51 protein-coding genes and 2 pseudogenes (1 of these 53 running past the window's edge) are annotated in these 56381 nt (G+C 72.6%); 21 read left to right on the top strand and 32 right to left on the bottom strand.

Going from position 1 to position 56381, the window contains the following annotated elements; translation table 11 throughout:
* The first annotated feature begins 784 nt into the window (after positions 1 to 784).
* Complete coding sequence (locus LG395_RS20895) at positions 785 to 1846, top strand: PucR family transcriptional regulator (RefSeq protein ID WP_225810998.1); 1062 nt, start codon at positions 785 to 787, stop codon at positions 1844 to 1846.
* A gap of 75 nt (positions 1847 to 1921) precedes the next feature.
* Here the strand turns inward: LG395_RS20895 and LG395_RS20900 are convergent, their stop codons facing one another.
* The 5 genes from LG395_RS20900 to LG395_RS20920 form a co-directional block, all read right to left on the bottom strand.
* On the bottom strand, positions 1922 to 3454 hold the full coding sequence (locus LG395_RS20900) for a flotillin family protein (RefSeq protein WP_225810826.1): 1533 nt from the start codon (positions 3452 to 3454) through the stop codon (positions 1922 to 1924).
* A gap of 101 nt (positions 3455 to 3555) precedes the next feature.
* Positions 3556 to 4065: an NfeD C-terminal domain-containing protein gene (locus tag LG395_RS20905; protein ID WP_225810827.1), complete on the bottom strand. Its 510-nt coding sequence runs from the start codon at positions 4063 to 4065 to the stop codon at positions 3556 to 3558.
* 430 nt (positions 4066 to 4495) lie between these two features.
* Complete coding sequence (locus LG395_RS20910) at positions 4496 to 5794, bottom strand: ArsB/NhaD family transporter (RefSeq protein WP_225810828.1); 1299 nt, start codon at positions 5792 to 5794, stop codon at positions 4496 to 4498.
* Entirely contained in the window at positions 5791 to 7044 is a 1254-nt protein-coding gene (locus tag LG395_RS20915) for a cation:proton antiporter (RefSeq protein ID WP_225810999.1), read from the bottom strand. The genes LG395_RS20910 and LG395_RS20915 overlap by 4 nt, the downstream gene beginning before the upstream one ends.
* Before the next feature lie 180 nt (positions 7045 to 7224).
* Positions 7225 to 7686 (bottom strand): CBS domain-containing protein, encoded by a 462-nt coding sequence (locus LG395_RS20920; RefSeq protein WP_225810829.1) that lies wholly within the window; start codon positions 7684 to 7686, stop codon positions 7225 to 7227.
* Positions 7687 to 7973: 287 nt separating this feature from the next.
* Between LG395_RS20920 and LG395_RS20925 the strand changes: the two genes are divergently transcribed.
* Positions 7974 to 9362 carry an amino acid permease gene (locus LG395_RS20925; protein ID WP_372463451.1) on the top strand — a complete coding sequence of 463 codons (1389 nt, stop codon included), beginning with the start codon at positions 7974 to 7976 and terminating at the stop codon, positions 9360 to 9362.
* A 43-nt stretch (positions 9363 to 9405) separates the two neighbouring features.
* On the opposite strand, the gene LG395_RS20930 is transcribed toward LG395_RS20925, so the two are convergent.
* From LG395_RS20930 to LG395_RS20945, 5 genes are all read right to left on the bottom strand, one after another.
* Complete coding sequence (locus tag LG395_RS20930; RefSeq protein WP_225810831.1) at positions 9406 to 9633, bottom strand: hypothetical protein; 228 nt, start codon at positions 9631 to 9633, stop codon at positions 9406 to 9408.
* The gene (locus LG395_RS41960) at positions 9564 to 9875 is read right to left on the bottom strand and encodes a hypothetical protein (protein ID WP_505016508.1); all 312 of its coding nucleotides are present in this window, start codon (positions 9873 to 9875) and stop codon (positions 9564 to 9566) included. The genes LG395_RS20930 and LG395_RS41960 overlap by 70 nt, the downstream gene beginning before the upstream one ends.
* A gap of 213 nt (positions 9876 to 10088) precedes the next feature.
* The gene (locus LG395_RS20935; protein WP_263982851.1) at positions 10089 to 10643 is read right to left on the bottom strand and encodes a TerD family protein; all 555 of its coding nucleotides are present in this window, start codon (positions 10641 to 10643) and stop codon (positions 10089 to 10091) included.
* 398 nt (positions 10644 to 11041) lie between these two features.
* Positions 11042 to 11992, bottom strand: a complete 951-nt coding sequence (locus LG395_RS20940) for a hypothetical protein (RefSeq protein ID WP_225810832.1) — start codon at positions 11990 to 11992, stop codon at positions 11042 to 11044.
* A gap of 798 nt (positions 11993 to 12790) precedes the next feature.
* Complete coding sequence (locus tag LG395_RS20945) at positions 12791 to 13657, bottom strand: potassium channel family protein (RefSeq protein WP_225810833.1); 867 nt, start codon at positions 13655 to 13657, stop codon at positions 12791 to 12793.
* A gap of 120 nt (positions 13658 to 13777) precedes the next feature.
* On the opposite strand from LG395_RS20945, the pseudogene LG395_RS20950 reads away from it, so the two are divergent.
* Together LG395_RS20950 and LG395_RS20955 are read left to right on the top strand one after the other, a co-directional pair.
* A pseudogene (locus LG395_RS20950) lies at positions 13778 to 14167 on the top strand (alanine--tRNA ligase); the annotation flags it as partial.
* A gap of 482 nt (positions 14168 to 14649) precedes the next feature.
* On the top strand, positions 14650 to 16026 hold the full coding sequence (locus tag LG395_RS20955; protein WP_225810834.1) for an MFS transporter: 1377 nt from the start codon (positions 14650 to 14652) through the stop codon (positions 16024 to 16026).
* Between the two features lie 85 nt (positions 16027 to 16111).
* Here the strand turns inward: LG395_RS20955 and LG395_RS20960 are convergent, their stop codons facing one another.
* From LG395_RS20960 to lnt, 4 genes are all read right to left on the bottom strand, one after another.
* Positions 16112 to 18031, bottom strand: coding sequence for a helix-turn-helix domain-containing protein (locus LG395_RS20960; protein WP_225810835.1), 1920 nt, complete (start codon positions 18029 to 18031; stop codon positions 16112 to 16114).
* Between the two features lie 76 nt (positions 18032 to 18107).
* Complete coding sequence (locus tag LG395_RS20965) at positions 18108 to 18929, bottom strand: 3-hydroxybutyrate dehydrogenase (protein ID WP_171158802.1); 822 nt, start codon at positions 18927 to 18929, stop codon at positions 18108 to 18110.
* 54 nt (positions 18930 to 18983) lie between these two features.
* Positions 18984 to 19463 (bottom strand): NUDIX hydrolase, encoded by a 480-nt coding sequence (locus LG395_RS20970; RefSeq protein ID WP_171158801.1) that lies wholly within the window; start codon positions 19461 to 19463, stop codon positions 18984 to 18986.
* Positions 19464 to 19564: 101 nt separating this feature from the next.
* On the bottom strand, positions 19565 to 21172 hold the full coding sequence (gene lnt, locus LG395_RS20975; protein WP_225810836.1) for an apolipoprotein N-acyltransferase: 1608 nt from the start codon (positions 21170 to 21172) through the stop codon (positions 19565 to 19567).
* Positions 21173 to 21516: 344 nt separating this feature from the next.
* Here lnt and LG395_RS20980 point away from each other — a divergent pair, with 344 nt between their 5' ends.
* On the top strand, positions 21517 to 22488 hold the full coding sequence (locus tag LG395_RS20980) for an O-antigen ligase family protein (protein ID WP_225811001.1): 972 nt from the start codon (positions 21517 to 21519) through the stop codon (positions 22486 to 22488).
* Between the two features lie 59 nt (positions 22489 to 22547).
* Here the strand turns inward: LG395_RS20980 and LG395_RS20985 are convergent, their stop codons facing one another.
* Together LG395_RS20985 and LG395_RS20990 are read right to left on the bottom strand one after the other, a co-directional pair.
* Complete coding sequence (locus LG395_RS20985) at positions 22548 to 23093, bottom strand: hypothetical protein (protein WP_171158799.1); 546 nt, start codon at positions 23091 to 23093, stop codon at positions 22548 to 22550.
* Between the two features lie 105 nt (positions 23094 to 23198).
* The gene (locus LG395_RS20990; protein WP_171158798.1) at positions 23199 to 23984 is read right to left on the bottom strand and encodes a glutamate racemase; all 786 of its coding nucleotides are present in this window, start codon (positions 23982 to 23984) and stop codon (positions 23199 to 23201) included.
* A gap of 39 nt (positions 23985 to 24023) precedes the next feature.
* Between LG395_RS20990 and LG395_RS20995 the strand changes: the two genes are divergently transcribed.
* The gene (locus LG395_RS20995) at positions 24024 to 25217 is read left to right on the top strand and encodes a glycosyltransferase (RefSeq protein ID WP_225810837.1); all 1194 of its coding nucleotides are present in this window, start codon (positions 24024 to 24026) and stop codon (positions 25215 to 25217) included.
* A gap of 6 nt (positions 25218 to 25223) precedes the next feature.
* Here LG395_RS20995 and LG395_RS21000 read toward each other — a convergent pair whose 3' ends face one another.
* Positions 25224 to 26444, bottom strand: coding sequence for a TerD family protein (locus LG395_RS21000; protein WP_225811002.1), 1221 nt, complete (start codon positions 26442 to 26444; stop codon positions 25224 to 25226).
* A 291-nt stretch (positions 26445 to 26735) separates the two neighbouring features.
* Here LG395_RS21000 and LG395_RS21005 point away from each other — a divergent pair, with 291 nt between their 5' ends.
* The 4 genes from LG395_RS21005 (at position 26736) to LG395_RS21020 (ending at position 31529) form a co-directional block, all read left to right on the top strand.
* Positions 26736 to 27179 (top strand): DUF6643 family protein, encoded by a 444-nt coding sequence (locus LG395_RS21005; RefSeq protein WP_171158796.1) that lies wholly within the window; start codon positions 26736 to 26738, stop codon positions 27177 to 27179.
* Positions 27180 to 27224: 45 nt separating this feature from the next.
* Positions 27225 to 28049, top strand: coding sequence for an MOSC domain-containing protein (locus LG395_RS21010; RefSeq protein WP_225810838.1), 825 nt, complete (start codon positions 27225 to 27227; stop codon positions 28047 to 28049).
* A 203-nt stretch (positions 28050 to 28252) separates the two neighbouring features.
* The gene (locus LG395_RS21015; RefSeq protein ID WP_171158794.1) at positions 28253 to 28858 is read left to right on the top strand and encodes an Rv1733c family protein; all 606 of its coding nucleotides are present in this window, start codon (positions 28253 to 28255) and stop codon (positions 28856 to 28858) included.
* Between the two features lie 232 nt (positions 28859 to 29090).
* The gene (locus tag LG395_RS21020) at positions 29091 to 31529 is read left to right on the top strand and encodes a right-handed parallel beta-helix repeat-containing protein (protein WP_225810839.1); all 2439 of its coding nucleotides are present in this window, start codon (positions 29091 to 29093) and stop codon (positions 31527 to 31529) included.
* Positions 31530 to 31565: 36 nt separating this feature from the next.
* On the opposite strand, the gene LG395_RS21025 is transcribed toward LG395_RS21020, so the two are convergent.
* Positions 31566 to 34013, bottom strand: coding sequence for a hypothetical protein (locus LG395_RS21025; protein WP_372463452.1), 2448 nt, complete (start codon positions 34011 to 34013; stop codon positions 31566 to 31568).
* Between the two features lie 261 nt (positions 34014 to 34274).
* On the opposite strand from LG395_RS21025, the gene LG395_RS21030 reads away from it, so the two are divergent.
* Together LG395_RS21030 and LG395_RS21035 are read left to right on the top strand one after the other, a co-directional pair.
* Complete coding sequence (locus LG395_RS21030) at positions 34275 to 35108, top strand: DeoR/GlpR family DNA-binding transcription regulator (RefSeq protein ID WP_225810840.1); 834 nt, start codon at positions 34275 to 34277, stop codon at positions 35106 to 35108.
* Between the two features lie 83 nt (positions 35109 to 35191).
* Complete coding sequence (locus tag LG395_RS21035) at positions 35192 to 35665, top strand: SRPBCC family protein (RefSeq protein WP_171158790.1); 474 nt, start codon at positions 35192 to 35194, stop codon at positions 35663 to 35665.
* On the opposite strand, the gene LG395_RS21040 is transcribed toward LG395_RS21035, so the two are convergent.
* The 8 genes from LG395_RS21040 to cds1 form a co-directional block, all read right to left on the bottom strand.
* The gene (locus LG395_RS21040) at positions 35666 to 36454 is read right to left on the bottom strand and encodes an enoyl-CoA hydratase/isomerase family protein (protein ID WP_171158789.1); all 789 of its coding nucleotides are present in this window, start codon (positions 36452 to 36454) and stop codon (positions 35666 to 35668) included.
* A gap of 78 nt (positions 36455 to 36532) precedes the next feature.
* Positions 36533 to 37795, bottom strand: a complete 1263-nt coding sequence (locus tag LG395_RS21045) for a cytochrome P450 (protein WP_171158788.1) — start codon at positions 37793 to 37795, stop codon at positions 36533 to 36535.
* A gap of 104 nt (positions 37796 to 37899) precedes the next feature.
* Positions 37900 to 39258, bottom strand: a complete 1359-nt coding sequence (locus LG395_RS21050; RefSeq protein WP_372463453.1) for a cytochrome P450 family protein — start codon at positions 39256 to 39258, stop codon at positions 37900 to 37902.
* Positions 39259 to 39445: 187 nt separating this feature from the next.
* Positions 39446 to 40048 (bottom strand): GTP-binding protein, encoded by a 603-nt coding sequence (locus LG395_RS21055; protein ID WP_171158787.1) that lies wholly within the window; start codon positions 40046 to 40048, stop codon positions 39446 to 39448.
* A complete protein-coding gene (locus LG395_RS21060; protein WP_171158786.1) occupies positions 40023 to 40397 on the bottom strand; it encodes a DUF742 domain-containing protein in 375 nt (124 codons plus the stop codon). The genes LG395_RS21055 and LG395_RS21060 overlap by 26 nt, the downstream gene beginning before the upstream one ends.
* Positions 40394 to 40795, bottom strand: a complete 402-nt coding sequence (locus LG395_RS21065) for a roadblock/LC7 domain-containing protein (RefSeq protein WP_171158785.1) — start codon at positions 40793 to 40795, stop codon at positions 40394 to 40396. Before LG395_RS21065 ends, LG395_RS21060 begins: the two co-directional genes overlap by 4 nt.
* Positions 40792 to 41997, bottom strand: coding sequence for an ATP-binding protein (locus tag LG395_RS21070; RefSeq protein WP_171158784.1), 1206 nt, complete (start codon positions 41995 to 41997; stop codon positions 40792 to 40794). Before LG395_RS21070 ends, LG395_RS21065 begins: the two co-directional genes overlap by 4 nt.
* Before the next feature lie 231 nt (positions 41998 to 42228).
* Positions 42229 to 43353 (bottom strand): L-cysteine desulfhydrase Cds1, encoded by a 1125-nt coding sequence (gene cds1, locus LG395_RS21075; RefSeq protein WP_225810841.1) that lies wholly within the window; start codon positions 43351 to 43353, stop codon positions 42229 to 42231.
* A 305-nt stretch (positions 43354 to 43658) separates the two neighbouring features.
* Here cds1 and LG395_RS21080 point away from each other — a divergent pair, with 305 nt between their 5' ends.
* Positions 43659 to 43982: a hypothetical protein gene (locus LG395_RS21080; protein ID WP_171158782.1), complete on the top strand. Its 324-nt coding sequence runs from the start codon at positions 43659 to 43661 to the stop codon at positions 43980 to 43982.
* Positions 43983 to 44305: 323 nt separating this feature from the next.
* Positions 44306 to 44836 (top strand): annotated as a pseudogene (locus tag LG395_RS21085) (ATP-binding protein); the annotation flags it as partial.
* Positions 44837 to 45326: 490 nt separating this feature from the next.
* Here the strand turns inward: LG395_RS21085 and LG395_RS21090 are convergent.
* On the bottom strand, positions 45327 to 45620 hold the full coding sequence (locus LG395_RS21090) for an SHOCT domain-containing protein (RefSeq protein WP_225810842.1): 294 nt from the start codon (positions 45618 to 45620) through the stop codon (positions 45327 to 45329).
* Between the two features lie 166 nt (positions 45621 to 45786).
* On the opposite strand from LG395_RS21090, the gene LG395_RS21095 reads away from it, so the two are divergent.
* Genes LG395_RS21095 through LG395_RS21105 form a run of 3 tightly spaced genes read left to right on the top strand, consistent with a single transcriptional unit; the run spans position 45787 to position 47936 of the window.
* Complete coding sequence (locus tag LG395_RS21095) at positions 45787 to 46407, top strand: TetR/AcrR family transcriptional regulator (protein WP_225810843.1); 621 nt, start codon at positions 45787 to 45789, stop codon at positions 46405 to 46407.
* Positions 46408 to 46443: 36 nt separating this feature from the next.
* Positions 46444 to 47028 carry a DUF4865 family protein gene (locus LG395_RS21100; protein ID WP_171158779.1) on the top strand — a complete coding sequence of 195 codons (585 nt, stop codon included), beginning with the start codon at positions 46444 to 46446 and terminating at the stop codon, positions 47026 to 47028.
* A complete protein-coding gene (locus tag LG395_RS21105) occupies positions 47025 to 47936 on the top strand; it encodes a phosphotriesterase family protein (RefSeq protein ID WP_225810844.1) in 912 nt (303 codons plus the stop codon). Before LG395_RS21100 ends, LG395_RS21105 begins: the two co-directional genes overlap by 4 nt.
* A 71-nt stretch (positions 47937 to 48007) precedes the next feature.
* On the opposite strand, the gene LG395_RS21110 is transcribed toward LG395_RS21105, so the two are convergent.
* Entirely contained in the window at positions 48008 to 49246 is a 1239-nt protein-coding gene (locus LG395_RS21110; RefSeq protein ID WP_225810845.1) for an ROK family protein, read from the bottom strand.
* Between the two features lie 49 nt (positions 49247 to 49295).
* Positions 49296 to 49946: an alpha-ketoglutarate-dependent dioxygenase AlkB family protein gene (locus tag LG395_RS21115; protein WP_171158776.1), complete on the bottom strand. Its 651-nt coding sequence runs from the start codon at positions 49944 to 49946 to the stop codon at positions 49296 to 49298.
* 67 nt (positions 49947 to 50013) lie between these two features.
* Between LG395_RS21115 and LG395_RS21120 the strand changes: the two genes are divergently transcribed.
* Positions 50014 to 51147: a methyltransferase gene (locus LG395_RS21120; protein ID WP_225811005.1), complete on the top strand. Its 1134-nt coding sequence runs from the start codon at positions 50014 to 50016 to the stop codon at positions 51145 to 51147.
* 111 nt (positions 51148 to 51258) lie between these two features.
* On the opposite strand, the gene LG395_RS21125 is transcribed toward LG395_RS21120, so the two are convergent.
* Positions 51259 to 51654 carry a luciferase domain-containing protein gene (locus tag LG395_RS21125; RefSeq protein WP_225810846.1) on the bottom strand — a complete coding sequence of 132 codons (396 nt, stop codon included), beginning with the start codon at positions 51652 to 51654 and terminating at the stop codon, positions 51259 to 51261.
* Between the two features lie 263 nt (positions 51655 to 51917).
* On the opposite strand from LG395_RS21125, the gene LG395_RS21130 reads away from it, so the two are divergent.
* The gene (locus LG395_RS21130) at positions 51918 to 53246 is read left to right on the top strand and encodes a C1 family peptidase (protein WP_171158774.1); all 1329 of its coding nucleotides are present in this window, start codon (positions 51918 to 51920) and stop codon (positions 53244 to 53246) included.
* Positions 53247 to 53396: 150 nt separating this feature from the next.
* On the opposite strand, the gene LG395_RS21135 is transcribed toward LG395_RS21130, so the two are convergent.
* On the bottom strand, positions 53397 to 53798 hold the full coding sequence (locus LG395_RS21135) for a MarR family winged helix-turn-helix transcriptional regulator (RefSeq protein ID WP_171158773.1): 402 nt from the start codon (positions 53796 to 53798) through the stop codon (positions 53397 to 53399).
* Positions 53799 to 53884: 86 nt separating this feature from the next.
* On the opposite strand from LG395_RS21135, the gene LG395_RS21140 reads away from it, so the two are divergent.
* A complete protein-coding gene (locus LG395_RS21140) occupies positions 53885 to 55411 on the top strand; it encodes an MFS transporter (RefSeq protein WP_225810847.1) in 1527 nt (508 codons plus the stop codon).
* Between the two features lie 89 nt (positions 55412 to 55500).
* Entirely contained in the window at positions 55501 to 55785 is a 285-nt protein-coding gene (locus tag LG395_RS21145) for a DUF6332 family protein (RefSeq protein ID WP_171158771.1), read from the top strand.
* Here LG395_RS21145 and LG395_RS21150 read toward each other — a convergent pair.
* Positions 55746 to 56381 carry the 3' portion of a response regulator transcription factor gene (locus LG395_RS21150; RefSeq protein WP_171158770.1) on the bottom strand. Its footprint extends 30 nt past the window's final position, so 636 of the gene's 666 nt are visible here — the last part of the coding sequence; its start codon lies beyond the right edge, outside the window — the gene reads right to left on this strand; it ends in the stop codon at positions 55746 to 55748. The genes LG395_RS21145 and LG395_RS21150 overlap by 40 nt on opposite strands.

A 56381-nucleotide genomic window follows, 5' to 3' on the forward strand; every position in this document is an offset into this window, starting at 1 on the left:
ACCGGCTTCCAGCCACGACAGCCCGCTCGTTCGAGCGAATGGGCTCGAAGCACCGGTCACTCACCAACGAAACTGGCACCATGCCGCCTCGTACGTCACGTCAAAGCGAAGGCGAACCACTGGAACGTCGGGTCAATGGGCGGCAGCTCTCGGTGTTGCAGGTGGGTGGGAGCCGGGTTCCCCGCCGGCGTATGGGAGACCAGCTCCTACAAGACCACCTGCCAGGCACTGCACAACCGGGGCCTGGTCAAGGTCTCCCGGAAGAGCCGGGCAGTGGAACGTCGCCCTGATCAGCGCTGGTCGGCACTACCTGGCACACGGCACGTACCCTCCCCGCGGCTCGCACACGCGGAAGACCAGGCCGCCGCTCAGCGACCGTCGCTGACTCAAGCACAGGCACCGGCCGCCAACGCAAGAGGCGCCGGGGGTGCCTGTCCGTACCGTCCTCTCCGGTGTCACAAAGCCACTCATGACTGGCCGGCCACAACGAGTGCCTCCTGCCCGCCACCGCCTGGTAGCCCCTCGTTTTCTGATGGTGCCGTGGACCACGATGGCGGCCGCGTCGTCCTCACGCGGCGCTCAAGGACCGCCGAACCGTGGCTCCGCGGCAGCCTGTCAACGGCTGTCTGCCTGACAGGCCACCGCGAGGGGCAGGGTGGTGGCAGCCTCCTACTCGCGCCGGCCATTCATCACGTTGCCGGTTTCCGGCAGCACTGGCTACCCTGCCCGAGCCGACCACGGTCAAGAACACGCCAAGGTGCGGCTGGAAGACAGGGGGGCCACGATGGCGGAGACGGCGACTTCCGAGTATCTGCTCGGGTACGCCCAGATCTTGGCCGAGGTCTCGGCCACCGGGCGCCGACTCACCCGGAAGGAGCTCAACGAGCGACGCGCCCTTGGAGAACAGGCCGCCGACGCCGGGCACGGTCTGCGCGACCTCGTCCGGCAGCATCTCGCGGAAACCCGGACGTCGTGGCCGGACGGCGCCGTGTCGGGTGCGGTCGGCAGTGTACTGGCTGCGGTGGAGCAGGCCGTCGACGCCTTCGCCGAAGGGTACGAGCGTGCGCAGCGCCTGGCGGTGCGCCAGGAGGAGGCGGCGCGCCGGGAGTTCATCGACGACCTGTTGTACGGTCGCAGTGACCTTGGGCGGCTCGCCGAGCGGGCGGAACGCTTCGGACTCGTCCTCTCCCGCGCGTACGCGGTCGCGGTGGCCGCGGGCCCCGAAGCCTACGACGACACCGCCCCGGTCACCCGCCGGGTGGAGGCGGCCCTGATCGCACGGTTCGGCGACCGGCGCATCCTGCTGGCGACGAAGAACGGGCAGTTGATTTGCATCGCGCCGGGTGACCAGGAGGACGTCCTCGCGTACTTCGCCAAGCAGGCGCACGCGGCGACGGACGGCAGCCGGGTCGCGATCGGGCGTCCGCAGCTCGGGGCGGGTGGCGTGGTTCATTCCTACGAGGAGGCACTGAGCACTCTCGAGCTCGCCCAGCGGCTGAATCTCGACGATCCGGTGGTGCGTGCCGCCGATCTGCTCGTGTATCCCGTTCTCATGCGTGACCGGCAGGCGATGGCTGATCTCGTGGTCAGCGCGCTGGGGCCGCTGCGGGGTGCCCGGGGCGGTGCCGAGCCGTTGCTGCTGACGCTGGAGGCGTACTTCGAGTCGGGGTGCACGGCCGCTGAGGCGGCTCGACGCCTTTCGCTGAGCGTGCGCGCCCTGACCTACCGGCTGGAGCGCATCCACCAGCTGACCGGAAGCAACCCGGCTGATCCCGTGCACCGCTACACCCTGCAGACCGCGGTCATCGGGGCACGGCTGCTGGGCTGGCCCGCCCAGGAGATCTGAATCCCACCCGGCGGCTGAACCGCGGCGAGGGGTCCGCCGTCTCCCGTCGGCGGACCCCTGGGCTCACCCGGTCGCTCAGCCGCTGATCTCGACCTTCCCGTTGAGCTGGGCCGACCGATCACCCGGCGCGGCGGCCGTGGTGACGCGCTCGGTGACGCCCTTGAGGAGCTGGGTCAGGTCGACGCCGGTGGTGGAGCCGAGTAGTTCCAGACCCTGGGCGACGTTGTCGGCGACCGCGCGCGGGATCCGGCCGGCGCCGTCGGTGGAGATCACCGTCATCTTGTCCACCGCGCTGAGCGGCTCGGACGCCTTGGCGACGACTTCGGGCAGCACCTCGACGAGCATCTGGAGGATCGCGGCCTCGCCGTACTCCCCGTAGGCGTCGGCCTTCTTCCGCATCGCCTCGGCCTGCGCGCTGCCCTTGGCCGCGATCGCCGCGGCTTCCGCGTCGCCCTCCAGCCGGACGGCCTCCGCGATCGCCGCGCGCCGGGACCGCTCGGCCTCACCCTGCTTGAGGCCTTCGATGGCCTCCGCCTCGGCCAGCGCGGAGCGGCGCTGCTTCTCGCCCTCACCGGTCAGCCGGGACCGCTCGGCCTCGGCCTGGGCGGCAGCGATGCCCGCCAGGCGCTCCGCCTCGGCCTGCTTCACCCGGGCCACCCGCCGGGCTTCCGCCTCCTGCTCGGCGGCGTAGCGCTGGGCGTCGGCGGGCTTGCGGACCTGGGTGTCGAGCTGCCGGTCGGTCAGCGCCGCCTGCCGTTCGGCGACCTTCTCCTGCTCGGCGAGGATCTCCTGCTGCCGGGCCGCCTCGGCCAGGGGGCCGGCCGCCGCGGCACGCGCCCCGGCCTCATCGGTCTCGGCCCGGATCTCCGCCTGCTTCAGCGCGAACGTCCGCTGGGCGACGGCGATCTCCTCCTCGGCCTTCAGCCGGGCCTGCTCGGCGGCGCGCCGGGCCACGGCCTCGGCTATGTCGGCCTCCTGCTTGGCGCGCGCGGCCTCGGGGCGGCCGAGGTCTTCGAGGTAGGAGCCCTCGGTGGTGATGTCCTGGATCTGGAAGGCGTCCAGCACCAGGCCCTGCCCTGACAGGCTCGCCTCGGCCTCCTCGGCGACCTGGCCGGCGAAGGCGGCGCGGTCGCGGATGATGTCCTCCACCGACATCCGGCCGACGATGGCGCGCAGGGCGCCGGAGAGTACTTCCTGGGTGAAGCCGACGATGCCGTCCTGCTGCATCAGGAAGCGCTGGGCGGCGGCGCGGATGGAGTCCTCGGTGCCGCCGACCTTGACGATGGCGACACCGTCCAGGTTGGCCTTCACACCGCGCAGGGTGACCGCGCCGCGCACGGCGACCGGGATGTGCCGGGAGGACAGGTCGAGGGTGAACTTCTGCTGTACGAACGGCACGACGAACACACCGCCGCCGACCACGACCTTCTGGCCGCTGTTGTCGGTGAAGATCCGTCCGGTTTCCGGATCGGTGGACTTCTTGCCGCGCCGGCCGGTGACGATGAACGCCTCGCTCGGGCCGGCCACCTTGTAACGGCTGATGACGACGAGGGCCGACAGGACGAGAAGTACGACGACTCCCGCCACGGCGACGACGACAGGACTCATGACAGTGCCCCCAGACACGTAGCACCCCGGAAAAGGGATGGAAGAGGCCCCGCGAGGGGCCGCGACAAGCAGAGAAGGAAAGACGAGCGGCTCCGAGGCGTTCAGCTATCCGCCGGACGCACCAGGACAGAGGTCGCGGACGGTGCCGCCTCCACCCACACCTCGGTGCCCCGGGCCACCGGTGTGGCGCTGCGCGCGGCGAACTTCACCGGCTGGCCGGCGAGCCGCAGAAGCACCTCGCCGAAGCCGTCGGCGGGGATGGCGGTCACCACGTTGCCGGACGTCCCGATCAGGTCGTCTCCGGTGGGCGTCACCGCCGTCTGGTCGCGCATCAGGGCACGGCTGAAGCGATACGTCAGCCAAGCCGTGCCCACCCCCGTGAGCGCGCCGACGGCGGTGGCGCCTGCCGGGCCCACCCCCGCGGCCGCCTGCGCGATGACCCCGCCGAAGCCGGTCATCGACAGGAAGCCGGCGACGACCGGCAGCGACAGCCACCCGTCGAGGCCGCCGCCCAGCGCACCGTCGAGCACACCGTCCAACAGCCCGTCGAAGACCAGCGACATGGCGAGCAGTACGACCCCCGTGATGCCGAGTCCGAGAAACCAGGCCATGCGTACCGTCCCCCCTTACCCGTCGCTGATCTCCGGCTTGACGGAATCCTGGCATGTCCCTGAGGCCGTTTCATTGCCGTGTTCCGGCAATCTTTACGCGGCTTAGATGCCGCCTTCTGGCGACACGGGCGACCGCCTCAGCCGTGTCGACGGCGCCATGAGTGGGTCCCGGGGCGGACGGCCAGGACAGCGAGCGGGAGGGAGGTCACGAGAAGCAGAGCGGCCATACCGCTCCCAGCGGTTGGAGAGCCTCATGGGGACGTAGTAGCAGGGCACCGCACAGACTGAGGAACCAGGCAAGGACGATGACGAGTGATGCCTCGGCGATCACCGGACGGGTTCCGTACGCGAACCGTGGGCCGGCTCCCGCGCGGTGGGCAGCCCGGGCCTGTCTGGATGGTTCCAGGAGACCGGTTCGCCACGCTGCTCGTCAGGCCAGGGCGAAGTAGCGCAGCCACACGTATGCCAGGGAGATGGTCACGGTCGCGGCGGTCACGATGAGCCCGTACTTGGTGAACTGCCAGAAGGAGATGGGCTGGCGGTTGCGTTCGGCGATGCCGATGACGACGACGTTGGCGGAAGCGCCGATCGCCGTCGCGTTCCCGCCGAGGTCGGCGCCCAGGGCGAGGGCCCACCACAACACATGATGGCTCGTGCCGCCCATGTCGTTGACCAGGTCGGCGGTGATGGGCGCCATGGTCGCGACGTAGGGAATGTTGTCGACAATGCCGGAGAGGACGGCGGAGCCGCCCAGCAGGGTCATGGAGCCGCCCAGCTCGTTGCCTCCGATCGCGTCGGCCAGATGCCGGGAGATCTCGCTGACGACACCGGTGTCGATCAGTCCGCCAATCATGATGAACAGGCCGGCGAAGAAGGCGAGCGTGGGCCACTCCACCTCGGCCAGGACATCATGGGTCTCGACCGCAGTGGCGGCGACGAGCAGTCCCGCACCGAGCAGGGCGACGATGCTGGGGGCGTAGTGGAGTACCGGGTGGAGGACGAAGCCGACGACGACCAGAGCCAGGACGATCAGTCCTTGGACCAGCAGTCGGGGGTCCTTGATGGCTTCGCGTTCCTCCAACTCCATGATCTCGGCGGCGCGGTCGTCGTCGTAGACGAACGACTTGCGGAACATCACCCGGCACAGGACCAGCAGTACCGCCACCAGCACGGCTGCGAGCGGGGCGAGGTGGACGACGAAGTCGTTGAACGTCAGGCCGGCGCGGCTGGCGATGATGATGTTCGGAGGGTCGCCGACCAGGGTGGCGGTGCCTCCGATGTTCGAGGCCATCACCTCGGCGATCAGAAACGGTGCGGCCGGCAGCGCCATGCGCTCGCAGACCAGCAGGGTGACCGGGGCGATCAGCAAAACGGTCGTGACGTTGTCGAGCAGGGCTGAAGCCAGTGCAGTGATGACGACGAGCATGGTCATGACCCGGAACGGTTTCGCCCGGGCCCGCTTGACCGCCCAGATCGCCAGGTATTCGAACATGCCGGTCTTCTTCAGCACTCCGACGATCATCATCATGCCCATGAGCAGGAAGATGACGTTCCAGTCGATGCCGGAGTCCTCGGAGTAGAACGCCGAGCTGTCGTCGGTCGCCCCGATCGCCAGCATCAGGCCCGCGCCGCCGAGAGCTACGGCGACGCGGTGGATCTTCTCGCTGATGATCAGGGCGTACGCCCCGACGAAGATGGCGATCGCAGCCCAGCTGTGCCAGTCGTTCACGTTCCTCCTGCTTCTCCTGAGGCCTGTGCAGCATGCATTTCGGCGGCGCCGGCATCGTCGTCCGCGGCTGGAATGCCCGCCAGGTCCTCGACGTCGAAGGCGCGGGCGATCGGTACGTCCGTGGAACTGTGGGCGATGATCGAGAAGGCGATGCACACCGCGATGAGGGTGAATGCCTCCTTGGCCCGCGGGATCCCGGACTGCAGCACGAGCAACCCGTAAACCACCGAGGCGAAGCCCTTGGGACCGAACCAGGCCGCCACCAGCTTCTCCCGCCGCGAGATGCGCGTACCCAGCAACGACAGCAGCAAGGAGGCCGGGCGGATCAGGAAGATCGCCAGGATCACCGCCGCGTAGCCGCCGAGCGAGAGGTCACCGAACAGGTGCGGGGTCAACAGGGCGCCGAAGACGAGAAGCGCGGCGAACTTCGCCAGCTCCGCCAGGGCCTCGCCCAGCGGCTCGAACGACGCCTTCGCCTCCGGCGAGGCATGGGCGAGGACCGCGCCCGCGGAGAAGGCGGCCAGGTAGGGGTTGGCGTGCGTGAGGTGGCAGGCGGCGTAGAGGATGATCCCGGTCGCCAGCGGCAGCAGGGGCTGCAGTTTCGGCTCCGCGCCCAGCAGCCGGAACCGCACCAGCCTGTTTACGATCAGAGGCAGGGCGATGCCGAAGACCAGACCGAGCAGCAATTCGACAGCGATCGCCCCCGGCTCCGCGTCGCCGGTTCCGGTGGTCGGTCCGGCGGCGCCGATGAGCATCAGGACCACGGGCAGGGCCAGCCCGTCGTTGATGCCGCTCTCCACGTTCAGCAACTGCCGCAGCTTGGCCGGGACCTCACTGCGTCCCACGATCGCGGAGGCGAACACCGGGTCCGTGGGCGCGAGCACTGCTCCGACCAGGAACGACGTCGTCCAGTCCAGGTCCGCCAGAAAGTGCGCGGCCAGCCCCATGAACAGGAAGGCGAGCGGCATGCCCAAGCCCAGCGCACGGGCCGGGTTCTTCCAGTTCGCGCGGAGCTTGGGCAGCGAGACATGCATGCCGTCGGTGAACAGAACCGCGAAAAGCGCCAGGTCCGCGGTGACCGACACGATTCCGCTGTCCGGCGTGATGTGGATCAGGCCCAGAAAACCGTCGCTGACGAGAGCGCCGCCGACCAGGAAGAGCAGGGAGGTGGAGAGCACGGTCCGTGCCGCGAGCCCCGACAACAGCACCGCGACCAGCAGCGCGACACCGAACACCGCTACCAGAACCATGGCCGACGCCCCCGATCGGAAGAGAGATCTGTCCCCTTGCTCGCCGACCAGGCTTCCCGGCACACCACGGGGAACCCTACCTGCCCTTGATGCGTCTTTGACAGATCGCTTACGCGCACCCGGGAGACGCCCTTCCTGCCGGATTCCGGCAGCGTTCAGCTCCGCGGAGGCCCGTCCGCCTCAGGATGTAACGACCAGAAGCCGCTCCAGCAGATGGGATGCGGTGATCACTCCGAGCAGCCGCGTCCCGGTCCTGTCCTCTTTCACGACCGCCACCAGCGGACTGCGGACCTGCGCCATCAGCGCCGCGACCTCGAGCGCGGTCGCGTCCGGCTCGGCCAACGGAGGCGCGGGGACGGTCTTGGACAGGCAGTCGCGGACGGTGCGGCCTTGGAGCGCCTGGCACAGCCGGTCGGCGTGGCGTTCGTCGACCACCGCGGCGAGCGTCGGGTCGTCGATCACGTACGACGGCACCAAAATCTTGATCATCTGCGAGGCCGGGAGGATCGCCTTCGGCACCCCTTTTTCGTCGACGACCAGCAGCGCCGGCAACCGTTGCTCGGCCATCAGCCGCGCCGCCGTCTCGGCGTCGGTGTCGACGCTCACTGTCTCGTACTCCACTGCCAGGTCGCGTGCCCGCACGGTCGGCTCCGTTCCGCTGTGTCCCGTTGCCATTGTGGGGCAACCGTCCACGCTCACCGATGCCCCGCCTCACTCGGGTCTGCATACCGACGTCATGCCGCCGGACCACGAAGAGGAAAGGCTTGCGCGTACGTCTGTGAGGCGGGAGTTCCATTGTCCGCTTTGACGTTCCCTTTACGGCCCGCTGACGCCGGGCCAATGGCGCCCTGACGTAGGGTTGTCGACGGTGTGCCGGGAAGCCTGGTCGGCGAGGTCCCTCCTGTTTTCTCCTGATGAGAGGTCTTCGCGTGCCTGCCACTACCCGGGATGCCGTCGCATCGGCGACCGTTGTCTCTCCCCACGGGCGTTCACCGCGCCGGTCCGTTCTCTTCTTCGCGTTCGCTTTCGCGGTGATCGCCGATCCGGTGTCCTCCGTCGCGTACGCGATTGAGGCGGCGCTGCGTGCTCTGCACGGGGATCTGGCGTTGCTGCTGCCCACGATGAGCCTGGTGGTTGGGCTGGTCGTCGTCGTCACCGCCAACTACTGGCAGCTGGTGCGCCGTTTCCCGAAGGGCGGCGGTGCGGCCGCGGCGGCGGCGCGCGCGTTCGGTCCGCGGTGGACGTTCCTGCCCATCGGGGCTCTGGTGGTCGACTTCGTGTTGACGATCGGCATCTCGATCGCGGCGGCCGCGAGCGCGGTGATCGCTCTGTTCCCGGGTCTGGCGGCCTTCCGTATCCCGCTGGCCCTGGTGCTGCTGGTGATGGTGGCCGGGCTGACCTGGTTCGGGCACGGCGGACGGCTGCTGTTCGCCGTCATGACCGTGGCCTTCGTGGTGGTCTCGGTGACCGTGCTGGTCATCGGCTTCGCCGCGCCCCATACCGCTGGCCACGCTGCGCCCACGCACGACCCCGGTCGCCCGGCGATGCTCGCGGTGGTGCTGGCCTTCCCGGTCGCGATGGCGCTGGCCACCGGTGTCGAGGCACCGTCGACCGCCATCGCTCAGCTCGGCCAGCTCGACGACACCCACCGTCGTCGCTTCGGCCGTGGCACCCTGGCCCTGCTCGTAGTGATCGTCGGTGGTCTCACCCTCGCGCTGACCGCGCTCGCCGTCCAGCTGCACATCGGCATCCCGGGTGCCGACTCCACGCAGATCGCCGGCATCGCCCACGCCGCCGCCGGTCCGGGCTGGCTCTACGGCGCCTTCCAGCTGACCAGCTCGCTGCTGCTGCTCTCCGCCGCCAGCTCCTCCTTCCAGGCGGGCCCCGGACTGCTCAAGGCCCTGTCCGGCACGCCCGAACGGCCGGGAGTGCTGCCGCCGGTGCTCGGCCGGACCAACCGCCACCACACCCCGTACTGGTCCGTGGTGGTCTACCTGGCCGCGGCCACGCTGATCATCGTCGCGGCGGCCGGCCAGGAGCAGGAACTCGTCCTCTTCTACGCCGTCGCGGTCTTCGTCAGCTTCCTGGTGGGCCTGCTCGCCATGACCCGCTTCGCCCGCACCGAGAGCAAGCCGGTGCTGACCTGGGTCAACGGGATCGCCGCCGCCGCGGTGGCGTTCACCCTCGTGGTGAACCTGCTGCGCGGCTGGCCGGTGCTGTCGATGGTGGCCACGCTTTTGATCGCGGGCGGCCTGTACGTCCGCTGGAACCGGGCCGGACGGCCCAGCGGCATCGAGGACGTCGAGGCGGAGGCCTGAACCAGAATACCTGGCCCGGGCCGGACTCGGTGAGGGCGGCGGATCAAGCAGTCGCGCCGCCCCGCCGGATGCCGAAACGTTCCCACTCCAGCGCCCACTGTTTCATCCGGCGCCGGTCCAGCAGGGCACATGCGGCCCGCGCAGCGCACCAGACCGCGCCTCCCGTGGCCATCGCCGTGCCCACGCCCACCAGGGAGGACTTCAGCACCGCGTCGGGCCGGGCCGGAGGCTCGGAGACCAGGTCCCCCCGGGAATCGGTCCACTCCGGCACGTGTGTCCCCGCAGGAGTGCGCGCCGGCACCACGGCCCGGTGCGTGTGCGGCCGTCGGGCGTCGTCCACCGGACCGTCGCGTCGGCGTCGTTGCGCACGTCGGCGTGCGTGGGCTCCGCATCCCTGGCGTCCTCGAGCAGGACGGCCACGATCGGTGGGCGGCCGAATCGGTCCTCCTCGAAGCTCCGGTCCGCGACCATGGCAGCCGTCACGCGCGCAGCCGCCCCGCCCAGCACGCCCATGGTTCACGCTACGAGCAGCAGCCGCGCCTCGACCAGGTCGCTGGTCCGCCGCAGCGGGCTGCGTCGCCACCGCCACAGCCTCGCGCGCGGCGTCGTACACCGTCTGGACCTCATCGCCATGGGCCGGCACCCCTCTACGAACAGCAGTGCTCCTGCGTGGTGCTGTCCGGAACCGTAAGGAAAGCGGCCGGTGAGCGAAAGACCCGGGAGCGGTCAATGCTGCGGGCTGCCCATTTCTTCGGTGAAGAGCACCGGGTCGCTGTCGAAGCCCCGGATCATCTCCCGCATCCGCCACAGCCCGGCGGAATCCCGGATGAACTCCGCGACCGTCGCGGCCGTGGCGTCGGCGACGCCGGCGAAGTCGTCCGCGATCAGCTGCCGGTATCCCTCGACGACCGCCACTCCGGCGTTGGACATGTCACCGAACGTGAACGGGGCGCTGTCCTGGTGGATGGCCACGCCGACCACCACCCGCCCGTACGCGGGTGAGAGACGGTCGAACTCCAGGACCATCACCTCGACGAACCCAAAGCCCATGCCGGTCGGGCTGTGCCGGCTCATGTTGATGGTGCCGTCCGGCGACCGGCTGTCGTAGTGCACGACATACGCCGGCCGTCCGAAGAGGTCGTCCGCCGGATACGTCGCCGCGACGATGTCGAGGTGCCGGGGCGGCTCCCCGTACCGACTCGGATCCCACTTCAGCCGCACCTCAACCTTGCCGAGCCCCTGGCCCTCACCACTCACCTTGCCACTTCCCCCAAGGACCATCGCCGGACTTTCCTTCATGGTGAGTATGCGTTGCCGACGGATCTTTGATGCATTGTGCGTGAAGGTCATCATCCGACGCAGACCGAGGTCCGACCTGCCGGTCGCGTCAGCCGCAAACCAGTCCTCCGCTCCACCGGGCCGGGCGCGAGCCGCATACCGTGCACGGGAAGTGCAGGACCTCCCCCGCCGCGTGCCGTGTCGAGGCGGACCTAGCCACAGGCACGCTGACGCTCTCGTACGGCGCCCTGTCCGGTGTGGTCACACGGCCGGCGGCAAAGGTGGCGCCGCTGCCCGCCCGGGGAACGGAGAACGTGGAATTCACCGAGACGTGTGCTGCTTTGGACGGCGTCCGGATCAACCGAGAAGCCAGGACGCCACCGTGAGAACGGCGAAGGCGATCAGAACGGGGCCCGCACCGCTCGCAGCTTCTCCCAGGGGATGTGCCGCACTCGCCACGGGCCTGTCAGCCAGAGGCCGGACCGGTCTGCCGTGACTCTCCAGTTGAGCCGGCTGGCGGCCGGTCCGGCCATTGTCAGCGGACCTGGCAGCAGCAGAACCTTCCATCCGAAGCCTTCGGTGACCAGTAGGTGGACGAGGAAGGCGAAGGCCGCCACTATGCACAGCGCCCATGCTGCCCCGCCTGCGCGCGCGAGGGGGCCCGGGCCCCAACGCAGGGGCTGTTGCGCCGGAACCATGCCCGCCGGCACGCCATCGGTCGCGAACGGCGTCTGTGCCCGCGGGAGTTCGGGTGCGGTGTCCGTCTCCTTGGTGGACAGTGCCGGCCCCTTGCCGGGCCGCGGCAGCCTGATGGGGCCGACCGTGTGTATCATCACCGGCCGGTGGTCCCGGTCGGTGGTGGCCAGGGCGAGTTCACCGCCTTCGTAGGGGGCACCGAACATGACTGCTTCGTGCAGGCGCGTGTCGATGGTGAACGGCTCGTCTTCGTCCGCGTCGTCACCATCGTTGTGCACCGTCTCGGGCCCTTCCGTGTCGGGTCGCGCTGTGAACCGGCCGCTGAAGAGTGGTGTACGGGCGGTGTCGTCGTCGCCCGCGTAGAGCCAGATACGTCCGGTGTCGTCGCTGCGCTCCCTTACGCGCATGACCGGGAGCGGCACGTGACGCAGGGCAGCAGCTCGGCGGCGGGCCAGGAGGCCGGTGAGGAGCATGGAGCCGCCGGGCAGTCCGGTGGCCAGGAACAGCAACTGCCAGGCGAAGGCGTCGTGGGGCTCGGCCGCCAGGCGCCGCCACGTTCCGTCCTCCAGCACGGTGAGGGTCGCGTCGATACGGTAGTCCTCCGGGTAGGACGCGCTGAGGGTCAGGTGCCGGCCGTCGTCGGTGCGTATTCGCACCGAGTCCTCCTCCCGGCTGAGCACCTGCGCGCTGGTACCGGTGGCACCGTACGCGCGGTGCTGGTCCGCACTGATGCCGTGGAGCGCCTGGACAACGGCGAAGCCGGCCGCTGCGATGAGCAGCAGCCCGGTGGTGATCGGGATGGTGCCGCGCCGCAGTGATGAGGCGGGGCCAAGCGGCTGCGGGTGGCGGAGCTCTGCCGTGCGCTCCCAGACGGCCCGCTGGCGGCGACGTGCGGTAAGCCGCTCAGGGCCGCTACCCAGCCGAAGGCCAGAGCCACAAGGACAGAGAGATTGGCGGCCATCGCCGTCGGCCCGGCGCCCGGCAGCTCCAGCCATGCCACAAGAACCGCCAGTGCAGGCGCGCCTGCCAAGGTCAGTTCCGGCAGCCGGGGGAGCCAGTAGAGCAGACCGATCGCCAGCCCCATCTCCGCCATGCCCAACCAGTCCGTACCGCACGGGCTGTCATCGCCGCACGGCTGTTCCGGCGTCGCCATGTTCGCCCACACCAGGGTGATCAGCAGTGCCGGCACCGACCACAGCGGCCGAGCCCAGGCGGCGCGGCGAACACGCGACCAGGCGGCGGCGTCTTCCGTTGACCAGGTCGGCGTACCCGGTGGGACGCGGTCGGTGGGAATCGGGACGGGGGTCTCAGGCACACGGGGGGTGTGCGGGAACAGGCGCGGTCCCGGTATTGCCGGTGTACGGCGATACCGGGACATGAGGTGCCGCAGCTTGTTCGTCCAGCCGTTCGCAAGCTTTTCTGACCGGGCTCGCCAATCCGGACCTGGTCGCTGATCAGGGATTCCCGTGGTCGCGGGCGTAAGCGGCCAGGACCCGCTGCCGCGGGCCGCCGGTGTGCAGGAAGCGCTCGTCGAGCACGGTGGCGAGGTCGTCGAGGGCGGTGGCGAGCACGGCTGCGGCGTTCCGGTCGTCCGCGTGTTCCGCTCGTCCCGCCCGCTCGGCGAGGTCGGCGGCGTAGCCGAGGGTGAGGGCCAGCGAGATGTCGCCGGGTCCGTCGTGGAAGTAGTACGACTCGGGGTACTGGAGGAAGTCCACGCAGGTACGTGCGACGTCGGCGGCGAGTTGACCAAGGGCGACGGCCCCGACGTCGGGGGCCGGCCGCCCTTGCGCCGGCTCGGCGCGGCGCAGCTGGGAGATGCGCAGTGCCAGCGCCCGTCGGCGGGCCAGGGCCGGATAGATGCCGAGGATCCAGGAGACGGTGGCGGTCAGCAGCGTGAAGCCGACCAGCGCCTCCAGCGGTGCGACGATGCGCAGCCAGTCCGCGGAGGGCGCGATGTCACCGAGGCCCAGCGTGGCGACGGTCACCAGCGAGAGGTACAGGGCGTCCACCGGTCCCGAGTGCTCGGACGGATTCAACGTCCCGGAGAAGGAGAACGCTTCCGGCATATGCGGCCAGTACACCAGGGCCCAGCCGACGGCCACGGCGCAGGCCCAGCTGGCCACCACGGTCACCATGCCGACCGGCCCGGCCAGCCCGGCGGTCCTGCTGCTCCTGCGGCCCCGGGTCGACAGCCGCCACAACAGCGACATGACGGCCCTGCTCAGACCACCGTGCCGGGTGGGATGCCACAGGGTGTGGAACACGTCCCGCAGGATGATCAGCACCACCGCCGCACCGACCAATGTGACCAGCCAATCCATGGGACCTCCCGGGCTCGTCCGCCTCGGGTCCAGCATGGAGCCCGCGCCGCACGACGCGGTCACGCGCCGCGCTCGGTCTGCCCTGCCCCGCCCGATCGCGCCGTGTCGAAAGCGCCTGTAATCGAGGAGGCCGCCAACCGGGCGCTGCGCCGCGATCTGTCGGTCGGCGTCCGCTGGATGACCCTGCCGGACCCGAGGGAACTGGGCGATTTGGCCTGCTTCACGAGACCTACGGCGAGAAGGTCCGGGGCGTCGAGATCGGCGGCGCCTGATCAGAACTGTGCGGCGACAGGCACATCGAGCGACGCTTCGCAGATCGGCGTCGTGCGCTGATCTCAGAGTCCTCTTACGGTGCGGGCATGGGCCGCCTGGAGGCCGCCGTCGGCGTCGAAGGCTTCGGCTACCTGTTCCATGAGCGTGACGTCGTCGCCCGCATCGCCGAGCGGGGCGCCGCGCCCCGAACTCCCCGACCGTATCGCCGGCCTGCTGGAGCAGCTCAAGGCGGCCGACTGGAAGACCCACCAGCAGACGAAGGATCCGCCGGGGCGAACGCGCACCATGCGCACGCACAGCATCTCGCCCGGTGCCCGCAGAGCCGAGCGCAAAGCCGGGTCGACCTCTCGTTCAGGTCACCCACCACGCAACGGCCCTGAGCCGATCGACCCCAAGATTTCCAAGTTCAACGGAGCGTAGTCAGCACCAAGTCAGCACGGGAGGGGTGAGCACGGGTGATGACGTGGGCTTTTAGTCAGCACCAAACCAGCACGGGAGTCAGCACCGCACCGTCAAATCACCCCGAACTACGCGTCCCGGACAGCACTCGTTTCGACCCACTTCGAGCCCCTGAACCGCCCTTCCGTGAGCTGGCATGGTGGCCGCATGCATAGCCGAACCCTAAAGTATGTTGTCCCACCATATGTGCGGCTGACCTGCATGTTTCTACGGTGTGCCGACACGTACCCGTCCCCACCGCACACGAGGAAGTGGCGCATATGGCCTCCGGAACCACCGCTCCCCCACCCCCCGCCAGCCTCCCCCGCATCGTCGCCGCCAGCCTCATCGGGACCACCATCGAGTGGTACGACTTCTTCCTCTACGGCTCCGCCGCCGCGCTGGTGTTCAACAAGCTGTTCTTCCCGGACTCCGACCCGCTCGTCGGCACGCTGCTGTCGTTCCTGACGTACGCCGTGGGCTTCGCCGCCCGCCCGCTGGGGGCGCTCGTCTTCGGGCACTACGGTGACCGGCTGGGGCGCAAGAAGCTGCTGGTGCTCAGCCTGCTGCTGATGGGCGGGGCCACGTTCGCCATCGGCCTGCTGCCCACGCACGCCACCGTCGGCACCGCCGCACCCGTGCTGCTCACCGTGCTGCGCCTGGTGCAGGGCTTCGCGCTCGGCGGCGAGTGGGGCGGTGCCGTCCTGCTGGTGTCGGAGCACGGGGACGCGCGGCGGCGCGGTTTCTGGGCCTCGTGGCCGCAGACCGGCGCGCCGGCCGGACAGCTGCTGGCGACCGGTGTGCTCTCCCTGCTCACCGCCACGCTGTCCGACGACGCCTTCGGCACGTGGGGATGGCGGATCCCGTTCCTGCTCTCCGGGGTGCTCGTCCTCGTCGGTTTGTGGATTCGTCTGTCTGTCGATGAATCGCCCGTGTTCAAGGAGGCCCGGGAGCGGGCCGAGGCGCGGCGGGACGGCGCCCAGGAGAAGCTGCCCCTCGTCTCCGTGCTGCGGCACCACTGGCGGGACGTGCTCGTGGCGATGGGCGCCCGCATGGCGGAGAACATCAGCTATTACGTCATCACCGCCTTCATCCTCGTCTACGCCACCACCTCGGCCGGCGTCTCCAAGCAGACCGCCCTCAACGCCGTCCTCATCGGCTCGGCCGTGCACTTCGCCGTCATCCCGGCCTGGGGCGCGCTGTCCGACCGGGTCGGCCGGCGGCCCGTGTACCTGCTGGGCGCCGCCGGTGTCGGGCTGTGGATGTTCCCCTTCTTCGCGCTCGTGGACACCGGCTCGTTCGGGTACCTGATCCTCGCCGTCACCGTCGGACTCGTGCTGCACGGCGCCATGTACGCGCCCCAGGCCGCCTTCTTCGCCGAGATGTTCGCGACGCGGATGCGGTACTCCGGCGCGTCCATCGGCGCGCAGTTCGCGTCCGTGGCCGCCGGTGCGCCCGCCCCGCTCATCGCCACCGCGCTGCTCAAGGACTACGGCGACTCCACCCCGATCGCGCTGTACGTGATCGCCGCCGCCGTGCTGACCCTGATAGCGGTGGGCCTCGGACGGGAGACGCGGCACCGCGATCTGGCCCAGGCCGACGGTGAGGACGGGGAGACCCCCGCGACGAGCCCGGCCGCCGAGGCGCGCACCGTCTGAGCGGTGCCCCCCGGCCCGCATCCCGGCCGGCCGGCCCTCGCCGGCACCATCCCGACGTTCTGACCGGCTCCCGCGCGGGGGCCGGTCAGTGGCGTCCGGGCGTGGCCAGCCGGTGCAGTCGCAGGGCCAGTTGGATCTCCAGGGCCCGCGCGGGCGTCTGCCAGTCCTCGCCCAGCAGACGGCCCACACGCTCCAGCCGCTGCGCCACGGTGTTGACGTGGACGTGCAGCGCGTCCTTGGTGCGTGCCGGGCTCATCCCGCCCTCGAAGTAGGCGTCCAGGGTGCGCAGCAGTTCCGTGCCGCGCCGCTCGTCGTACGACACCACCGGGCCGATGGTCCGCTCGACGAAGCCGGCGATGTCCCGTTCACCGGCGAGGAGCAGGCCGAGGAAGCCGAAGTCCTCGGCCGCCGCGCCGTCCCCGGCCCGGCCCAGCAGGCGCAGCGCGTCCAGGCAGCGGCGCCCCTCGGCATAGGCGGCGGTCACGGTCTCGGGGTCCCCGGTGAGGTCGGTGACGGGCGCGGAGGCGCCGACCGTGACCGGCTGGTGGACGGCCGTGCCCAGATGGCGGGCGGTGCGGCGGGCCACGTCCGTGGCGGTGTCGCCGGCGCCGAGCGGAAGCAGCAGGACCGTACCGCCGTCGCGGGCCGCGGCCAGGCCGTGCCGGGTGGCCGCGAGGTGCGAGGCGGCGGACCAGAGCCGGCGGCGGGCCGCGGCCTCCTCGTCGGCGTCGGCCGCCGGGCCGTCGAGACGGGCGGCGAGGACGACGTGGGTGGCGTCCAGGTCCGCCTGGAGGCGGCTGGCGCGTTCGCGCAGCAGCCGCGGGTCCCGGTCGCGCGCGTCCAGCAGGTCGTCCAGCAGCTCACCGCGCACACGCTGCTCGGCCTCGGCGGCGGAGCGGCGGGCGAGCAGCAGCAGGGAGGTGACCATCGCCGCGCGCTCGAAGGTGCGCTGGTCGACGGGGTCGAGGCCGGGGTGGCCGCGCAGGACCAGCGCGCCGAGGAGTTCACCGCCGGCGGCCACCGCGGCGATCCAGTCGCTGCCGTGACGTACCGCGTGCCCCTCGACGCGGGAGGCCTCCAGCGCTTCGGCCGGTGCCGCCGTGGCCTCGGTGAACTCGACGGTTCCGGCGAGGACCTGGGAGACGGCGGCGGCCACGTCGTGGACCCCGCCGCCGCGCAGGACGAGTTCGGCGAGCCGGTCGTGGACGTCCGACGCGCGCTCGATGACGGCACTGCGGTCGCGGATGATCTCGTTGGCGTGCTCCAGGCCGGCCAGGGCGGCGCGGGTCTCGGTGAGCAGGTTGGCGGTGTCGATGGCCGCCGCGGCGAGTGCCGCGAAGGAGCCGAGCAGGGCGATCTGCCCGCGCTCGAAGACCCTCGCGCGCCGGTCCGCCGCGAACAGGACGCCGATCACGTGCGGGCCGAGCATCAGGGGGACGCCGAGGATGGCGACCAGCCCCTCGTCGCGGACGCCGGCGTCGATGGTGAGGGTGTGCTGGAAACGGCCGTCCTGGAAGTAGTCGTCGGTGACGTACGGCCGGGCGGTCTGGGCGACGAGTCCGCCGAGCCCCTCTCCCATGCCGAGGCGCAGCTGCTGGAAGCGGGCCGATACGGAGCCCTCCGTGACCCGCATGTAGGTGTCGCCGCGGGCCGGGTCGTTCAGGCTCAGGTAGGCGACATCCGTGCCGAGGAGGGAACGGGCACGCTGCACGATCGCCTGGAGGACGGCGTCCAGATCGCGCAGTCCTGCCAGGTCGTGGGCGGTCTCGAAGAGCGCCGACAGCTCCGCCTCGCGCCGTCGGCGGCCCTCCAGCTCCGCGCGGACGCGCAGGGCGAGCAGTCTGGCCTCTTCCAGTGCGGCGACGCGGTCCGCCGGCTCGCCCGCTGCGCGGGCGCGCAGCACGGGCTGCTCGTAGGCCTCGACGGAGGCGTCGCGGGCCAGCAGGCCGAGGTAGGGGGCCTCGGCGCTGGCGCTGGGTGCCGGCTGCAGGTGATCGCGGGACATGGTCACAGGATTCCGTATGGGCCACCCGGCCCGGCAGCCCTGTGGAAAACTCCCGGAGCCGGTGCCGCCGGGCCGGTCAGTGGGCCGTCCACCCGCCGTCCAGGACGAGCGAGGTGCCGGTGACGAAGGACGCCTGCGGGCCGCACAGGTAGGCCACGGCCTCGGCCACCTCCTCGGGTTCGATGAGCCGCCGCACGGCGCTGTCCTTCAGCAGGATCTCGGAGAGTACGCGGTCCTCGGGGATGCCGTGCGCCTGTGCCTGGTCGGCGATCTGCTTCTCGACCAGTGGGGTGCGCACATAGGCCGGGTTCACACAGTTCGAGGTCACTCCATGGGCGGCGCCTTCCAGGGCCGCCGTCTTGGACAGCCCTTCGAGGCCGTGTTTGGCGGCCACGTAGGCGGACTTGTAGGCCGAGGCACGCAGACCATGGACGGAGGAGACGTTGACGATCCGGCCCCAGCCCTGTGCGTACATGTGCGGGAGGGCGCCCCGGATGAGGCGGAAGGGTGCTTCCAGCATCACGGTGAGGACCGTGTGGAACACCTCCGGCGGGAACTCCTCGATGGGCCGCACGAGTTGCAGACCGGCGTTGTTGACCAGCACATCGGTGCCGGCGGCGGCGCGTTCGGCGGCGTCCAGGTCGGTGAGGTCCACGACCACGGGTACGACGGTGCCCGCGAGGTCGCCGGTCCGCTCCGCCTGCTGGGCCAGTTCGGCCAGGCCGGCCGCGTCCCGGTCGACGGCGCGCACCTCGGCCCCGGCGGCGGCGAGCCGCAGCGCGCAGGCGCGGCCGATGCCGCTGGCGGCACCGGTGACGAGGGCGGTGCGGCCGTCGAGGTCGAGGCCGAGGGACCGGGATCGGGGGCCGGGCCCCGGAAGGGGGGTGGGCGAGGTCATGTGCCGACCCTAAGCGGAGCCCCACGGTCACCACATGTGGCGACCACCCACACTTCAGCTGGCAGTCATAGGGTCAAACCATGTGGGTGCATCCGACATGGCTTGCTTGATCCGAAAGAGCCCGAACTCGTGCAGGTCGGGCAGCGCGTCGACCGTGAACCAGCCGACCTCCAGCGACTCGTCGTCGTTGACCCGGGCCTCACCGCCCACCGCCCGGCAGCGGATGGTGATGTCCATGTACTGGCACGTGTCGCCGTTGGGATAGGTCACCGGCTCCAGCGCCTGGACCAGGACGACCCGCTCGGCGACGCAGTGCACCGCCGTCTCCTCGAAGACCTCCCGCACCGCACAGGCCGCAGGCTGTTCGCCCGGCTCCGGGATGCCGCCGATCACCGACCACTTGCGCGTGTCGGACCGCCGCCCGAGCAGCACTCTGCCCTCGTCGTCGAAGACGATCGCGGTGACCCCGGGGAGCCACAGCAGCTGTTGACCGGCGGTGGCCCTGAGCGTGCGGATGAAATCGGGAGTAGCCATGATCCCGACCCTAGCGGGCCGGTGCGCCGCGTCCGGGCCGCTTCAGGGGTCGTATGACGGTCGTACGGCGGTCGCGCGCACCGCGAACGGCACGCGCACGGCTACGCGTCACCGGCGCGCCGGGCCCGCAGTCCAAAACCGATCGCCCAGCCGATCCCGCCCGCGGCGACCAGCACCAGGGCGATCTCCGGAAGGACGCCCAGTTCGGTGGCGGGGGTCGTGGACGTGCGCAGCGGCACCTTCTGGACGAGATAGGCGGGCACGAACATGCCGGTCCTCTGGGTGATCCGTCCGTCCGGCATGATGACCGCGCTGACCCCGCTGGTCACCGGCACGGTCACGGTACGGCTGTGCTCGACGGCGCGGATGCGGGACATGGCGAGCTGCTGGTAGGTCATCTCGCTGCGGTCGAAGGTGGCGTTGTTGCTCGGGACGGAGATCATCTCCGCGCCGTGCGTCACCGTGTCCCGCACGGCCCAGTCGAAGGCGGCCTCGTAGCAGGTGGCCAGGCCCACCTTGACGCCGTCGATGCCGAAGACGCCCGGCTTGGCGCCCCGGCTGAAGTCCTGGCGGGCCATCTCGGTCCAGCTCTTGTTGATCGCGCCGACCAGCGAGCGCAGCGGAAGGTACTCGCCGAAGGGCTGGATCTGCCGCTTGTCGTAGGTCTGCGTCGGCCCCTTGACCGGGTCCCACAGGATCTGTTCGTTGAGCAGCTTCCCGTCCCGCTCGACCACGCTGCCGACGGAGATGGGCACGCCGATGTCCTTGGCCGCCTGCTCGATGACGGCTGCGGCGTCCGGGTAGGCGAAGGGGTCGATGTCGGAGGAGTTCTCCGGCCACAGGACGTAGTCCGGCTTGGGAGCCCTGCCCGCCCTGACGTCTGCGGCGAGCTTGTGCGTCTCGCGCGCGTGGTAGTCGAGCACGGCCCGCCGCTGGGCGTTGAACTCCAGGCCGGCGCGCGGCACGTTGCCCTGGATGAGCGCCACGGTCGCGGTGCCGTGCTGCGCGGAGTCGCTCACCAGCGCGCGGGCGGCGACCGCGCCCGCCACCGGTACCGCCACGGCGAGCAGCGCGGCGGCCGCGGCGGCGCGCCGTACGACCCGGTCACGGCGCAGCTCGGCGATCAGCCGGCCGGCCTCATACAGGCCGAAGCCGCACAGGACGACCGCGAAGCCGAGCACGGGGGTGCCGCCCAGCGCGGCGAGCGGCAGGAAGACGCCGTCCGCCTGACCGAAGGCCACCTTGCCCCACGGGAAGCCCTGGAAGGGCACCCGCGCGCGGGCCGCCTCGCCCGCCGTCCACACGGCCGCTGCCCACACCGGCCAGGCGGGCAGCCGGGAGACCGCGGCGACGCCCACGCCGACCAGCGCGATGAAGACCGCCTCGACGGCCACGAGCGCCAGCCAGGGCAGCGGGCCGACCTCCACGCTCGTCCACACCAGCAGCGGCAGCAGGAAGCCCAGCCCGAAGAGGTAGCCGAGGCCCAGGGCGGCCTTCCAGCTCCGGCCGCGCAGCACCCAGCCGAAACCGGCGAAGGCGGGCAGGGCCAGCCACCACAGGGTGCGCGGCGGGAAGCTGACGTAGAGCAGCACCCCGCAGAGCGCGGAGGCGGCGGCCGGGACCAGGCGCAGCAGCCGGCCGCGCGCACCGGAGGCCCGGCGCGGCTGGAGCTGGTCCGACTGGTCCACGGAAGTTGCGGTGACGGTCACCCGGGTGAGTGTACGGCGGGTGACGTCGCCGCCGACAGCGCGGCCGGGCCCCGTACACCGGCGTTCGCCGCTGGTGGGAGCCTGTGCGCGGCGTGGCGGGGTGGCCCCCGCGGCGCCGCGGGATCACGGTGTTGCTCCGCGTACGTCCCCGAACCGGTCATGAGCCGTTACGGTGTGCCCAGCTTCGGCGGCGCGGCCGGGCCCGGTGCGCGGCCGTGGCCTGCCACAGGTCGGGGACCGGGTACGGGGGGCGACGGGTGGGTTCGACGGGGACGGGATCCGCCACCGGCGCGTACGGTGCGGATGCCCACAGCGTGCGAAGAAACGTTTCCGACGGGACGGGCATGATCCTGCTGGGGGCCTGTGCGGGGTGGTCGCTGATCACCGCCGCGGCCCACGACGGACGGCCCGAGGGCGTGCTGCTCGCGGTGCTCGCCGTGGCCGCCGGGTATGCGGCGGGCCGGGTCTCCGGTGCGCTGCTGCCGGTCACCGCGCCCTGCGCCGGTGCCGTGGCGGGACTCGTCCTGGCCGTTACACCGCCCGGGCTCTCCCCCGGTCCCCGGTACGCCGCCCCGCTCGGCCACGCCGGTGCCACGGCCGCCCTGCTGGCGCTGGCCACCGGGGCCGCGTGCTGTGCCGCCTGGGCGACGGCGGTACCGGCCCTGCGGTGCGGGCTGCGGGTGCTGGCCTGCGCCGTCGTGGCGGCCGGGGCGGTACTGGGGTCGCCCGCGGGCTGCGTGGCCAGCGCGGCGGTCCTGCTGTGTTCACTCGCCGCCGGCTTCGCGCGCGGCCGGGGCGCGTGGCTGGCGGGGACGGCCGCGGCGGCGGGCCTGGTGGCGGCGGCGCTCTGGGCGGTCGCCGGGAAGGTGCTGCCCGGCGGCCTGACCGGGGCGGTCGGGGGGCGGCTCAGCGGGCACCGCGTCCGGCTGTGGCGGGACGCGCTGGGGGTGGCGGGCCGCCACAGCGGATTGGGGGTCGGCCCCGGCCGGTTCGGAGACCTGGCCACGGGGGCACCGCGCACCCTGGTGTCCGACGGCAGACCGCACTCGGCTCCCCTGCAGCAGGCGGCCGAGCAGGGGCTGGCCGGGATGTTCCTGCTGGTCGCCGTCTTCTGCTGGGTTCTGTACGCCCTGTGGCGCACCCCACGTCCCACCGCCGTCGCCCTCACCGCGGGCGCGGCCCTGACGGCGGTGGCCGCACTCGCCTCGGTGAGCAACGCCCTCAGCTTCACGACGGTGACGTCAGGCGCTGCCCTCCTGGCCGGCTGGGCCACGGCCCGTCCGTGGACGGCCGGGACGGCGGCACCGAGCCTCTGAGCGGGGGCCGGTGGGCGCCATGGTTGCGGCTGACGGGGCGGGCCGCCCGGCGCGACGGGTCAGGCCGCCGTCCCCGGCTTGATCGTCCCCAGGCGGTCCCTGATGACCCGTACCGCCGTCTCGGCGTTGTCCACGGTGATCGTGAACGTGTGGCCGTCCCACAGGCGCAGCACGATGCCCTCGCCCCGGCGTACGACGACCGCGGTCCCCTTCTCGGGGCGCCAGCGGTAGCCCCAGCCGCCCCAGTGCCGTGGGGTGACGAGGGCGGTGAAGTCGGCGCCGGCCACGTGGGAGAGCGGGATGCGGCGGCGCGGCAGGCCCATGTGTCCGCAGCGCACCTCGACGCACTCCTTGTCGAGCTTGAGGTCGACGTGCACGAAGGCGAGTGTGCCGAAGATGACCAGCAGACCGGCCGCGATGCAGCCCACGACGGACATCACGAGCGGGGCGATGCCGGAGCCCCAGGCCGAGTCGACGGCCAGCTCGATGCCGAGCGCCATGCAGGCGGCACCGACCAGCGCGAGCAGCCACTGGACCCGGTTGGTGGCGCGTCCCGTCCAGACGTCCGGGCGCGGGGTGTCGTCGGCGTCGGGGTGGTCCCTCATGTGTACGAGGTTACTCAGGTTTCGCACCGCGGGTAGGGCGTGGCACGGGGTGACTGGCCCGGCCGGGGCACGGCGGACCGTGCGGCCGGGCCGGTTCCGCGCCGGTCAGCGGACGGGGCTGACGGCCTGGAGGAAGCGGCCCTCCTCGTAGGAGAGCGCCGTGTCCGGGAGGGTCGCCTCGCGGCCGCTGAGCAGCACCGTGAGCGTGGTGTCGGCGACGGCGGCCGGGACCGACTCCGCTTTGATCCGGCGCAGGGCCTGGGCGGCCACCGCTCCGGCGGTGCCGTGCAGGATGAGCGGTGGACGGCCGGGCCGCTGGACGGCCGCCCGGATGCGCTCGGCGACCAGTTCGTAGTTGGTGCAACCGAGGACGAGCGTGGTGACGTCGTCGGGGGTACGGGCGGCGGCCGAGGCGATGGCCGCGTCGATCGCCGCGTCGTCCGCGTGGTGCACGGCGTCCGCGAGACCGGGGCACGCCACCTCGGTCACGGCCACGCCCGCCGCGAACTCCTCGATCAGACCGCGCTGGTAGGCGCTTCCCGTGGTGGCCGGGGTCGCCCAGATGGCGACGGGCCCGCCGCCCGCCGCGGCCGGCTTGATCGCCGGGACGGTACCGATGATCGGCAGGTCCGGCTCGAAGCGGGCCCGCATCGCGGGCAGGGCGTGCACCGACGCCGTGTTGCAGGCGACGATCAGGACGTCGGGGTCGTGTGCGGCGGCGGCCGCGGCGACGGCGATGGCCCGCTCGGTGATGTCCTCGGGGGTGCGCGGTCCCCAGGGCATGCCGTCCGGGTCCCACGACAGCACGAGATCCGCGTCGGGTCGCAGTCGATGTACCGCGGCGGCGGCGGGCAGCAGGCCGATTCCGGAGTCCATGAGCGCGATCTTCACCCGGCCACGATAGACGATGGCTCCTCGTGGGCCGGCCGGGTGGGGCAGACTGCGGCCGTGAGCGCCTTCCTGTGGATCACCGTCGTATCGCTGGCCGCCTGGTGCTGGCTGCTGCTGGGCCAGGGCTTCTTCTGGCGCACGGACGTCCGGCTGCCACGGCGCCGTGACCCGGACGTGTGGCCGTCGGTCTGTGTGGTCGTACCGGCCCGTGACGAGGCCGCCGTGCTGCCCGCCGGCCTGCCGTCGCTGCTGGCGCAGGACTATCCGGGACGCGCGGAGGTCTTCCTGGTGGACGACGGCAGTACGGACGGCACCGGGGACCTGGCCCGCGAGCTGTCCCGGCGGCACGGCGGGCTGCCGCTCACGGTGGGATCGCCCGGGGAGCCGCCGGCGGGCTGGACGGGCAAGCTGTGGGCGGTGCGGTACGGCATCGGGCTGGCACGCGCGCGTGACCCCGAATACCTGCTGCTGACGGACGCCGACATCGCGCACGCCCCGGACAGCCTGCGCGAACTGGTGGCGGCGGCCCGCACCGGCGGCTTCGACGTCGTGTCGCAGATGGCGCGGCTGCGGGTGGCGAGCCTGTGGGAGCGGCTCGTGGTCCCGGCGTTCGTGTACTTCTTCGCGCAGCTGTATCCCTTCCGCCGGATCGGCCGGCCGGGCTCGCGCACCGCCGCGGCGGCGGGCGGCTGCGTCCTGCTGCGCGCGGACATGGCCGAGAAGGCGCGCATCCCGGAGGCCATCCGGCACGCCGTCATCGACGACGTCGCGCTCGCGCGCGCGGTGAAGGGCGCGGGCGGCCGGGTCTGGCTGGGGCTGGCCGACCGGGTGGACAGCGTGCGCCCCTATCCGCGGCTGCGCGACCTGTGGCGCATGGTCGCGCGCAGCGCCTACGCGCAGCTGCGGCACAGTCCCCCGCTGCTCCTCGGCACGGTCGCCGGGCTCGCACTGGTGTACCTCGTCCCGCCGGCCGCCGTGGCCGTGGGCGCTGCCGGCGGCGCCGCGCAGGTCGCGCTCGTGGGGGCCGCGGCGTGGGCGGTGATGACGGGGACGTACCTGCCGATGCTGCGGTACTACCGGCAGCCGCTGTGGCTCGCCCCGCTGCTGCCGCTGACCGCTTTCCTCTATCTGCTGATGACGGTCGACTCGGCGGTGCAGCACTACCGCGGGCGCGGGGCGGCGTGGAAGGGCCGCACCTACGCCCGTCCGGACGCCGTGGCCGACGAGGGCTGAGTCCGGTCACTTGCGGCCGGGCGTCCAGTTCATGCCCCAGCCGTAGGCGCGGTCCATGGTCCGCTGCGGACTCACCCCGCGTTCCGGCACCAGGTACCGCGCCTCGCGCTGGACGAGCAGGTCCCCGCCGGTGTTGGTGATCAGCGCTAGCGCGCACACCGGGGAGTCGACGGTGCACTCGTCCAGCGAGAACTCGATGGGCGCGCCGTGCTGCGGCTGGAGGGTGACGGTGGCGTGCAGGTCGGCGAAGGAGCGGGCGCCCTCGTAGATGGTGACGAAGACGAGGATGCGCCGGAAGTCCCGCGTGTGGTCGAGGTTGACGGTGAGGTTCTCGCCGGCCGCCACGGCTCCGGTGCGGTCGTCGCCGTCGAGGTGGATGTACGGCGGCCGGTGGAGCGAGCCGAAGGCGTTCCCGAGGGCCTGTACGACCCCCTTGCGGCCGTCGGCGAGTTCGTAGAGCGCGCACAGGTCGAGGTCGATGTCGCCACCGCCGCCCCGGCGGCCGAAGCCCGTGGACTGCTTGCGCGTCTGCCAGTTGAGGTTCACCCGCATCGCGCCGGACGTGCCGCCCTGCTTGGCCAGCGAGACGGAGGGGGACGCCTTGGTGAGGGTGACCTTGGAGAGGCGGACCGGCTGGACCGGGGGCGGCGCGGTGGGGGCCGTGGCGGGGCGCGGCGGGGTGGCGGCCGGGGCCGGCGCGGTGTGCTGCGGTTCGTCCACGCTGATGCCGAAGTCCGTTGCCAGGCCTTCGAGTCCGCTGCTGTAGCCCTGGCCGACGGCACGGAACTTCCAGCCGCCCTGGCGGCGGTAGAACTCGCCGAGCACGAAGGCCGTCTCGACGGTCGCGCCGGGGCTGTCGAAGCGGGCGACCACCTGGCCCGAGGCGGCGTCGGTCACCTCGATGGAGAGGTCCGGGACCTGTCCGAAGGTGCCGCCGTCGGCGGAGGCCGCGAGGACGATCCGTTCGACGGCGCCCTCCACGCGCGCGAGATCGACCCAGAGGGTGTCGGTGACCCGCCCGCCGGCCGTCCGCTTGCCCTCGTGGCGTACCGCGCCGGAGGAGTGGGCGGGCTGGTTGTAGAAGACGAAGTCCCCGTCGGAGCGCACCTTTCCGTCGGCGAGCAGCAGCGCCGAGGCGTCGGCGTCCGGGACCCCGGGGCCGGAGCCCCGGCCCACTTCGACGCGCAGCGCCGTCGTGGGCACCGCCGTGTTGGCTCCTTTGGACATTGACATGTCCGCCCCCTCACGTGTCGGCTTCCGGGTCCCGCCCCGCGTCCGGGCCGTCCCTGCGCCCAACCTATTGCCGGGTGCGCCGCACGCCCATGAGCGGCACAGGAAGATCGCCGGTCAACCGCCGGTAACCCGGGACGAACCCGGCCTTTACACGATCCAAACGTTGATCGGCGTCCCTTTTTGCCAAGTTCGCTCGTATTGAGGATCCCAGGCTCCTACCGACGCGGAAAACAACCCTCTTATCAGTCTCCCCAACCAGCACATCGTGGGCTTAACTTATGTGCCATGACCTCCCCCCGCTCCACTTATGGTGGCGGCTACTACTCCGCCTCCTTCCCGGACACCCCGATCTACGACTCGCTCGTCGCCGAGCGGGGCACCCCGCAGATCGCCCCAATCCGGGTCCCCGCCGCCTACGACACGGGCACCGGCAACAGCCTGCCCGCCCTGCCGTCGGCCCTCCCCGCCCTCCCGGCGGCACCGGTCCAGCAGCAGCCTCCCGTCTACGGCTACCCGCAGCAGCAGCCCGCACCGCTGCAGCAGGCGCCCACGGCGTACATCCCGCAGCAGGCGAGCGCCCCGCGCGGCTACCCCGGCCCGCAGGCCCCGCAGCAGCAGCGCCCGATGGCGCCGGGCAACGGGTACGAGGCCATGCGCCCGGCCGCGCCGCGGCCCGCGCCGGCTTCCTACCAGGACCCGTACAACAACCAGCAGTACCGCGGGTACTGACCGCTCGCGTCCCGGCTGTCCGTGCCCCCTGGCACGATGGACGGCATGGGACACGTCGAAGTGGAGTCGATCCACGTCCACCCGGTCAAGGCGTTCCGGGGCCTTACGCCCCGGGAGGCCGTCGTGGAGCCCTGGGGCCTGGCCGGTGACCGGCGCTGGGCGCTGATCGACCACGGGGGAAAGGTCGTCACGCAGCGCGACCACGCGCGTCTCGCCCTGGCCGCCGCCGAGCCTCTGGCCGGCGGCGGCCTGCGACTGTCCGCTCCCGGTCTGCCGCCGCTGACCGTAGCGGTGCCGGAGCCGGTGGCGACCGTGCCGATGGACGTGTTCGGCACGAAGGTGGAGGGGGTCCCGGCCGACCCGGCCGCGCATGACTGGTGCAGCGCATTCCTGGGGTGCGGGGTCCGCCTGGTCCACCTGGACGACCCGGCCACCCGCCGCCCGGTCGACCCCGCGTACGCGCTGCCCGGCGAGACGGTGAGCCTCGCCGACGGCTATCCCCTGCTGGTCACCACGGTGGCCTCGCTGGACGCCCTGAACTCGCTGATCGCGCAGGGGCCGGACGCCCACGAGGGCCCGCTGCCCATGAACCGGTTCCGGCCGAACGTCGTCGTCGCGGGCACCGAACCGTGGGCCGAGGACCACTGGACGCGGATCGCCGTCGGCGAGGTCGTCTTCCGGGCCCCGAAACCGAGCGGTCGGTGTGTGGTGACCACTACCGACCAGGACACGGCCGTACGCGGCCGGGAACCGCTGCGCACCCTGGCGCGCCACCGCAGGATCGGCGGCAGGCTGCTGTTCGGTGTGAACCTGGTGCCCCTCTCCACCGGCACCATCAGGGTCGGCGACCCGGTGCGGGTACTGGGGTAGGGACCGGCCCGCGCACAGCCGCCGGTGATGATCCGGCGGACCGGGAACCAGGGGGCGGGTGCCGGTCGTTGAGCGAGCGTGAGAAATTCGTGAGGAGCCGCGTGCGTCAGGTGCCGCGGCGACCGTGAGGCGCTCTCACCCGGTCCGGTCCGGGGGCGAGCGCGGATGCCGGGGACCGTGACGGACCGGAAGGGGGTGGGGACATGCGAGCACTCAGTGGACTGTGGCGCTGGCGGCACAATCCACTGTGCCGCGCCACCGATCTGGCCGAGGCGTGGGTGGCCCTGGTGGCGCTGCTGCTCATCGCCGTGGCCGCGCCCGTGACCGGCTGCCTGGTCGGTGCCGCCGCCCAGGACGCGCTCCAGCGGTCCGCACTGCAGCAGCGGCACACACGTCATCCGGTCACGGCCACCGTCGTGCGGGACATGGGCGGGGCCCTGCCGGAGACCGACCCCGACGCCACCTCCACGCGCGAGACCGGCAGCCGCGTCCTCGCGGACTGGACCGCGCCGGACGGCACCCCGCGGCACGGCCCGGTCCTGGCGGACCTCAAGTCCCCGCACCAGGGGGACCACTTCCGGCTCTGGACCGATCCGCACGGCCGAATAACGACCCGCCCGCTGGACTCCGCCACGGCGACGACGCACGCCGTGCTCGCGGGAGTCGGCGCGGCCCTGCTGACCGCCGCCCTGGTCGAGGGCGGCCGGCGCCTGACCGTCTGGCGCCTGGTCCGCCGGCGCTACGCGCGCTGGGACCAGGCCTGGGACCGGGCGGGCCCGGACTGGGGCAAGGCGGGCACCGGCAGCTGACGGCCTTCCGGCTCTGGTCAACCCGGCGCGCACGCACGCGCTACGGTGGACCGGCCGAAGCGCATTCGGCGACGACCCGCGGGTGCGTGAACCCCCGGGGCGCACAGGACTCCACGGGCGCCGGCGCGCTGACGCCCAGGAGGACCGAGCACGGCCGCGGTCCGCGCGCCGGCGGCAGCGCCCCGGCGGACAGCGAGCCATCAGTACGACTAGGTGGGGGCACAGCAACGCCATGGCACAGGGCACGGTCCAGGTGACGCACACCGGTACTTCGCGGTGGCGGCGCCGCACGGGTGAGTACGCGTCGCTCGCCGCCGCCCTGGAGGCCGCCGCCGACGGCGACGTCCTCACCATCGCCCCCGGCACCTACCGGGAGAACCTCGTCGTCCAGCGGGCGGTGACACTCCGTGGACCCGAGGGCTCGTCCGGCTCGGTGCGGATCGCGCCGGTGGACGGCGTCCCGCTCACCGTGCGGGCCTCGGCCGTCGTGCAGGACCTGCACGTGGAGGGGCAGGACGCGGCGGCACCCGCGCTGCTCGTCGAGGAGGGCACGCCCGAGCTGATGGACGTGCGGATCGTCACGCGCTCCGCCGCCGGCATCGAGGTGCGCGGGCAGGCACGTCCGACCGTGCGCCGGTGCACCGTCGACAACCCGGCCGGCATCGGCATCGCCGTACTCGACGGCGGGGGCGGGGTGTTCGAGGAGTGCGAGGTCGTCGCGGCCGGGCAGGCGGGCGTGGCGGTGCGCGGCGGCGCCCATCCCCGGCTGGAGCGCTGCCGGGTGCACCACGCCTCGGGCACCGGGCTGACCGCGACCGGCGAGAACTCCTCGCTGGAGGCGGTGGGCTGCGAGATCTACGAGGTACGCGGCTCCGGGGTGCAGGTCACCCAGCGGGCCACCGCGCACCTGACCGACTGCGAGGTGCACCGCACCACCGCCGACGGCATCACCCTGGACACCGACGCGGTGCTCACGCTCGCCGACTGCCACCTCCACGACATCCCGGAGAACGCGGTCGACCTGCGCTCCCGCTCGGTGCTCACGCTGACCCGGACGACGGTCCGCCGGTTCGGGCGCAACGGACTGTCGGTGTGGGACCCGGGGACCCGGGTGGACGCCAACCAGTGCGAGATCTTCGACAGCACCGGCGACTACCCGGCGGTGTGGGTGAGCGACGGGGCCACCGCCGTACTGGAATCCTGCCGGGTGCACGACGTGCCGGACGCGCTGTTCGTACTGGACCGCGGCTCCCGCGCGGACGTCGTCGACAGTGATCTGTCGCAGGTGCGCAACACGGCCGTGTCGGTGAGCGACGGGGCGACCGCGCAACTGGCCGACTGCCGGATCAGGGAGGCGGCCACCGGTGCCTGGTTCCGCGACCACGGCAGCGGCGGGACGCTCGACAACTGCAGCCTGGACGGTACCCAGACCGGTGTGATCGTCACCAAGGGCGCCGACCCGACCATCGAGCGGTGCACGGTCGACTCCCCCGCCGAGGCCGGTTTCTACGTCTCCGCGGGCGGCCGGGGCAGCTTCCTGAACTGCCGGGTCACCGGCAGCGGCGGCTACGGCTTCCATGTGATCGACGGCTGCCGTACGACGCTGCGCAAGTGCCGTACGGAGCGGTGCGCGCGCGGCGGGTACGAGTTCGCCGACGCCGGCCCGGACGCGGGGCCCGGAACGGGACCGGTCGTGGAGGACTGCACCAGCGACGAGAGCGGCGGTGTCCGGCCGCCCATGGCCCGGGAGGCGGCCGTGGAGACGGTGGCGCAGCCCGCGGGCCTGCTCGGCGCGCTCCCCGGGCAGCGGGCGGCGGAGCAGGCGCCGCACGTGGCCCCGGTGGAGCCGGAGAAGCCCCGGCGCATCTCGAAGGACGTGCTCGGGGAACTGGACGCGCTGGTCGGCCTGGAGAGCGTCAAGCGCGAGGTGCGGGCGCTGACCGACATGATCGAGGTGGGCCGGCGCCGGCAGCGGGCGGGGCTGAAGGCCGCCTCCGTCAAGCGGCACCTGGTCTTCACCGGCTCCCCCGGCACCGGCAAGACGACGGTCGCCCGGCTCTACGGCGAGATCCTCGCCTCGCTGGACGTGCTGGAGAAGGGCCATCTCGTGGAGGTGTCCCGGGTCGACCTGGTCGGCGAGCACATCGGTTCCACGGCGATCCGCACCCAGGAGGCCTTCGAGCGGGCCCGCGGGGGTGTGCTGTTCATCGACGAGGCGTACGCGCTGTCCCCGGAGGACGCCGGACGGGACTTCGGCAAGGAGGCCATCGACACGCTGGTGAAGCTGATGGAGGACCAGCGGGACGCGGTGGTGGTGATCGTCGCCGGGTACACCGCGGAGATGGAGCGCTTCCTGTCCGTCAACCCGGGTGTCGCCTCCCGCTTCTCCCGCACCATCACCTTCGGTGACTACGGCCCCGAGGAACTGCTGCGGATCGTGGAGCAGCAGGCCGACGAACACGAGTACCGGCTGGCGCCGGGCGCGGCCGAGGCGCTGCTGAAGTACTTCACGGCGCTCCCGAAGGGCCCGGCGTTCGGCAACGGCCGCACCGCCCGGCAGACCTTCGAGGCGATGGTGGAGCGCCACGCGAGCCGCGTCGCCCAGCTGCCCGACCCGACCACCGACGACCTGACCCTGCTCTACGCGGAGGACCTGCCCGACCTGCCCTGAGCCCTCCCCGCCGGCGGGCCGCGGCGGCCGGCCACGTCACGCCGGGGCACCGGCGGCCTCGTCTCGGGGCTCCGGCCCGGTCCCCGGGCGCCGGTCCGGCGGTTCCGGGCGGAGGCGGGTCAGCAGACGGGCCCGCTCGCGGGTGAAGGCGGGGTCCGACTGGTAGTCGGAGTGGCCGAGGATCGGGGCCGGGAGCGGGTGGTCCGGGGTGCGGCCGTAGGCGAGGGGGTCCCGCAGGGGCTCGTGGTCCACGTCGGGGCAGGTGTCGTCGGGGACGCGGACCGGGCCGCCGATGGGGTCGGTCCGCCGGTAGAGGTTCCGCCAGCAGTCGATGTCGTGGTGCAGGGCGGCCAGGGCCGGCGGACCGAAGTGGGCCGGGAACCAGCGGCCGTACAGGCGTTCCAGCGGAGAGCCGTAGGTGAGCAGGGCAACCCGTCCGCGTACCGACGGCGGCAGCTGCCAGGCCGCCGCGGCGGCGAGGACGCTGCCCTGGGAGTGGCCGGACAGCACCAGCCGGCCCCCGGTGCGCCGGGTCCAGGTGGCCATGCGCCAGGTCAGGTCCAGTACCGCGCGCTCGGCGTAGCAGGGCGGTGCGAAGGGGTGGGCGGCGCGCGGCCAGAAGGTGCCGACGTCCCAGAGGATGCCGATGGTGCGCCGGGCCGACGCGTCCTTGTAGGCGCGTCTGCCCCAGGTCACGAACAGCAGGAAGCCGAGGCCCACCAGCCAGGAGCCGAGCGCCTGCGAGGTCTCGGCCACGGCCCGCACGAGGTGGTGGGTGTGGTGCGCGGCCCCCTCGGGCGTCCTCCTCGTGGCCAGGGCCCCGGCCAGTGCCACGGAGCCGAGGACCAGGGTGGTGGCGGTGAGCACGGCGACGACGAGCGGCGCCCGGTCGGTGAGGGTGGCCATGGCCCGCGCGTGGGCGATGGCGCGGGTACGGGACGGGTCCTCGGGCTCGCCGGGGTGCTCGCGGCGGACCCGGTGGCGTTCGGCGCGGGCGAGCCGGGCGGTGTGCAGGGCGAGGCCGGCGGCCAGGAGCAGCAGGACGGCGAGGAGCGGCGGGATGACGGACGCCTGCCAGGTCAGCAGCACCGGCGGGCCGGTGAGCAGGGCGCGGGTGCCGTCCAGCCAGTCGGATACGCGCTGGGCGACCCCGCCGGAGATCACACCGCCCAGCGCACAGGCGAGCAGGGCGACGGCGGGACCGCCGAGGCCGCGCATCGCGGCGCGCGGGTCGGGGCGGCGCCGGTGCAGGTATCCGGCCACGACGGCGAGGGCGACGACGAGCACGCCCTGGGCCGGCATGAGGGCGCCGAAGGAGGGGTCGCCGGGCAGCCGGCCGGTGGACCGCCAGCCGGGCCGGGACCAGCCGGCGTACACCAGCCCGAGCAGCAGCAGGGCGAGCGCGGCGAGCGGCAGGCCGCGTACGACGTGCCGGTCGAGCCGCTGGTCCAGCCGCCTCTCGTCGCGGCCCCGGCGGCAGACCACCGTGACCACCGCCGCCCCGCAGACGAGCAGGGCCGCCGCCAGCAGCGGGCCCAGCACGTCCAGGACGGCGGGCCCGCCGGGCCGGTGGTCGAAGCGGACCGCCGGGATGGTGACGGCGCCGGCCACCGTGAGCAGGCCGGCCGCGGTGTGCGCGGCGCGCAGCCGGGCGACCAGGCGTCGCCCGTACCAGAACCCGGCCCGCACCAGCGCACTGCCGTGCGCGGCGGACCCGGCGTCGTCACCGGGCGGCTCCTGCTCGTCACCGGCCGGTCCCGTGGCGGATGGCAGCGGCCGGTGGGACTCGTAGGCGCGCCAGGTGCGGTGGGAGAGGTACCACAGCAGGCCGGTCAGCGTGACGGGCAGTGCCGCCGCGAGGGCCAGCCTGCGGCCGGGGGCGCTCCACCAGCCGCCGGCGGCGGGTGACAGGAAGCCCAGCCAGGAGTGCCGGCGGACGCAGTCCTGGACGCCCGCGCACTGCCAGGCGACCAGGTCGAGCGCCACCTCGCAGGCGGCGGCCACCAGCAGCACGGTCAGGGTGAGGGCGGCCAGACGCACCAGGAGGCCGTAGAGCCGGACCACGCGCGGCCGGTCGGGCGCGGCCGGGCGCATCCAGTGGGCGAGGTTCACCACCATGAACGGCAGCAGCAACAGCCACAGGGCGCGGCTGCCGTCGCCGGAGGTGAGGTTGCACCAGACATATGCCTCCCGGACCGGTCCGCTCCCCGGCTCCCGCCCGTGCCGCCGCCCCGCTTCTCCCCCGGCCCCGCTCCCGTCCGGGCCGGTCCCGGCGTCCCCGGCGCGGCGGAAGACGGCGGCCGTGTCGTCGCCGGTCACCCGGACCGTGCGCGGGTCACCGAGCATCTTCTCCGGCGTGGTACCGCCGACCCCGTGCACCAGCAGTTCCAGTTCGGTCTCCGGCGGCTTGGCGGACCGGACCTCGTACGGCCCGGCGGGAGGCTGCTCCCGCTGCCCCACCGGACGTTTTCGCGCGCGTTCCACCGTTCTCGCACTTCCCCCATGACGCCCTGACGCCTGTGCCGTGCGCGCTCCAGGATCTCCGGTCCGGCGGCCGCGTACACCTCCCGTCACGGAATCTCCCCGAACCGAATGCCTGCGGACGGGCCGCGACGCGGTGGCGCAACCGGCGCCGACCCGTGAAAAGATGGGACGCCCGCACACTGCCGGACAGATGGAAGTTCCTGGTCGGAGCCGGTGCGCCGGGCGTGTCGGACGGATGGCGGCGAAAGGACCGGAGCGTACGTGAGCGAGAATCAGAACCTCCTCGCGGAGCAGCGCCGCGCCCTGATCGTGGACGAGGTCCGGCGCCGGGGCGGGGTACGGGTCAACGAGCTGACCCGCAAGCTCGGTGTCTCGGACATGACGGTGCGCCGCGATCTGGACGCGCTCGCCCGCCAGGGCGTGCTGGAGAAGGTGCACGGCGGCGCGGTGCCGGTGGTCGAGGCGAGCACGCACGAGCCGGGGTTCGAGGCGAAGTCGGGGCTGGAGCTGACCGCCAAGGAGGACATCGCGCGTGCCGCGGCCCGCCTGGTCGGCCCGGGGGCGGCGATCGCGCTGTCCGGCGGTACGACGACGTACGCGCTCGCGCAGCACCTGCTGGAGGTGCCCGACCTGACCGTGGTGACGAACTCGGTGCGGGTCGCGGACGTCTTCCACTCGGCGCAGCGCACCGCGGGGCAGCGGCAGGGGTCGGCGACGGTGGTGCTGACCGGCGGGGTGCGCACCCCGTCGGACTCGCTGGTGGGGCCGGTGGCCGACCAGGCGATCGCCGCGCTCCACTTCGACCTGCTCTTCCTCGGGGTGCACGGGATATCGGTGGAGGCCGGCCTGTCCACGCCGAACCTCGCCGAGGCCGAGACCAACCGGCGGCTGGTGCATTCCGCGCGCCGGGTCGTGGTGGTCGCGGACCACACCAAGTGGGGTGTGGTGGGTCTGAGTTCGTTCGCCGCGCTGGAGCAGGTCGACACGCTGGTGACCGACGCCGGCCTGCCCGCCGAGGCGCGCGTGGAGATCTCCGAGCACCTGCGGCTGCTGGTGGCGGGCGAGCCCGGGGACGAGGACGGCACAGACGTCTGAGATCCCGTCAGCTAAGCTGACGGGTAACCGGTTGACGATGTCCGGTCAACCGGTTACGGCAGTGTCACGAGGGGGTTTCGTCCATGGCTCGTCGTCTGCGCCCGGTGGATCCCGGCTTCATCGCGACCGCCCCCGTACGCATGGTCTTCGCGCGGAACATCTCCGCCCCGCCCGAGCGGGTCTTCCGCGCCCTCGCCGAGGACGTGCCCGGCTGGGCCGAGTGGTTCGCGGCGGTGACGCGCGCCCGGGCCACCGACGGCGGCTCCGGGCGGGAGATCCGGCTCTGGGGCGGAGGGCGGTTCACGGAGACGGTGCTCGTCGCGGAGGCGCCCGAGGTGTACGCCTACCGCGTCGACAGCACCAACGCGCCGGGCGCCCGTGCCCTGGCCGAGGAGTGGCGCCTGACACCCCGGGACACCGGCACGCGTGTGCAGTGGACCTTCGCCGCCGACGGGACGGCACCGTTCCGGTTCGCCCTGGCGCTGGGCCGGGCGGGCCTGGGGCGTGCCTTCCACGGCGCGGTGACGTCCTTGGACGGATACGTGTCCCGGCGGTGATCAGCCGCCGCGGGCGTGGTGCGCCTCGGACACGACCGCTGCCATCAGTTCCGCGTCCAGCGCCGAGACATCGGCCAGCCGGGAGGCGGCCGAGAAGGAGTTCAGCAGGGTCTTGGTGACGCGCAGCGCCGCCGGGGGGCGGCGGACGATGGGCCTGGCCCAGGCGTCGACGGCCGCGTCCAGCTGGTGAGCCGGCACGACCTTCTGCAGGATGGACAGGGAGTGGGCTTCCGCCGCGGTGAACGCCCTGCCGGTCAGGACGAGTTCGCGGACGCGGGCGGCGCCCACCTCGTTGATGAGCCGGGGCAGCAGGCCGCCCCAGGCGGTGGGGAGCCCGAGGGTGAGTTCGGGCAGCCGGAAGGTCGCGTCCTCGGAGCCGACCCGCAGGTCGCAGGCGAGTGCCAGGGCCATGCCCGCCCCGATGGCCTTGCCGTGGACGCGGGCGATGGTGACGGCCGGGTTCCCGGTCAGGGCGTCGCAGACGCGCCGCGCCTTGGTTCCCGAGACCCGGATGCCGCTGCCGGTGGGGTCGTCGGCGAGGTGCCGGGCGAACTCGGCGCGGTCCCCGCCGAGGCTGAAGTCGTCGCCGCTCCCGGTGAGGACGAGCACGCGGACCGCCGGGTCCTGGTCCTGGAGGACGGCCAGGAGATCGTCCAGCAGGGCGTCGGTGACGGTGTTGCCGAGCTCGGGGGTGTTCAGCTCGATGGTGAGGACCGGGCCCTCCCGGTGGGTCCGCAGGGTCTGCCGTACGGGGCCGGCCGGGAGAGCCGTGAGGGGGAGGGCGGTCATGTCGTCGCTTTCGGGGGAGTCGTGTCGTCGTCGCTTCGGGCGGTCGTCGTCAGGTGCGGGAGGTTCGCCTCCAGGAGGTCACGCGGTCACCATGAGGGAGGTGACGCGCCGGAAGACCATCCGGCTCGCATACGTGGGGCCGGCGGTCGGCCGCAGGGTGGGGAATCGTTCCAGCAGCTCGCCGAGGAGCAGGCGGGCCTCCAGCCGGGCGAGGGCCATGCCGAGGCAGTAGTGGGCCCCGCCGCCGAAGGTGAGGTGGGCGCCCTTGCGGCCGATGTCGAACACGTGCGGGTTCGCGTTGCGGCGCGGGTCGTGGTTGGCGGCGCCGTAGAGGACGTGGACGGTGGTGTCCTTGGCGACGGGGACGCCGGCGAGGAGGGTGTCGGCGGCGGCGTACCGGGAGTTGAGGTGGATGGGCGGGTCGTAGCGCAGCACCTCGTCGATCGCGGCGTCGATGTGTTCGGGGTGCCGGCGCAGCCAGTCGGCCAGGGCCGGGTCCCGGGTGAGGAACCACACCGCGTTGGTCAGCAGGGTGGCGGTGGTCTCCAGGGACGCGATGGTGATGAACATCGTCAGGTCGTAGAGCGTCTGGTCCGCCGCCGCGCGGTCGTCGGGGTACCGGTCGTCCCAGTAGCGGATCCAGCCGGAGAGGACATCGTTGCCAAGGTGCCGGCGCCGGTGGGCGATCAGACGGGTGAAGAAGGCCCTCATCTCCAGCGTGGCCTGCGCGGACACGGCCAGTTCGCTCTTGGTGGGCAGGAGTTCCTGGGCGTGGACCTGGCGGTGGGTGAAGTCCAGGATCCGCGGGTAGTGCTCGGCCGGGATGGCGAGCCACTGGCCGACGGTGTGGATCGGGAGCCGGTCGCCGACCGTGGCGGCGAAGTCGGCCTCGCCACCGGAGCGCAGCTGCAGGGCGAGGCGGTCCAGGAGGCGGGTGACGTGGCCGGCGATGCTCGGCCGCATGGCCTCCAGGGTGCCGCGGTCGAAGAGGTTGCCCAGGGCGCGCCGCTGGAAGGTGTGCACGGGCGGGTTGAGGCGGGAGAGGGTCCGCGTCATCTCCCGCGTCGCCGGCTCCCGCCAGCGCCTCGGGTCGGGCTGGCGCTCCTGCCAGTCGAAGTCGGGGACGAGCCAGTTCCTGCCGCGCAGCACCTGGCTGCACGCCTCGAACCCGGTCACGAAGTACCCGCCCCAGGGCGCGGGCACCACATCGCCCAGTGCGCGCAGCTCCTCCCAGACGGGGCGGGGGTCGGCCAGTCCCTCGCCGGTCCTCAGGCGGCGAAGGAGGGGGATGACGACTCGGCGGTCGGGGGTGGTACCGCGTATGACGCCAACGGCGGTCACGCGAAGCTCCTTTGTGGCTGGGCGCTACCGTTACCGCCGGAACCTACCCTTCCCCTCTCCTTCGTCATGCGCCTGTCAGTGTTGCTCCTGTCACATGCCGCACATCAGACGCGGAAAATGTCCAGGAAACTGCTCCAGAATCCCTTCTTCCTGGCCGGCTCGTGGCGACCGGCGGAAGCGGCGGAGGCCGGGACCGTGGGCAGCGGCTGCTCCGCCGCGGCGGTGCCGGTGCGGCTGCGGAGGGCGGAGACCATGCGGGTGGCCGGGGTCGGGCTGAAGGCCACGGGCAGCGCGACCAGGGCCCGGTGGAACGGCCCGGGCCGCCATTCCAGCTCCTTCTCGGCGACGGCCAGGGTGAGGTCGGGCAGGGCGTTGAGGATCTTCTCGATCGCGGTGACGGCGATGACCTGCGCCGGGTCCTTGGCCGGGCACGCGTGCGGACCGGCCCCCCAGGCCAGGTGGGCGCCCTTGCCGCGCTTCTGGCGGGCCTCGGCCAGCGCCGGATCGCTGTTGGCCGCGGCGAAGCTGATCACGACCGGCGTGTTGGCCTCGGCCACCACTCCCCCGAGGTCCACGTCCTGCACCGGGTAGTGGGTGGCGTAGTTGGCGATGGGCGTCTGGTTCCACAGCACGTCGTCGATCGCCTCCTCGACCAGCAGCCCGGAGTCGCGCCCGCTGGTGTCGGGCGACAGCAGCAGGAGCAGCGCGTTGCCGATGAGGTTGCGCTCGGGCTCCACGCCGGCGCCCATCAGCATGACCAGCTGGTCCTTGAGTTCCTCGTCGGTGAGCCCGGCGGGGTGCTGGATCAGCCAGGAGGTGACGTCGTCACCGGGTTGACGGCGCTTGAGGGCGATCAGCTCCATCAGGCAGGCGGTGAGTTCCTCGTTGGCGCGCAGGGCGTCCTTGCCGTCGAAGATCGCCGACATGGCACTGGTGAGGGTGTCGCCGATGTCCGCCGGGCAGCCGAAGAGCTTGTTGAACAGCAGCAGCGGCAGCAGTTTGGCGTAGTCGTTGAGGAGGTCGGCCCGGCCGCGCTCGCTGAACTGGTCGATGAGGTAGTCGGCGATCGGCTCGACGTCACGGCGGATGCGGGTGATGTTGAGCCGGGCCAGGCTGTCCGTGACGGCCTTGCGCAGCCGCAGGTGCACGGCGCCGTCGGTGAACAGGCAGTTGGGCCGGTACGCCATCATCGGCAGCACCGGGCTGTCCAGCCCGACGCGCCCTTCGTTGAGCGCCTTCCACCGGCGGGCGTCCCGGGCGAAGAGCGTGGAGTTCTGCAGCACGCGCAGTGCCATCTCGTGGCCGACGACCAGGGTCGCGTCGACGCCGGGGGCGAGCTCGACCGGTCCGGCCGGGCCGTGGGCGCGCAGCCGGTCGTAGACCTGCTGCGGATCGGCGGCGAACGCGGCGTCGTGCATGGGGCATCTGGCGCCGGCGGGGGCGGGGGCTGACTGGCGGTCCATGGGGTTCCTTCTGCTGGCTCCGGGCCGAGGGTCCGGGCGGATGGTTCCGGCCGGGGCCGGGGCCGTCCGGGCCGGGGGCCGGGGGGTGGTGCCGGGCCGTGGTCCCGGCGGAGGGCCCGGGCCCGGGCGGAGGGCCTGAGCCTGGGATCGGGGGATGGGCGTGCGGGGGTTGCCGCGGGCGGCCGTGTCAGGCGGCCCGGGTGAGCAGGTGCCGCACGAGCGCGATCAGCGCGTGGGCGGACGACTGCCGGTCGCGGGCGTCGCAGTAGACGACGGGGGTGTCCGGGAGCAGGTCGAGGGCCTCGCGCACCTCCGCCTCCTCGTACACCGTGCCCGCCGCGAAGCTGTTGACCGCGATGGCGTACTCCAGGCCGTACCGCTCGACGAGGTCGATGACGGGGAACGTCTCCTCCAGCCGGGCGGGGTCGACCAGGAGCAGCGCTCCCAGCGCCCCGCGGGCCATGTCCTCCCACAGCTGCATGAAGCGCTGCTGTCCGGGGGTGCCGAACAGGTACAGCACGAGGTCGTCGCTGAGCGTGAGCCGGCCGAAGTCCAGGGCCACGGTGGTGGTGGTCTTGTCGGCCACGCCCCTGAGGTCGTCCACGTGGAGCGACGCCTGCGTCATCTTCTCCTCGGTGCGCAGCGGGGTGATCTCCGACAGGGAGCCGATGAAGGTCGTCTTGCCCACGGCGAAGTGCCCGACGACCAGGATCTTGGCAGCGTTGGTCACCGCGCTGGAGACGTAGATGGAGCCGGGGGCCGTCTCAGCCGATGAGGGATTGGAGTCCATTCAGAACCTTTTCCAGGGTCGCTCTGTCAACGTTCTGAGCCCGGGGCGGCTCGGCGCGGCGCAGGAGGTGTCCCTGCTCGAATAAATCGGTCAGCAGCAGCCGGGCCACCCCCACCGGCAGTCCCAGGTGGCCGGCCACTTCGGCGACCGACAGGTAGCCGCCCGCGCACAGCTTCCAGATCGCCATCACCTCGGGGCCGGCTCCCAGCGGGGGTGTCCGGTCGGGAGCGATGGTGACCAGGGTGTGCAGCGCCAGGTCGTCCGAGTCCGGCAGCGTCCGGCCACCCGTGATGACGTAGGAGCGGACGAAGTCGCTGGTGACGGAGGCTTCCTCGCCGGGGGTCGTCATGCGCCGGCACCGTTGTCGGAGCGGGGCGCCACACTCATCGCCTTGCTCAGGCTCGTGACCGTCTTCTGCATGCGGAACGACATGGCCTCCATGTCGACGTCCAGCGCGGCGGAGACGGCGAGGTAGGAGCCCTGGCCGGCGGCGATCAGGAAGATCCAGCCGCCGTCGTACTCCAGCAGCGTCTGCTTCCAGATCCCGTGTCCCGCTCCCACGAACCCCGCGACGGCCCGGCTCAGCGACTGCATGGAGCTCATCGCGGCGGCGTTCGTCTCGGCGTCGTCCCGCCCGATGTCGTCCGAGCGCTGCAGCAGCAGGCCGTCGCCCGAGACGAGGATCGCGTGCCGGGCTCCGCGTACCTCGAGCACGTCGTTCAGCACCCAGGACAGGTCGATGTTCACTTGTTGTCAGGTCCTTCCGTGGTGTTCGTGGTGCGCCCGAGCTGGGTTCCGCGCGCGAACGCGCCGAGCCGGGACGCCGTCACCTCGCTGACGGGCTCGGGCGTGACCTCCTGACCGGCGGGGGCGTCGAGTGCCGGGACGACCGTGACGGGGCCGCTGCGCCGGCGGCGTTTGGGCAGACCTCCCGAGGTCGTCCCGACCACGTGGGTGGGCCCCACCACCGGGACCGGCGCCAGCCGCTGGGGGGCCGCCTCCGGGCCCGTGACGTCCTGGGCGTCGGCCGCGGGGGCGGGCGCGTCGGGTGCGAGGAGACTTTCGGGCACACGGATCACTGCACGCACTCCGCCGTAGGGGGACACGGAACCGACGGAGACGGCGAAGCCGTAGCGGGCGGCGAGCATGCCGCACACGGCGAAGCCGAACCGCGGCGGATCGCCGAGACCGGTGATGTCGACCGGACCGTCGACCGACAGCAGGGCCGCAGCCCGGTCCTTGGTCTCCTGGTCCATGCCGAGCCCGGCGTCGTCGACGATGAAGCACACACCGGTCGGCACGGTCTGGATGTTGACCTCGACCGGGGTGCCGGGCGCGCTGTAGTTCGTCGCGTTGTCCAGCAGCTCGGCCAGCACGACGGCCACCGGCTCGACGGCCTTGCCGACGAGGGAGACGTTCACCTGCGAGTGGACGCTGACCCGGTTGAAGTCCTTGATCCGGCCCTGGGCGCTGCGCGCGACGTCGTAGACCGTGGCGACGCCCTCCCGCCGGCCCAGCCAGCCGCCGCACAGCACGGAGATGCCCTTGGCCCGGCGGCCGAACTGGCTGCCGGTGTGGTCGACCGTCATCAGGTCGGCCAGGATCTCGGTGGTGTCGCCGTACTTCTTCAGCAGGCTGTCGAGGAGTACCTGCTGCTCCTCCGCGAGCGACTGGAGCGTTCCCATCGCGGACTTGAGCACCGCCTTGGTCGCCGCCTCGGCGTCCGCCCGGACGTCCGCGAGGTCGCGCTGGTGCTGGGCGGTCAGCGTGGCGATGTGCGCGTGGAGCTCTCCGACATCGCCGCGGGCCTCGCCGAGTCCTGCCTCCAGGTCCTTCTTCGTTCTTCGGAGCGCCATATTGGTTCTCCGGGCTCGCATCACCGCGACGACCGCGGCGACGAGCACCACCAACAAGACCCACAGCAGTGGATCCTGAGTCAATGACGTCATGAGACTCTCTTCAAGTCGCATCGCGCCGGGAACGTGAACGGCGCGACGGTGCCTTCGAGACTGTCCCCCAGACGCGTTCATGACACGCCGTCAGTCCACTGAAAAGTGGGATGATCTTATCAGCCGCTTAGATCCAACCGGCTTTCCGAGGGCCCCAATTGAGACGTCACCAAACCCTCACAACCCCGCAACCCCTTTGACCCGCGCCGGCTGCCCGGGGAGCGGGACGACTCAGTCCGGCCACACGCCCGTGGCCAGGAACGTCTCCACCGCCGCGGTGTACGGCGCGGTGTCCAGGCCATGCGCCGCGAGCCACGCGTCCGAGTAGTACTTGTCCAGGTACCGGTCGCCCGGATCGCACAGCAGCGTGACGACGCTGCCCGTACGCCCCGCGGCCACCATCTCGGCGACGATCCTGAGCGCGCTCCACAGGCCGGTGCCCGTCGAGCCGCCCGCCTTCCGGCCGATGGCCGCCTCCAGGGCCCGTACGGCGGCGACGCTGGCCGCGTCCGGCACCTTCATCATCCGGTCGATCGCGCCGGGCACGAAACTCGGCTCCATGCGCGGCCGGCCGATGCCCTCGATCCGGGAGCCGCAGTCGCAGGTGACGTCCGGGTCGGCGGCCGTCCAGCCCTCGAAGAAGCAGGAGTTGTCCGGGTCGGCGACGCAGATGCGGGTGTCGTACTGCATGTAGTGGACGTAGCGCGCGAGGGTCGCGGAGGTGCCGCCGGTGCCCGCCGTGGCGACGATCCAGGCCGGCTCCGGGAACCGCTCCAGCCGCAGCTGACGGAAGATCGACTCGGCGATGTTGTTGTTGCCGCGCCAGTCCGTCGCGCGTTCGGCGTAGGTGAACTGGTCCATGTAGTGACCACCGGTCTCCACCGCCAGGCGTGCGGACTCCTCGTACATCTTCCGGGGATCGTCCACGAAGTGACACCGTCCGCCGTGGAACTCGATCAGGCGGATCTTCTCCGCGCTCGTCGTGCGCGGCATGACCGCGATGAAGGGCACGCCGATCAGCTTGGCGAAGTAGGCCTCGGAGACCGCCGTGGAACCGCTGGAGGCCTCGATCACCGGGCGGCCGGGGCGGATCCAGCCGTTGCAGAGGCCGTACAGGAACAGGGAACGGGCGAGCCGGTGCTTGAGGCTGCCGGTGGGATGGGTGGATTCGTCCTTGAGGTAGAGGTCGATACCCCACCGCTCGGGCAGCGGGAAGCGCAACAGGTGCGTGTCCGCCGATCGGTTCGCGTCGGCCTGAACCTTGCGGACGGCCTCTTTCAGCCAGTCACGGTAGGCGGGATCGCTGCGGTCGACGTCGAGGGTGGCGCCGGTGCTGATCTGGGGAGTGGTGCTCACGGCGGGGCTCCTTACGCTGCTCGCCGACAGCGCCTCGCGCGGGCCGGCAGATCGAGCATAGGCACCTTTCACACTGCTTCCCACCTGCATAAACGCATCTTTGAGCCACCCAAAGACGCACTGGGGCACGGATGAGCGAGCCAGCGGGGGGCGCATGGGCGCGAGTGCTCCGGGCGGCTGCCGCGCACGCCCCGCGCGCACTGGTGCTGCGCGCCGAGCAGGGGCAGACTGCACGCGACGGGACCACCGTCCCGAACGGGGGCGCAACAGGGAACCACGGGAACACCGCGAGGGGGCGGCCAGACATGGCGGAACCGGAGTTCACGGCCACCGGCGTGCGCATCGGCAAACGCCTGCGCTCGCTCACCCGGGCCGGGCAGGTCCGGATCAGCGAGGGCAGGCTGCAGTTGCTCACCAGCTACGGCAGCGAGATCGACAGCGCGCCGGTGCAGGCGGTACGCGCGTCCAAGCCGTGGTTCGTACCGGACGACCGGGCGCTCGCCGACGTCAACGGCACGCGGTACCTGCTGACGTTGGGCGCGCGCGACCCCGCACCGGGCCGGCCAGGACCGCCCGCGGCACGGCGGTTCGTCGAGGCGGTCCGCCGGGCGGCGGGACGCGGCGGCTGAGGAGCGCGCCCCGCACGGCAGGCGGCGGAACGGTCGCACACGCCGGGCGGCGGCGGGTCGCACGCACCGTGCGGTGGCCGGTCGCACACGCCCGGCGACGGTCGACCGGCTACGCCGAGCGGCGGCCGGTCGCGGCGAGTTGCGGCAGCGCATTCGCTGCGCCACGCTGGTCTCACGTCACTCTGGGTTTACCGGCGATAACGCTGCGAACCAGCCCGCCGGCCACGACAGCAGGCGGACGTTTGGACGCAAGCACCCTGCTGGATCCGTTGTTCTCCGTGTTCTTCCGGTTCCTCCGGACCTCACATCGGGGAGTCGCAGCCGTGATCAGTCACCCAAGCAGGCACTGCACGGTGGAGCTCCAAGCCCTGCCGTCGCGGATCGGCCAGGTCCGCAGAATCGTATCTGCGCAGTTGCGCTACTGGCATATGGACCCGTTGATAGACCGGGCCGCGCTCGGTGTGACGGAGTTGCTCAGCAACGTCCACCGGCACGCCCGGCCCGACAAGTCGTGCACCGTCGAGCTGGAGTTGCTGCCGGACCGGCTCACGGTCTCGGTGCGCGACCACGATCCGCGTCTTCCGGTGACGGCCGACGCCACAGAGGCGACGGCCGTCACGCCGCTGGCCACCTGCGGGCGGGGCCTGGCCATGGTGGCCGCGGTGAGCGAGAGCTGGGGTGCCCGCCCGGACGGCGAGAACGGCAAGGTCGTCTGGTTCACGCTCCCGGCCCCGGTGACCGCACGGAGCCATCCGCCGGGATCGCGGCGCGCAGCGGCACGGGGCACTCCGGCGCCGGCCGCGGCGAGGGCCGCCGTGCCCACGAGGGCGACCGCTCCGGCGGAGGCGGCCGTCCCGGCGGGGGCACCTGGTTCGGCGGGGCCCCGCCTGGCCCCGGCAGCCCCTGTACCGGCGAGTGCCGCACCCCTCACCAGTCCCGCGCCCCCGCCTCTGCGCCGTACCGCACCCGCCGTCGACACGGCGGCCGTCGCCGCCGCGGCCACGGCGCCGGTGGGGGCGCCCGCACCCGCCGTGGGGCCCGCCCCCGCACCGGCCGGGACACCGGCGCCCGCCCGGTCGGCCGTGCCCTCCTGACGCGCGGAGGCTCCCGGCCGGCCGCGCCGGCGCCCAGCCCACGCGTCGCGGCGGGGAGCACCGGGTCCGCGACGGGTCCGCCGCGCCTCCGCTCGGGAACACGGCGCCGGCACGGGCCGACCCCCCAGGGGCCGGCCCGCTTCGGTGTCCGGGTGACCGCGGCGCCCCCCACGCCACGGCGGCCATCGGGCCGAAGCGAGGCGGACCAACGCGCGGAGCACGACCGGCCGTGATCAGTCCGTCCTCGGGGTCACGCCGTGCCGCCCTTCCCGGTGCGGCCGAACTGCTCCTCCAGGACGGACAGCCGGCGCCAGTACTCCTCCTCGTCGATCTCCCCGGAGGCGAAGCGACGGCCGAGGACCGCGAGCGGCGAGTCGCCCGCCGGGCGCCCCGCGCCCACCGGCCGCCACAGGCCGCCGCCTCCGCGCCGGGCGCCCCGGCGCAGCACGGTCACGGCGCCGGTCACGACGGCCGCCCAGACCAGCGGGACGAACAGGATCCAGGGGCCGGGTCCGCCGCCGGCCCAGTGCGCCAGGTTCTGCATCGCGGGTCTCTCCCTCGTCGGTTCGTGGCATCGGGTGATGTCCCGAGGGTCCCTGCGGCAGGGGGCCCGGGTCGTCGTGCGGCCGGCGGCAGCGCGCGTACCTCGCGGGGAGTACGGCGGTGACACCGGCCTGCTCCCCGGACAGGTGACTTCTGTAACTACCAGTATGTACAGTGCCGTCGTGAACACCTCGGAACGACTGATCGAGTCCACCCGTGCCCTGCTGTGGGAGCGCGGGTACGTGGGCACCAGCCCCAAGGCGATCCTGGAGCGCGCCGGGGCCGGCCAGGGCAGCATGTACCACCACTTCAAGGGCAAGCCGGACCTCGCCCTGGCGGCCATCCGGCGCACCGCCGACGAACTGCGGGCCACCGCCGAGGCCGTGCTCGACGGTCCGGGCACGCCGTACGAGCGCATCGAGGCGTACCTGCTGCGCGAGCGTGACGTGCTGCGGGGCTGTCCGGTCGGCCGGCTGACCATGGACCCGGACGTGATCGCGAGCGACGAACTGCGCGCGCCGGTCGACGCGACCATCGCCGCCATCCGCGAGCGGATCGCCGGGGTCGTCGAAGAGGGCAAGCGGCAGGGGCAGTTCGCGCCCGGCCTGGACGGCGAGGAGATCGCCGCGGCCGTCGTCGCGACCGTGCAGGGCGGCTACGTCCTCGCCCGCGCGTCCGGATCGCCGGCCGCCTTCGACGCGGGTGTACGCGGCCTGCTCTCCCTGCTGGCACCCGCTCGCCCCGGGCGGGAGAACGGGGTCGCGCGCCTGTCCGGGCATCCCGCCTGAGCAGTGGCCGGCTCCCGGCCGGAGAAGGGAATCCCGATGCACGCCATGCAGTACGAGTTCACTCTGCCCGCCGACTACGACATGGGGGCCATCCGCTCCCGTGTCGCCCGTGTCGGGCACCTCCTGGACGACTGGGACGGCCTGGGCGTCAAGACCTACGTGATGCGCGAACGCGGTGTGAACGGCTCGCCGGTGAACCAGTACGGCCCGTTCTACCTCTGGAACACCCTGGAGGGCATGAACAGCTTCCTGTGGGGCGGAGCCTTCCAGGGACCGGTCGACGACTTCGGGCGGCCCGCGGTCCGGCAGTGGACCGGCCTGGCCTTCGAGGAGGGCACCGCCGCCGCCTCCGCGCCGGCCTTCGCCCTGCGCCGGCGCCAACGGGTGCCGGACGGCGTGCGCCTGGCGTCCTTCATGGCGGACGCGGCGGCCGAGACCGAGCGGCTGGCGGCGCGGGACGGCGCTGTGCTCGCGGCGGCGGCCGTGGACACCCACGCCTGGGAGCTGGTGCACTTCTCCCTCTGGGAACACGAGGCGCCCGAGGCCGACGGGGACGTCTTCGAGGTGCTGCACCTGTCCGCACCCGGCCGGGGCCGGCTCCCGCGCGGACGGCAGTGGTGACCCGCGTCCGCACGGTCCTCGGCGACATCCCCGCCGAGGAACTCGGCGTGTGCGACGCGCACGACCACCTGTTCCTGCGCAGCCCGCGACTGCCGGGCCAGGAGCTGGACGACCTCGCCGCCGCGCGGTCGGAGCCGGCGGCCTTCCGCGCGGCGGGCGGAGCGGCCGTCGCGCAGTGGACGCCGCACGGCATGGGTCGGCGGGCGGGGGATCTGCCGGAGCTGTCCCGCGCGACCGGGGTGCGGATCGTCTGCGCCACCGGACTGCACCAGGCGGCACACTACGACCCCGGGGTGCTCGACCGGCTGCGCGGCGGACGGCTCGCCGAACTGTTCGTCTCCGAACTCACCGAGGGCATCGGCACGACCGGTGTGCGGGCCGGCCTCATCAAGGTGGCGGGCGGTTTCCACGGCCTCGACGCGCATGCCCGCCGGACCATGGCGGCGGCGGCCGAGGCGCACCACGCCACCGGCGCCCCCATCGCCGTGCACCTGGAGCTGGGCACCGGCGCCCTGGACGTCCTGGACCTGCTGTGCGGTGAGTCCGGCGTGCCGGCCGAGCGGGTGATCCTGGGGCACCTGAACCGCTCCCCCGACCCGGTGACCCACCGGGAGGCCGCCGCGTCGGGCTGCTGGCTGGCCTTCGACGGCCCGTCCCGTGCCCACCACGCCACCGACTGGCGGATGCCGGAGGCCGTACGGGCCCTGGCGGAGGCCGGGTTCGGGGACAGGCTGCTGCTCGGCGGCGACACGGTGACCGCCGGGGCCCGCTCGGTCGACGGGGGACCCGGGATGCCGTACCTGCTGCGCCGGGTACGGCAGCGGCTGGTCCAGGCGGTGGGGGCGGATCTGGTGGACCGCGTCCTCACGGAGCACCCGGGACGGGCGTTCGGGACCGACTGGAGCTGAGCGGGCCGTGACCCGATCCGGTGGTTCCCCACTCCTGATGAGCCCGGCATGATCCGAACGAGGGGCCCTAGCTAGGCCAGTGCCTCCAGTGGATCGTCCAGCACCGGCTGCCAGGCGAGTTCCGCCGCGCCGACCAGGCTGTTGTGGTCCAGGGTGCACGGCAGGATGGGGACGCCACCGCTCTGGCCCCACAGGCTGCGGGCGGCGACCACCGCGCGCAGCCGGCCGGGGTCCGCGTCCAGCAAGGTGCGGTGCAGACCGCCGAGGATGATGCGGTCCGGGTTGAGGATGTTGACCAGGCCGGCCAGGCCGAGGCCGAGACGGTCGATGAGGACCTCGGCGGCCCTGCGGACGGCCGGGTCGTCGTACTGGGTGCGCAGCAGGTCGCCTGCCTGCTGGACCAGCGACACCTCGGGACCGGGCTCCCGGCCCGCCTCCATGAGCAGGGCGAGCGGGTCCGCCTCGACGTCCAGGCAGCCCCGGCTGCCGCAGTGGCAGGGGCGGCCCTCGGGATTGACCGTGAGGTGGCCGACCTCCAGCGCCAGCCCCGAACTGCCCGTGTGCAGACGGCCGTCCAGGACGAGCGCGCCGCCGACGCCCCGGTGTCCGGTGGCGACGCACAGCAGGTCCCGCGCGCCCCGGCCGGCGCCGTGCCGGTGCTCGGCGAGTGCGGCGAGGTTGACGTCGTTGCCCGCGAACGCGGGTCCGCCGATGCCCGCGGCGCGCACGCGTTCCGCGAAGATCTCCCGGACGGGGGCGCCCGCGGGCCAGGCCAGGTGCAGGGGGTTGAGGGCCAGGCCGGCGGGTTCGGCGACGGCGGACGGCACGGCGAGTCCGGCGCCGACACAGCGCCGGCCGGTGCTGCGCAGCAGTTCCGCGCCCGCCTCGACCACGGAGCCGAGCACCTTCGCCGGGTCGGCGTCGACGGTCTCGCAGCCGGGCGCGGTCGCCACGATCCGTCCGCCGAGACCGACCAGCGCGGCCCGGAAGCCGTCGGCGTGGATCTGCGCCGCGAGTGCGACCGGGCCGTCCTCGGCGACCTCCAGCCGGTGCGAGGGGCGCCCCTGGGAACCGGCCGCGGAGCCGGGCCGGGCGTCCACGCGGATCAGGCCCAGCGCCTCCAGCTCGGCGGCGACCGCGCCGGCCGTCGCCCGGGTGACGCCGAGTTCGGCGGTGAGCACGGCGCGGGTGGGCGCCCTTCCGGTGTGCACCAGTTCCAGCGCCGGCCCGAGTGCCCCGCGCCCGCGGTCCAGCCGCGCCCTCGAGGTGGTCCTCTCCCCCGCTGCCCGGGGATCCGCCTTGCCGCTCATGAGGGCGAGTCTCCCATGATCCGCACTCCGGGCGGCCCGCGCCCGCCGGCTACAGGCCGCTGACCCGCAGGGTGATGTTCAGCCGTCCGTCGAGGCCCAGCCAGGCCGGGGCCGTGCCGGGCCGGACGCGTGGCACGCCGTGGTGGGCGAACCGGGACGGGCCGCCGAAGACGAACAGGTCGCCGCTGCGCAGTTCCACGTCGGTGTACGGCTTCCCGCGCGTCCTCGTGTTGCCGAAGCGGAAGACGCAGGTGTCGCCGAGGCTCAGCGAGACCACGGGCGCGTCCGTCTTCTCGTCGCCGTCGCGGTGCATGCCCATGCGGGCGTCACCGTCGTAGAAGTTGACCAGCGCGATGTCGTACGGCGTGGCCGGCACGGCGTCCGGGCCGAGCGCGTCTGCCACGGCGCGGCGGCCCAGCGCGTCGAGCCAGTCCGGGAACGGTTTCACGGGGCTGCCGTCGCCGTCGACGACGGTGCGGGCGTAGGCGTACGGGTACCAGTGCCAGCCCAGGCAGACCTGGCGCGCGGTCATCGTGCCGCCGCCCGGTGTGCGGACCGTGCGCAGTCCGGCGGGGGGCCGGGCCCAGTCCCGGCAGGCGGCGAGCAGGGCGCGCTGGCGTTCGCCGTCCAGCCAGTCCGGGACGTGCACGGCGCCCGGAGCGACCTCCGCGCGCTCCCGGCCGAACAGCTCGTCCTCCATGCCCCCATCCTGCCCCATGCCCTCTGATCTGCGGCTCCGCTAGCCTGGACGCACGATGAGCGACCGTATGACGACACCGTGGGGCGAGGTCGAGCTGACCCGCTTCCCCGAGGACCCCCGCGACCCGCTGCGCGCCTGGGACGCCTCCGACGCGTACCTGCTGCGCCACCTCGCGGAGGAGAAGGTACCGCTCTCGGGCGCGGTCGTGGTGCTCGGGGACCGGTGGGGCGCGCTGGTGACCGCGCTGGCGGAGCACCGGCCGACGCAGATCACCGACTCCTTCCTCGGCCAGGAGGCGACCCGGGCGAACCTGGCGCGGGCGGGCGTGGAGCCCGGTGCCGTACGGCTGCTCACCACGCAGGACCCGCCCCCGGAGCGGGTGGACGTCCTGCTGGTGCGGGTGCCGAAGAGCCTGGCACTGCTGGAGGACCAGCTGCTGCGGCTGGCGCCCGCCGTGCACGCGGGCACGGTCGTGGTCGGCACCGGGATGGTGAAGGAGATCCACACCTCGACGCTCCGGCTGTTCGAGCGGATCCTCGGCCCGACCCGGACCTCCCTGGCCCGGCAGAAGGCCCGGCTGATCTTCTGCACTCCGGACCCGGCGCTGGAGCGGCCCGCGAACCCGTGGCCGTACAGCTACGCCCTGCCGGACGGCGTCGGCGCGGTCTCGGGGCGCACGGTGGTCAACCACGCGGGCGTGTTCTGCGCCGAGCGGCTGGACATCGGCACCCGCTTCTTCCTCCGGCACCTGCCCGGCCCCGGCGCCGGACGCGTGGTGGACCTCGGCTGCGGCAACGGCGTGGTCGGTACGGCGGTGGCGCTGGCCGATCCGGGGGCCGAGGTGCTGTTCGTGGACGAGTCGTACCAGGCGGTGGCCTCGGCCGAGGCGACGTACAAGGCGAACGGGGTGCCGGGACACGCCGAGTTCCGGGTCGGGGACGGACTGGCCGGGGTGGCGCCCGGCAGTGTGGACCTGGTCCTGAACAACCCGCCGTTCCACTCCCACCAGGCGACCACGGACGCGGTGGCGTGGCGGATGTTCACGGGAGCGCTGCGCTCGCTGCGGCCGGGGGGCGAGCTGTGGGTGATCGGGAACCGGCACCTGGGGTACCACGTGAAGCTGCGGCGGCTGTTCGGCAACAGTGAACTGGTGGCGTCCGAGCCGAAGTTCGTGGTGCTCAGGGCGGTCAAGAGGGGTTAGGCGCGCTGCCGGGAGCCGGGCCGGGTCGGCCGCCGGTCCGGGAGAGGAAGGCGGGTGTCCGGGTGCTGACGGTCCGAGCCGGCCCCGGCCTGACCGGCCACCGGCCCGGCCTCAGAAACCGCCGAGGTCGGTCTTCACGAACCCCGCGCCGCGCTGGTCGTTGCAGCCCGCGACCGCCCGGTCCGCCGGATCGGGCCACGTCTGCTGGGCCTGGAGCGCCACGCTGACCAGCGTCAGCAGCAGGTCGACGTCGCTCGCGGCGTCCAGGCGCAGGGTCACCCACTGCGAGCCGGGCACGACCCTGATGGCGTCCGAGCCCTTCAGGTCCTTGGCGAACCGCCGGACGGCCCGGTCGGTGAGCCGCAGATCCACGTCACGCTCGGAGTGGAAGTGCGCGATCTCCCCCTGGGCCGACCGCACCGCCTGTCCCAGACCGCAGCTCGGGACGGCCTGTCTCAGGTCCGGCCAGGTCGCCAGTTGCGCGAGCGCGCGCGAGGCCAACGTCATGGGCCCATCATGACGCGCTCACCCCTGCGCAACCAGCTCGTGAGCAAGCATTAACCGACCTGTTTCCGCCGGGCGTTCATGAATGCGCACAGGAATCCAGGTGTCGAACAGGCCGGCGCCACGGATGGCGGGCTCTGTGCTTCGACACTCCGTTGACTGCGGCCGAACCGCCGTGCGACGGTGAGGGCGCGCTCCTGTCACGAAACCCTGGCACCTGGAGGCAGACCGCTGTGACCTTCGGAAACGATGACTCCCGCCGACCCATGGAGCGCGGCCTGACGCCGGACGAACTGGAGCTGTTCGAGAAGGAGTTCGCAGCGCGCCCGGTGAACCGGCTGATGCAGAACGCGGTCACCCAGACGCCGGTCGACGACGTCGCCCTCGACCGGCGGATACTCACCGGTATCGACCACTCGGTCTCCCACCACCTGGACGACTGGAAGGTCACCGACCAGAAGCAGAGCGGCCGTTGCTGGATGTTCGCGGGGCTCAACCTGCTCAGGGTCGGCGCCGCGCGGAAGCTGGGCGTGAAGGACTTCGAGTTCTCCCAGAACTACCTGCTGTGGTGGGACAAGTTCGAGCGGGCCAACCACTTCCTGGAGGCCGTCGTCGAGACCTCGGACCGGGACGTGGACGACCGAACGGTGGCGCACCTGCTGGCGGATCCGATCGGTGACGGCGGCCAGTGGAACATGTTCGTCGCCCTGGTCGCCAAGCACGGCCTGGTCCCCAAGTCGGCCATGCCGGAGACCGACAGTTCCTCCTCGACCCGGGCGATGAACCGGGCCCTGCAGACCCTGCTCCGCCAGGGCGCCCGCGACCTGCGCGCGCTGGCCGCCGAAGGGGTGGAGGCCCAGCGGGGGCACAAGCGGGAGGTGCTGGCCGCGGTCCACCGGGTGCTCAGCATCCATCTCGGCACGCCTCCGCAGCGGTTCCTGTGGCAGTGGGAGGACAGGAACAAGGAGTTCCACCGCGACGGCTGGCTGACCCCGGCCGAGTTCGCCGCCGCGTACGTCGATCTCCCGCTGGACGAGTACGTCTGCCTGGTGCACGATCCGCGGGAGTCGAGCCCGGTCGGCCGCACGTTCACCGTCGAGTACCTGGGCAATGTCGTGGACGCCCCGCCGGTGGTCTACCTCAACGCCCCGGTGGAGCTGCTCAAGCGGCTGGCCATGGAGGCGGTCGTCGGCGGCGAGCCGGTGTGGTTCGGCTGCGACGTGGCCAAGATGATGCGCGCGGACGCCGGCGTCTGGGACGCCGCGCTCTTCGACTACGCGGCCGTCTACGACGCCCCGTTCACCCTGGACAAGGCCGGCCGGCTGCTGCACCACGACACGCAGATGACGCACGCGATGCTGTTCACCGGCGTCGACGTGGTGGACGGGAGCCCGCGCCGCTGGCGGGTGGAGAACAGCTGGGGGGAGGCGAAGGCCGACAAGGGCTTCTGGACCATGAACGACTCGTGGTTCGGCGAGCACGTCTTCGAGATCGCCGTACGCCGCTCCGCGCTCCCGCCGGAGCTGGCCGCCGCTCTCGACCAGCCGCCGATCGTCCTCCCCGCCTGGGACCCCATGGGGGCCCTGGCGCACTGAGCGCGGTGGCGGGGTCCGCCGCCCCACCGCCCGCCGGTGCCGTCGGCGCCGGCGGGCGACCAGCGGCAGCGCCTCACGGATGTCCTGCGGTCGCCTCCCGCCCGACGGCCCCGACGGCCCCTTGCCGGCACCGGCCGCCGCCGAGACCCGTCAGTCCGTCTGGGCCAGCATCCTCGCCAGCACCGCGCGCTGCACCGGCCGTACCTCGCCGTGCAGCGCGCGCCCCTTCGCCGTGAGGGCCACCCGCACCCCGCGCCGGTCCTCCGGACACATGGCCCGCTCGACCAGGCCGTCCTTCTCCAGCCGGCCGATGAGCCGGGACAGCGCGCTCTGGCTGAGGTGGACCCGGTCGGAGATCTCCTGCACCCGGTGGGCGGGGCCGCCGTCCGCCGCCGCGCCCTCGGCCAGCAGGTCGAGGACCTCGAAGTCACTCGCGCACAGTCCGTGCCCGTGCAGCGCCCGGTCCACTTCGCACTGGGTGCGGGCGTGCAGGGCGAGGATGTCCCGCCACCGCTCCACGAGCGCCTGTTCGGGCTGCTTCTTCGCCGCCATGAGCGCACCGTAGCAGAACGACGCTTTTATTGCACCGTCATTAAATGCGCTTGCATCTCATGCATGTGCATGTAAGTGTACGCGGCATGACCTCTCCGCTCACCACCTCCGCGGTCCCGTCCCCGGCGGTCCGCTGGACACCCAGACTGTGGGGCACCCTGCTGGTGCTGTGCGCCGCGATGTTCCTCGACGCACTGGACGTGTCGATGGTCGGCGTCGCACTGCCGTCCATCGGCTCGGACCTCGGCCTCACCACGTCGACCCTGCAGTGGGTCGTCAGCGGCTACATCCTCGGTTACGGCGGCCTGCTCCTCCTCGGCGGCCGGACCGCCGACCTGCTCGGCCGGCGTCAGGTGTTCCTGGTGGCGCTCGGCGTCTTCGCACTGGCCTCGCTGCTCGGCGGACTCGTGGACTCCGGGCCGCTGCTGATCGCCAGCCGCTTCGTCAAGGGCCTGAGCGCGGCCTTCACGGCACCGGCGGGCCTGTCGATCATCACCACCACGTTCCCGGAGGGCCCGCTGCGCAACCGGGCCCTGTCGATCTACACCACCTGCGCCGCCGCCGGCTACTCCATGGGCCTCGTCTTCTCCGGGCTGCTCACCGAGGCCAGCTGGCGGTTCACCATGCTGCTGCCCGCCCCCGTCGCGCTCCTCGCCCTGCTCGTGGGCATGAGGCTGCTGCCGCGCAGCGAGCGCGAACGCGGCCACGGCGGCTACGACGTCCCGGGGGCCGTCCTCGGCACCGCCTCGATGCTCCTGCTGGTGTTCACCGTCGTCGAGGCGCCCGGTGCCGGCTGGGCCTCGGCCCGGACACTGCTGTCCTTCGTCGCCGTGGCCGTCATGCTCGTCGCCTTCGTGCTCGTCGAGCTGCGCAGCCCGAGCCCGCTGATCCGGCTCGGAGTACTGCGCTCCGGCCCGCAGGTCCGGGCCCAGCTGGGCGCGTTGACGTTCGTCGGCAGCTACACGGGGTTCCAGTTCCTGGTCACGCTCTACATGCAGCAGGTGCTCGGCTGGTCGGCCCTGCACACGGCGCTGGCGTTCCTGCCGGCGGGCGCGCTCGTGGCGCTCTCCGCGACCAAGGTCGGCGCCGTCATCGACCGGTTCGGCACCGCGCGGCTGATCGTGCTCGGCTTCGTCCTGCTGGCGGCCGGATACGCGCTGTTCCTGCGCGTCGACCTGCACCCGGTCTACGCGGCCGTGATCCTGCCGACCATGCTGCTGGTCGGCTCGGGCTTCGCGCTGACCTTCCCGTCCCTCAACGTGCAGGCCACCAACGGCGTGGACGAGCACGAGCAGGGCATGGTCTCCGGTCTGCTGAACACCTCGGTGCAGGTGGGCGGCGCGCTCTTCCTGGCCGTCGTGACCGCGGTGGTGACCGCGCACGCTCCCGCGAAGGCCACCCCGCAGGCCGTCCTGGACAGCTACCGCCCCGGGCTGGTCGTGGTCGCGGCCATGGCCGTCGTGGGACTGCTGCTGTCGCTCACCGGGATGCGCCGTACCCGCCGGGGACGGTCGGTCGTGGTCGCCAGGTCCACCGTGACCGGGGCGGACACCGTGACCGAGTCGGACACCGTGACCGAGGCCGACGCGGATCGCGTACCGGTCCGCGACTAGGCGGAACCGGGAAAGAGGGGGACGCCTTCGCGCGTGCGCCCGGCGGGGACCGCTTGCCCCGCCGGGCGCACGCCTGTGAAACTGACGGGATGCATGCGGACGGGGGCCGGCGGAACAAGGCGGAGCGGGACGCGGCGGCGGTGGAGACCGGTTACGCGTTCGTCAGCGCCGCGTTCGCCGCGGCGGTGCTGTTCGGGGCCGTGGCCGGGCCCGCGCTCCTCTTCGACCTGCCCGGCCTCGCGTCGAAGGTCCTGCTGCGGCTCGGCACGACGGTCGCGGCGGTCGTGTTCGTCGCCCGGGTGGTCAGCGTGCTGGTGCGCTTCCGCCGGACGGCTCAGCCCAGCCAGCCGGGCCGTACCAGCCCCGACTCGTAGGCGAGGACGACGAGTTGGGCGCGGTCCCGGGCGCCCAGCTTCACCATGGTCCGGCTCACGTGCGTCTTGGCCGTGAGCGGGCTGACCACCAGCCGGCGGGCGATCTCCTCGTTGGACAGGCCGATGCCCACCAGTGCCATCACCTCCCGCTCCCGCTCGGTGAGCCGGGCGAGCGCGTCCGCGGCCGCGGGCTGCTTGGAACGCGCCGCGAACTCGGCGATCAGTCGGCGCGTGACACCCGGCGACAGCAGGGCGTCCCCCTCGACCACCGCGCGTACGGCACGCAGGAGTTCGTCCGGCTCGGTGTCCTTCACCAGGAAGCCGGAGGCACCCGCGCGAATCGCCTCGAAGACGTACTCGTCCAGTTCGAAGGTGGTGAGCATGACCACCTTCACGTCCGCCGCCTGCGGGTCGGAGGTGAGCCGCCGGGTCGCGGCCAGACCGTCCAGCAGTGGCATCCGGATGTCCATGAGCACGACGTCCGGCCGCAGTTCGCGCACCCGGCGCAGCGCCTCCTCGCCGTCGGCCGCCTCACCGACCACCTCGACGTCCGGCTGGGCGTCGAGCAGCGCCCGGAAGCCGGCGCGCACCAGCGA

It is taken from the genome of Streptomyces spinosus (genome assembly GCF_020400655.1).
In the GTDB taxonomy this organism is placed as follows: Bacteria; Actinomycetota; Actinomycetes; order Streptomycetales; family Streptomycetaceae; genus Streptomyces; species Streptomyces argyrophylli.

What these genes read in the sequence shown, in the direction of transcription:
- LG395_RS20985 (WP_171158799.1), bottom strand. Translation starts at nt 23,093, where the DNA reads ATGAGGGACCACCCCGACGCCGACGACACCCCGCGCCCGGACGTCTGG.
- LG395_RS21130 (WP_171158774.1), top strand. Translation starts at nt 51,918, where the DNA reads ATGGAGCGCGGCCTGACGCCGGACGAACTGGAGCTGTTCGAGAAGGAG.
- LG395_RS20935 (WP_263982851.1), bottom strand. Translation starts at nt 10,643, where the DNA reads ATGGTCCTTGGGGGAAGTGGCAAGGTGAGTGGTGAGGGCCAGGGGCTC.
- LG395_RS21000 (WP_225811002.1), bottom strand. Translation starts at nt 26,444, where the DNA reads ATGTCCAAAGGAGCCAACACGGCGGTGCCCACGACGGCGCTGCGCGTC.
- LG395_RS21135 (WP_171158773.1), bottom strand. Translation starts at nt 53,798, where the DNA reads ATGGCGGCGAAGAAGCAGCCCGAACAGGCGCTCGTGGAGCGGTGGCGG.
- LG395_RS21090 (WP_225810842.1), bottom strand. Translation starts at nt 45,620, where the DNA reads ATGCAGAACCTGGCGCACTGGGCCGGCGGCGGACCCGGCCCCTGGATC.
- LG395_RS21020 (WP_225810839.1), top strand. Translation starts at nt 29,091, where the DNA reads ATGGCACAGGGCACGGTCCAGGTGACGCACACCGGTACTTCGCGGTGG.
- LG395_RS20965 (WP_171158802.1), bottom strand. Translation starts at nt 18,929, where the DNA reads ATGACCTCGCCCACCCCCCTTCCGGGGCCCGGCCCCCGATCCCGGTCC.
- LG395_RS20895 (WP_225810998.1), top strand. Translation starts at nt 785, where the DNA reads ATGGCGGAGACGGCGACTTCCGAGTATCTGCTCGGGTACGCCCAGATC.
- LG395_RS20905 (WP_225810827.1), bottom strand. Translation starts at nt 4,065, where the DNA reads ATGGCCTGGTTTCTCGGACTCGGCATCACGGGGGTCGTACTGCTCGCC.
- LG395_RS21120 (WP_225811005.1), top strand. Translation starts at nt 50,014, where the DNA reads ATGACGACACCGTGGGGCGAGGTCGAGCTGACCCGCTTCCCCGAGGAC.
- LG395_RS21095 (WP_225810843.1), top strand. Translation starts at nt 45,787, where the DNA reads ATGTACAGTGCCGTCGTGAACACCTCGGAACGACTGATCGAGTCCACC.
- LG395_RS20970 (WP_171158801.1), bottom strand. Translation starts at nt 19,463, where the DNA reads ATGGCTACTCCCGATTTCATCCGCACGCTCAGGGCCACCGCCGGTCAA.
- LG395_RS21035 (WP_171158790.1), top strand. Translation starts at nt 35,192, where the DNA reads ATGGCTCGTCGTCTGCGCCCGGTGGATCCCGGCTTCATCGCGACCGCC.
- LG395_RS41960 (WP_505016508.1), bottom strand. Translation starts at nt 9,875, where the DNA reads ATGGGCGTGCTGGGCGGGGCGGCTGCGCGCGTGACGGCTGCCATGGTC.
- LG395_RS20980 (WP_225811001.1), top strand. Translation starts at nt 21,517, where the DNA reads ATGATCCTGCTGGGGGCCTGTGCGGGGTGGTCGCTGATCACCGCCGCG.
- LG395_RS21100 (WP_171158779.1), top strand. Translation starts at nt 46,444, where the DNA reads ATGCACGCCATGCAGTACGAGTTCACTCTGCCCGCCGACTACGACATG.
- LG395_RS21110 (WP_225810845.1), bottom strand. Translation starts at nt 49,246, where the DNA reads ATGAGCGGCAAGGCGGATCCCCGGGCAGCGGGGGAGAGGACCACCTCG.
- LG395_RS21015 (WP_171158794.1), top strand. Translation starts at nt 28,253, where the DNA reads ATGCGAGCACTCAGTGGACTGTGGCGCTGGCGGCACAATCCACTGTGC.
- LG395_RS20960 (WP_225810835.1), bottom strand. Translation starts at nt 18,031, where the DNA reads ATGTCCCGCGATCACCTGCAGCCGGCACCCAGCGCCAGCGCCGAGGCC.
- LG395_RS21010 (WP_225810838.1), top strand. Translation starts at nt 27,225, where the DNA reads ATGGGACACGTCGAAGTGGAGTCGATCCACGTCCACCCGGTCAAGGCG.
- LG395_RS21145 (WP_171158771.1), top strand. Translation starts at nt 55,501, where the DNA reads ATGCATGCGGACGGGGGCCGGCGGAACAAGGCGGAGCGGGACGCGGCG.
- LG395_RS20900 (WP_225810826.1), bottom strand. Translation starts at nt 3,454, where the DNA reads ATGAGTCCTGTCGTCGTCGCCGTGGCGGGAGTCGTCGTACTTCTCGTC.
- LG395_RS20955 (WP_225810834.1), top strand. Translation starts at nt 14,650, where the DNA reads ATGGCCTCCGGAACCACCGCTCCCCCACCCCCCGCCAGCCTCCCCCGC.
- LG395_RS20945 (WP_225810833.1), bottom strand. Translation starts at nt 13,657, where the DNA reads ATGGATTGGCTGGTCACATTGGTCGGTGCGGCGGTGGTGCTGATCATC.
- LG395_RS21050 (WP_372463453.1), bottom strand. Translation starts at nt 39,258, where the DNA reads ATGGACCGCCAGTCAGCCCCCGCCCCCGCCGGCGCCAGATGCCCCATG.
- LG395_RS21115 (WP_171158776.1), bottom strand. Translation starts at nt 49,946, where the DNA reads ATGGAGGACGAGCTGTTCGGCCGGGAGCGCGCGGAGGTCGCTCCGGGC.
- LG395_RS21080 (WP_171158782.1), top strand. Translation starts at nt 43,659, where the DNA reads ATGGCGGAACCGGAGTTCACGGCCACCGGCGTGCGCATCGGCAAACGC.
- LG395_RS20915 (WP_225810999.1), bottom strand. Translation starts at nt 7,044, where the DNA reads ATGGTTCTGGTAGCGGTGTTCGGTGTCGCGCTGCTGGTCGCGGTGCTG.
- LG395_RS21140 (WP_225810847.1), top strand. Translation starts at nt 53,885, where the DNA reads ATGACCTCTCCGCTCACCACCTCCGCGGTCCCGTCCCCGGCGGTCCGC.
- LG395_RS21125 (WP_225810846.1), bottom strand. Translation starts at nt 51,654, where the DNA reads ATGACGTTGGCCTCGCGCGCGCTCGCGCAACTGGCGACCTGGCCGGAC.
- LG395_RS21060 (WP_171158786.1), bottom strand. Translation starts at nt 40,397, where the DNA reads ATGACGACCCCCGGCGAGGAAGCCTCCGTCACCAGCGACTTCGTCCGC.
- LG395_RS21055 (WP_171158787.1), bottom strand. Translation starts at nt 40,048, where the DNA reads ATGGACTCCAATCCCTCATCGGCTGAGACGGCCCCCGGCTCCATCTAC.
- LG395_RS21070 (WP_171158784.1), bottom strand. Translation starts at nt 41,997, where the DNA reads ATGACGTCATTGACTCAGGATCCACTGCTGTGGGTCTTGTTGGTGGTG.
- LG395_RS21040 (WP_171158789.1), bottom strand. Translation starts at nt 36,454, where the DNA reads ATGACCGCCCTCCCCCTCACGGCTCTCCCGGCCGGCCCCGTACGGCAG.
- LG395_RS21005 (WP_171158796.1), top strand. Translation starts at nt 26,736, where the DNA reads ATGACCTCCCCCCGCTCCACTTATGGTGGCGGCTACTACTCCGCCTCC.